The organism is Gottschalkia purinilytica, from assembly GCF_001190785.1.
GTDB classification, from domain to species: domain Bacteria; phylum Bacillota; class Clostridia; order Tissierellales; family Gottschalkiaceae; genus Gottschalkia_A; species Gottschalkia_A purinilytica.
In genome coordinates, this window is the sequence record NZ_LGSS01000009.1 from 1 (window position 1) to 57,671 (window position 57,671).

The 57,671-nt window shown below is 27.9% G+C and carries 53 protein-coding genes and 2 other annotated features (1 of these 55 running past the window's edge); of the genes, 6 read left to right on the plus strand and 47 right to left on the minus strand.

Annotated features, from left to right (window positions below):
- Positions 1-106 precede the first annotated feature (106 nt).
- From argH to CLPU_RS09775, 3 genes are read right to left on the minus strand one after another with little or no spacing between them, the layout of a single operon-like run.
- Positions 107-1,423 (minus strand): argininosuccinate lyase, encoded by a 1,317-nt coding sequence (gene argH, locus CLPU_RS09765; RefSeq protein WP_050355476.1) that lies wholly within the window; start codon positions 1,421-1,423, stop codon positions 107-109.
- 16 nt (positions 1,424-1,439) lie between these two features.
- Complete coding sequence (locus CLPU_RS09770) at positions 1,440-2,642, minus strand: argininosuccinate synthase (protein ID WP_050355477.1); 1,203 nt, start codon at positions 2,640-2,642, stop codon at positions 1,440-1,442.
- A 28-nt stretch (positions 2,643-2,670) separates the two neighbouring features.
- Positions 2,671-3,480, minus strand: a complete 810-nt coding sequence (locus CLPU_RS09775; RefSeq protein WP_050355478.1) for a transporter substrate-binding domain-containing protein — start codon at positions 3,478-3,480, stop codon at positions 2,671-2,673.
- Between the two features lie 105 nt (positions 3,481-3,585).
- Positions 3,586-3,836 (minus strand) — a binding site (T-box leader).
- Positions 3,837-4,168: 332 nt separating this feature from the next.
- On the opposite strand from CLPU_RS09775, the gene CLPU_RS09780 reads away from it, so the two are divergent.
- Genes CLPU_RS09780 through CLPU_RS09795 form a run of 4 tightly spaced genes read left to right on the plus strand, consistent with a single transcriptional unit; the run spans position 4,169 to position 7,170 of the window.
- Positions 4,169-4,834 carry an amino acid ABC transporter permease gene (locus CLPU_RS09780; RefSeq protein WP_050355479.1) on the plus strand — a complete coding sequence of 222 codons (666 nt, stop codon included), beginning with the start codon at positions 4,169-4,171 and terminating at the stop codon, positions 4,832-4,834.
- Positions 4,815-5,471, plus strand: coding sequence for an amino acid ABC transporter permease (locus tag CLPU_RS09785; protein ID WP_050355480.1), 657 nt, complete (start codon positions 4,815-4,817; stop codon positions 5,469-5,471). Before CLPU_RS09780 ends, CLPU_RS09785 begins: the two co-directional genes overlap by 20 nt.
- 38 nt (positions 5,472-5,509) lie before the next feature.
- Positions 5,510-6,274 carry an amino acid ABC transporter ATP-binding protein gene (locus CLPU_RS09790; protein ID WP_050355481.1) on the plus strand — a complete coding sequence of 255 codons (765 nt, stop codon included), beginning with the start codon at positions 5,510-5,512 and terminating at the stop codon, positions 6,272-6,274.
- Complete coding sequence (locus CLPU_RS09795; RefSeq protein WP_050355482.1) at positions 6,274-7,170, plus strand: transporter substrate-binding domain-containing protein; 897 nt, start codon at positions 6,274-6,276, stop codon at positions 7,168-7,170. The genes CLPU_RS09790 and CLPU_RS09795 overlap by 1 nt, the downstream gene beginning before the upstream one ends.
- 73 nt (positions 7,171-7,243) lie before the next feature.
- Here the strand turns inward: CLPU_RS09795 and CLPU_RS09800 are convergent, their stop codons facing one another.
- The 10 genes from CLPU_RS09800 to CLPU_RS09845 all read right to left on the minus strand — a co-directional run bounded on the left by CLPU_RS09800 (position 7,244) and on the right by CLPU_RS09845 (position 17,484).
- On the minus strand, positions 7,244-8,140 hold the full coding sequence (locus CLPU_RS09800) for a hypothetical protein (protein ID WP_050355483.1): 897 nt from the start codon (positions 8,138-8,140) through the stop codon (positions 7,244-7,246).
- Between the two features lie 12 nt (positions 8,141-8,152).
- On the minus strand, positions 8,153-8,911 hold the full coding sequence (locus CLPU_RS09805; protein WP_050355484.1) for an ABC transporter permease: 759 nt from the start codon (positions 8,909-8,911) through the stop codon (positions 8,153-8,155).
- Between the two features lie 35 nt (positions 8,912-8,946).
- Positions 8,947-10,029 carry an ABC transporter substrate-binding protein gene (locus tag CLPU_RS09810; protein ID WP_050355485.1) on the minus strand — a complete coding sequence of 361 codons (1,083 nt, stop codon included), beginning with the start codon at positions 10,027-10,029 and terminating at the stop codon, positions 8,947-8,949.
- Positions 10,030-10,054: 25 nt separating this feature from the next.
- On the minus strand, positions 10,055-10,831 hold the full coding sequence (locus CLPU_RS09815) for an ABC transporter ATP-binding protein (protein ID WP_050355486.1): 777 nt from the start codon (positions 10,829-10,831) through the stop codon (positions 10,055-10,057).
- Positions 10,832-11,115: 284 nt separating this feature from the next.
- On the minus strand, positions 11,116-12,369 hold the full coding sequence (locus CLPU_RS09820; RefSeq protein WP_050355487.1) for a metallopeptidase TldD-related protein: 1,254 nt from the start codon (positions 12,367-12,369) through the stop codon (positions 11,116-11,118).
- Between the two features lie 14 nt (positions 12,370-12,383).
- Entirely contained in the window at positions 12,384-13,721 is a 1,338-nt protein-coding gene (locus CLPU_RS09825) for a TldD/PmbA family protein (RefSeq protein WP_050355488.1), read from the minus strand.
- A 65-nt stretch (positions 13,722-13,786) separates the two neighbouring features.
- Positions 13,787-14,917: a HAMP domain-containing sensor histidine kinase gene (locus CLPU_RS09830; protein WP_050355489.1), complete on the minus strand. Its 1,131-nt coding sequence runs from the start codon at positions 14,915-14,917 to the stop codon at positions 13,787-13,789.
- On the minus strand, positions 14,907-15,620 hold the full coding sequence (locus tag CLPU_RS09835; RefSeq protein WP_050355490.1) for a response regulator transcription factor: 714 nt from the start codon (positions 15,618-15,620) through the stop codon (positions 14,907-14,909). Before CLPU_RS09835 ends, CLPU_RS09830 begins: the two co-directional genes overlap by 11 nt.
- A 420-nt stretch (positions 15,621-16,040) precedes the next feature.
- Positions 16,041-17,057 (minus strand): spore photoproduct lyase, encoded by a 1,017-nt coding sequence (splB, locus tag CLPU_RS09840; protein ID WP_235436153.1) that lies wholly within the window; start codon positions 17,055-17,057, stop codon positions 16,041-16,043.
- A gap of 235 nt (positions 17,058-17,292) precedes the next feature.
- A complete protein-coding gene (locus tag CLPU_RS09845; RefSeq protein WP_050355491.1) occupies positions 17,293-17,484 on the minus strand; it encodes a hypothetical protein in 192 nt (63 codons plus the stop codon).
- 204 nt (positions 17,485-17,688) lie between these two features.
- Here CLPU_RS09845 and CLPU_RS09850 point away from each other — a divergent pair, with 204 nt between their 5' ends.
- Positions 17,689-17,886: a DUF378 domain-containing protein gene (locus CLPU_RS09850; RefSeq protein WP_050355594.1), complete on the plus strand. Its 198-nt coding sequence runs from the start codon at positions 17,689-17,691 to the stop codon at positions 17,884-17,886.
- A gap of 59 nt (positions 17,887-17,945) precedes the next feature.
- Here CLPU_RS09850 and CLPU_RS09855 read toward each other — a convergent pair whose 3' ends face one another.
- The 22 genes from CLPU_RS09855 to CLPU_RS09960 all read right to left on the minus strand — a co-directional run bounded on the left by CLPU_RS09855 (position 17,946) and on the right by CLPU_RS09960 (position 41,248).
- A complete protein-coding gene (locus tag CLPU_RS09855) occupies positions 17,946-18,605 on the minus strand; it encodes a hypothetical protein (RefSeq protein ID WP_050355492.1) in 660 nt (219 codons plus the stop codon).
- A gap of 233 nt (positions 18,606-18,838) precedes the next feature.
- Complete coding sequence (locus CLPU_RS09860; protein WP_050355493.1) at positions 18,839-19,258, minus strand: hypothetical protein; 420 nt, start codon at positions 19,256-19,258, stop codon at positions 18,839-18,841.
- A gap of 242 nt (positions 19,259-19,500) precedes the next feature.
- Positions 19,501-20,850: a TldD/PmbA family protein gene (locus tag CLPU_RS09865; RefSeq protein WP_050355494.1), complete on the minus strand. Its 1,350-nt coding sequence runs from the start codon at positions 20,848-20,850 to the stop codon at positions 19,501-19,503.
- Positions 20,850-22,241 (minus strand): TldD/PmbA family protein, encoded by a 1,392-nt coding sequence (locus CLPU_RS09870; RefSeq protein WP_050355495.1) that lies wholly within the window; start codon positions 22,239-22,241, stop codon positions 20,850-20,852. The genes CLPU_RS09865 and CLPU_RS09870 overlap by 1 nt, the downstream gene beginning before the upstream one ends.
- 75 nt (positions 22,242-22,316) lie before the next feature.
- Positions 22,317-23,435 (minus strand): aminopeptidase, encoded by a 1,119-nt coding sequence (locus CLPU_RS09875; protein WP_050355496.1) that lies wholly within the window; start codon positions 23,433-23,435, stop codon positions 22,317-22,319.
- A 227-nt stretch (positions 23,436-23,662) separates the two neighbouring features.
- Positions 23,663-24,259 (minus strand): hypothetical protein, encoded by a 597-nt coding sequence (locus CLPU_RS09880; RefSeq protein WP_050355497.1) that lies wholly within the window; start codon positions 24,257-24,259, stop codon positions 23,663-23,665.
- A gap of 126 nt (positions 24,260-24,385) precedes the next feature.
- A complete protein-coding gene (locus tag CLPU_RS09885) occupies positions 24,386-24,940 on the minus strand; it encodes a class IV adenylate cyclase (RefSeq protein ID WP_050355498.1) in 555 nt (184 codons plus the stop codon).
- 9 nt (positions 24,941-24,949) lie between these two features.
- Positions 24,950-25,150: a (2Fe-2S)-binding protein gene (locus CLPU_RS09890; protein ID WP_050355499.1), complete on the minus strand. Its 201-nt coding sequence runs from the start codon at positions 25,148-25,150 to the stop codon at positions 24,950-24,952.
- A 309-nt stretch (positions 25,151-25,459) separates the two neighbouring features.
- Positions 25,460-25,849, minus strand: coding sequence for a hypothetical protein (locus CLPU_RS09895; protein WP_050355500.1), 390 nt, complete (start codon positions 25,847-25,849; stop codon positions 25,460-25,462).
- Positions 25,850-25,955: 106 nt separating this feature from the next.
- Positions 25,956-26,750 carry a tryptophan synthase subunit alpha gene (gene trpA, locus CLPU_RS09900; protein WP_050355501.1) on the minus strand — a complete coding sequence of 265 codons (795 nt, stop codon included), beginning with the start codon at positions 26,748-26,750 and terminating at the stop codon, positions 25,956-25,958.
- 182 nt (positions 26,751-26,932) lie between these two features.
- Complete coding sequence (locus tag CLPU_RS09905) at positions 26,933-28,099, minus strand: alpha-D-ribose 1-methylphosphonate 5-triphosphate diphosphatase (protein WP_050355502.1); 1,167 nt, start codon at positions 28,097-28,099, stop codon at positions 26,933-26,935.
- Between the two features lie 606 nt (positions 28,100-28,705).
- The gene (trpB, locus tag CLPU_RS09910; RefSeq protein ID WP_050355503.1) at positions 28,706-29,887 is read right to left on the minus strand and encodes a tryptophan synthase subunit beta; all 1,182 of its coding nucleotides are present in this window, start codon (positions 29,885-29,887) and stop codon (positions 28,706-28,708) included.
- A complete protein-coding gene (locus tag CLPU_RS09915; protein WP_050355504.1) occupies positions 29,887-30,495 on the minus strand; it encodes a phosphoribosylanthranilate isomerase in 609 nt (202 codons plus the stop codon). The genes trpB and CLPU_RS09915 overlap by 1 nt, the downstream gene beginning before the upstream one ends.
- A gap of 54 nt (positions 30,496-30,549) precedes the next feature.
- Complete coding sequence (gene trpC, locus CLPU_RS09920; RefSeq protein WP_082154182.1) at positions 30,550-31,320, minus strand: indole-3-glycerol phosphate synthase TrpC; 771 nt, start codon at positions 31,318-31,320, stop codon at positions 30,550-30,552.
- A 2-nt stretch (positions 31,321-31,322) separates the two neighbouring features.
- Positions 31,323-32,336 (minus strand): anthranilate phosphoribosyltransferase, encoded by a 1,014-nt coding sequence (gene trpD / locus CLPU_RS09925; RefSeq protein ID WP_050355505.1) that lies wholly within the window; start codon positions 32,334-32,336, stop codon positions 31,323-31,325.
- Between the two features lie 27 nt (positions 32,337-32,363).
- Positions 32,364-33,797, minus strand: coding sequence for an anthranilate synthase component I (gene trpE / locus CLPU_RS09930; RefSeq protein ID WP_050355506.1), 1,434 nt, complete (start codon positions 33,795-33,797; stop codon positions 32,364-32,366).
- Between the two features lie 89 nt (positions 33,798-33,886).
- Positions 33,887-34,236: a binding site (T-box leader), on the minus strand.
- Positions 34,237-34,393: 157 nt separating this feature from the next.
- On the minus strand, positions 34,394-35,392 hold the full coding sequence (locus CLPU_RS09935; RefSeq protein ID WP_050355507.1) for an SPFH domain-containing protein: 999 nt from the start codon (positions 35,390-35,392) through the stop codon (positions 34,394-34,396).
- Positions 35,393-35,413: 21 nt separating this feature from the next.
- Positions 35,414-35,872 carry an NfeD family protein gene (locus CLPU_RS09940; protein ID WP_050355508.1) on the minus strand — a complete coding sequence of 153 codons (459 nt, stop codon included), beginning with the start codon at positions 35,870-35,872 and terminating at the stop codon, positions 35,414-35,416.
- A 25-nt stretch (positions 35,873-35,897) separates the two neighbouring features.
- The gene (locus CLPU_RS09945) at positions 35,898-36,587 is read right to left on the minus strand and encodes a metallophosphoesterase (RefSeq protein WP_050355509.1); all 690 of its coding nucleotides are present in this window, start codon (positions 36,585-36,587) and stop codon (positions 35,898-35,900) included.
- A 315-nt stretch (positions 36,588-36,902) separates the two neighbouring features.
- Positions 36,903-39,617 (minus strand): ATP-binding protein, encoded by a 2,715-nt coding sequence (locus tag CLPU_RS09950; protein WP_050355510.1) that lies wholly within the window; start codon positions 39,615-39,617, stop codon positions 36,903-36,905.
- Positions 39,614-40,717, minus strand: a complete 1,104-nt coding sequence (locus CLPU_RS09955) for a metallophosphoesterase family protein (RefSeq protein WP_235436154.1) — start codon at positions 40,715-40,717, stop codon at positions 39,614-39,616. The genes CLPU_RS09950 and CLPU_RS09955 overlap by 4 nt, the downstream gene beginning before the upstream one ends.
- A 36-nt stretch (positions 40,718-40,753) precedes the next feature.
- A complete protein-coding gene (locus CLPU_RS09960; protein WP_050355512.1) occupies positions 40,754-41,248 on the minus strand; it encodes a GNAT family N-acetyltransferase in 495 nt (164 codons plus the stop codon).
- A gap of 234 nt (positions 41,249-41,482) precedes the next feature.
- Between CLPU_RS09960 and CLPU_RS09965 the strand changes: the two genes are divergently transcribed.
- Complete coding sequence (locus tag CLPU_RS09965; RefSeq protein WP_050355513.1) at positions 41,483-43,015, plus strand: S-layer homology domain-containing protein; 1,533 nt, start codon at positions 41,483-41,485, stop codon at positions 43,013-43,015.
- A 150-nt stretch (positions 43,016-43,165) separates the two neighbouring features.
- Here CLPU_RS09965 and CLPU_RS09970 read toward each other — a convergent pair whose 3' ends face one another.
- The 12 genes from CLPU_RS09970 to nagB form a co-directional block, all read right to left on the minus strand.
- Positions 43,166-43,354, minus strand: coding sequence for a hypothetical protein (locus CLPU_RS09970; RefSeq protein WP_050355514.1), 189 nt, complete (start codon positions 43,352-43,354; stop codon positions 43,166-43,168).
- Between the two features lie 332 nt (positions 43,355-43,686).
- The gene (locus CLPU_RS09975) at positions 43,687-46,488 is read right to left on the minus strand and encodes a VWA domain-containing protein (RefSeq protein ID WP_050355515.1); all 2,802 of its coding nucleotides are present in this window, start codon (positions 46,486-46,488) and stop codon (positions 43,687-43,689) included.
- Positions 46,478-48,286 carry a vWA domain-containing protein gene (locus CLPU_RS09980; RefSeq protein WP_050355516.1) on the minus strand — a complete coding sequence of 603 codons (1,809 nt, stop codon included), beginning with the start codon at positions 48,284-48,286 and terminating at the stop codon, positions 46,478-46,480. The genes CLPU_RS09975 and CLPU_RS09980 overlap by 11 nt, the downstream gene beginning before the upstream one ends.
- A gap of 4 nt (positions 48,287-48,290) precedes the next feature.
- Positions 48,291-49,160, minus strand: a complete 870-nt coding sequence (locus CLPU_RS09985; RefSeq protein WP_050355517.1) for a DUF58 domain-containing protein — start codon at positions 49,158-49,160, stop codon at positions 48,291-48,293.
- Positions 49,161-49,179: 19 nt separating this feature from the next.
- Positions 49,180-50,160, minus strand: a complete 981-nt coding sequence (locus tag CLPU_RS09990; RefSeq protein WP_050355518.1) for an AAA family ATPase — start codon at positions 50,158-50,160, stop codon at positions 49,180-49,182.
- Between the two features lie 15 nt (positions 50,161-50,175).
- Positions 50,176-51,750, minus strand: a complete 1,575-nt coding sequence (locus CLPU_RS09995; RefSeq protein WP_050355519.1) for a hypothetical protein — start codon at positions 51,748-51,750, stop codon at positions 50,176-50,178.
- Positions 51,750-52,622, minus strand: a complete 873-nt coding sequence (locus tag CLPU_RS10000) for an ABC transporter permease (protein ID WP_050355520.1) — start codon at positions 52,620-52,622, stop codon at positions 51,750-51,752. The genes CLPU_RS09995 and CLPU_RS10000 overlap by 1 nt, the downstream gene beginning before the upstream one ends.
- Entirely contained in the window at positions 52,622-53,551 is a 930-nt protein-coding gene (locus CLPU_RS10005; protein ID WP_050355521.1) for an ABC transporter ATP-binding protein, read from the minus strand. Before CLPU_RS10005 ends, CLPU_RS10000 begins: the two co-directional genes overlap by 1 nt.
- Positions 53,551-55,950: a DUF7408 domain-containing protein gene (locus tag CLPU_RS10010; RefSeq protein WP_050355522.1), complete on the minus strand. Its 2,400-nt coding sequence runs from the start codon at positions 55,948-55,950 to the stop codon at positions 53,551-53,553. Before CLPU_RS10010 ends, CLPU_RS10005 begins: the two co-directional genes overlap by 1 nt.
- A gap of 229 nt (positions 55,951-56,179) precedes the next feature.
- Positions 56,180-56,446, minus strand: coding sequence for a YciI family protein (locus tag CLPU_RS10015; RefSeq protein WP_050355523.1), 267 nt, complete (start codon positions 56,444-56,446; stop codon positions 56,180-56,182).
- Between the two features lie 91 nt (positions 56,447-56,537).
- On the minus strand, positions 56,538-57,131 hold the full coding sequence (locus tag CLPU_RS10020; RefSeq protein WP_050355524.1) for a DedA family protein: 594 nt from the start codon (positions 57,129-57,131) through the stop codon (positions 56,538-56,540).
- 45 nt (positions 57,132-57,176) lie between these two features.
- Positions 57,177-57,671: the 3' portion of a glucosamine-6-phosphate deaminase gene (nagB, locus tag CLPU_RS10025; protein ID WP_050355525.1), read on the minus strand. The gene runs 231 nt beyond the window's last position; only the last 495 of its 726 coding nucleotides appear in the window; its start codon lies off the right edge, out of view; it ends in the stop codon at positions 57,177-57,179.

A 57,671-nucleotide genomic window follows, 5' to 3' on the forward strand; every position in this document is an offset into this window, starting at 1 on the left:
CATAGCTACAAGCTTTTTGGAACCACCTGCATAGCAGGTGGTTTTCTACATACAATAATATGGATATGCCGCTATTAAACTAATTAATTTGGCATATCCATACTCTTTATAATAATTCTTTCTTTATTCCCTTGTTTAGTACATTTTCATAATCTATAAAGTCATATATATCATTTTCAAATCTATCATCTACTGTTTTTAAATCAGAAAGTGTTAAATCCTCTATTGCTAGTTTCTTCGACTCACATAATAATACTATTTCTCCAACTATCTTATGAGCATCTCTAAAAGCTACTCCTTTATTTACCAAGTAGTCTGCAACTTCTGTTGCATTTAAAAATCCTGCTTTTACTGCTTCTTTCATAACTTCTTTATTTACTTTTATAGTTTTTAACATTTCATTCATAATAGCTAAACAAGCTGTAACAGTATCGAGTGCATCAAAATATTGTTGTTTATCTTCTTGCATATCTTTATTATAAGCAAGAGGGATTCCCTTCATAGTAGTTAACATACCCATAAGAGCACCGTACACTCTTCCAGTTTTACCTCTTATAAGCTCAGCAGCATCTGGATTTTTTTTCTGTGGCATTATACTACTTCCTGTAGCATAAGCATCATCTATTTGAACAAATCTAAATTCTTGTGTACTCCAAATTATAAGCTCTTCACTTAATCTACTTAAATGCATCATAATAATTGAAAAAGCAGAAAGCATTTCTATAAGATAGTCTCTATCACTAACTCCATCCATGAAGTTATCCACTGGCTTTTTAAACCCAAGTTTCTCTGCTGTAAAAGCCCTATCTATATCATAAGTCGTTCCTGCCAATGCACAACAACCAAGTGGAGATTCATCTAATATATCTAAACAGTTTAAAAGTCTCTTTTTATCCCTTTCAAACATACTGCAGTAAGCCATCATATGTTGTTTAAATGTAACAACTTGTGCTCTTTGTAAGTGTGTATATCCTGGCATTATAGCCTTATTTTCATCAGCTATTGTACTTATAGTTTGATTAAGTTCTTTTAGCATACTTACTATAATATTGCCATTTTCTTTAGCAAATAATTTCATATCTACAGCCACTTGATCATTTCTACTTCTAGAAGTATGAAGCTTCTTACCCAATTCACCTATTCTTTGTATAAGGTTTGATTCTACAAATGAATGTATATCTTCATAGTTTCCTTCTATTTTTAAATTTCCTTCTTCTATATCTTTAAGTATAGACTCTAGACCTTCTATGATTTTATCTCTTTCTTCATGCGTTAGTATCTGTGACTTAGCAAGCATTGTAACATGAGTTATACTTCCTGTTATATCTTGCTTATACAATCTTTTATCGAAAGGTAATGAACTATTGAAATCTTCCATTAGTTTATTTTCTTCTTTTTGGAATCTTCCTCCCCAGAGCTTCATATAAGCACCGCCTTTATTATTTGTTGTTTTTAGCCATAGCTCTTATTTTTAATGGTAAAGTAAATAAGTTTATAAATCCTTCAGCATCTTTATGATCATAAAGGTCACTAGCTCCAAATGATGATATACCTTCATCATATAATGCATTTGGAGAGTCCATACCTGCTACTACAATATTTCCTTTATATAGTTTTAATTTTACCCATCCATTAACACTTTGTTGTGTAGATTCTACGAAAGCATCTAATGCTTCTTTTAATTGCGTATCCCATAATCCGTCATAAACAAGTTCTCCATATTTTAAAGAAATCATTTGCTTATATTGATAAGTCATTCTATCTAAAGTTAAATGTTCTAAGTCTTTATGCGCTTCCATTAAAATAGTTCCACCAGGAGTTTCATATACTCCTCTTGATTTCATTCCTACCAATCTATTTTCTAATATATCGGCTATTCCTATCCCATTTTCTCCACCGATTTTATTAAGTTCTTCTAATAATTCAACTGGTTTAAGTTCTTTTCCATTCAGTTTAGTAGGAATTCCTTTTTCAAAGTATATCTCTATATAAGTTGGTTCATCTTTAGCTTCTTCTAAAGTCTTAGTCATAAGATATAGTTCTTCTGCTCTATGTTCATTCTTAGGGTCTTCTAAGTGTCCCCCCTCATGACTTATATGCATTAAGTTTTTATCTCTTGAGTAAATTTTTTCTTTAGTCACAGGAACTTCAATTCCTTTTTGATTTGCATAGTCTATAGCATCTTCTCTTGAATTTATATCCCATATTCTCCAAGGAGCTATAACTTGTATAGTAGGATCTATTGCTGCAATAGCAGCTTCAAATCTAACTTGATCATTTCCTTTACCTGTACATCCGTGACAGATATATTTTGCTCCTTCTTTATGAGCTATTTCAACTAATTTTTTACCTATAAGTGGTCTAGCTATTGATGTTCCCATTAAATATTTATCTTCATAAACTGCATTTGCCTTTATAGCTTTAAAAACATAATCTTTTACAAATTCCTCTTTAACATCTTCTATATATATTTTAGAAGCACCTGACTTTATAGCTTTTTCTCTTACTTCGTCCATATCATCATCTTGACCAACATTAATACAAGCAGCTATAATATCTAAATCATAATTTTCTTTTAACCACGGAATTATAATTGAAGTATCTAATCCTCCTGAATATGCTAATACAACTTTTTCTTTCATTTTTCTATCCCCTTTCAATTTTCATTTTTTATTTATTAATCATGTCTATTGATTTGTTCATATATTCGTCTAACAATCCTTTTTCAATTAATCTATCTAATGTTTTATTAATAGTATCAACAAATTCTTTACTACCTTTTCGTACAGCTATAGCTCCACCACTATTTCCTGTGTCTAGTTTTATATCTGAAATTACTAAATCATCATTTTTTCTAACATAAGCTTCTGCTACAGGCTCTTCTGCAATAACTGCATCTACTTTATTTTGCTTTAACTGTAGCATTACATCCGATAGCTTTCCTAGTCCTTTTAACTGCTTGCTTTTAAGTATCTCTTTAGCAATTTTTTCTTGTGTAGTCCCTTTTTGTACTCCTACAATTTTTTTATTTAAATCATTTGTTTTCTTATATGAGTTAAGTTCATTTTTTCTTACTACTACTGACTGATTAGCTACATAATATATCTTTGAAAAGTCAACATTCTTTTCTCGTTCTGGCGTAGGTGTTACAAAAGAAGCTACCATATCTATTTTCCCTGCTGTAAGTGCTGTCAGAAGGGAATCAAATTGCATATCTTTTATTTCTAAATCTACATTTAAATCTTTTGCTATTTCCTTAGCTATTTCTATATCAAAGCCCACAATAGAATCTTTTCCGTTTATCTCTTTATGAAACTCATAAGGGGGATATGCTGCACTGGTACCTATAACTAGCTTCCCTTTCTCTTTTATTTTATTTAATTGATTTTTACTTTCACCATTTGTTTTAGCTACTTTTCCACAAGCACCAAGGATTAAAACAAGGCACAATCCAATTATGCAAATTATATTTTTTTTCATACTCTACCTCCTTAATCTATTTCTAACACATACTGATCTTATAGTTTATAACTTTGATTACCTAATAATATCTTTTATAAAAATAAAAAATTCGTCTCTTAAAATTTAAGAGACGAATTATAATCCGCGTTACCACTCTATTTAAAATGAAATACATATGCACCTTATGCATAAATATTCATTTTCACTCTAAGCTTTTAACGGTTGCGACCGAACTTTCCTACTAATTGATAAAGTTATCATTTTCAGAAAGTCTCTTTATAGGCTCTCTTCAATATAGTTATGTACTAGACTCTCACCACTTTCTAGTTCGCTTGAACACTTTCTATATTTACTCTCCTAATCATTAGATTTAATTTTAATATTTATAAATTCTTATGTATGAGTATAAATTATTGTAAGAACATTGTCAATACTTTTTTTGCTTTTTATTCCTATTATTTTATATATTTAATTTATATATTTATAAAAACCAACTATTTTGATATGATTACCTTGTATTTTTTTCACCAAATTCATTGACTTGCATATAAATAGTTGTTATACTACCAATTAGCAAGTTTGTATTGTAATTGTAATTTATGTTTATTATCAAAAGTAAAAGAAATACCCTTTAAATAACTTTTTTAGTTTTTAAAATCTATTTTATAATAATTAAAAATAATTTTCCTACGTAAGGAGGGATGAAATGAGTTTAGATATTGAATTTATAAAATCCCAACTTCCACTATTTAAAGATGCTGCCATTTTAACAATAGAAATAGCATCTATAGGTATAATTTTATCTATTATTATAGGTATTATAAATAACGCTATATATTTATTAAATATAAGGCCTCTATCTAAGTTAATACATGGATATGTGGAAGTTTCTCGTAATACTCCGTTTCTTATACAGTTATTCTTTTTATACTTTGCACTTCCTTCCATTGGAATAAAGTTAAGTAGTTTTGTAACAGCTATATTGGGGTTATCTTTTCTTGGTGGAAGTTACATGACAGAGACATTTAGATCTGGTATAGAAGCTGTACCTAAAAGTCAAATTGAATCAGCTTTATCTGTAGGTTTGAGTAAATGGCAAATTTTAAGATTCATAATATTGCCTCAAGCTATAAATATTTGTATTCCATCATTAATTAATAACTTTATATTTTTACTTAAGGAAACATCTGTAGTATCTGCCATAGCTGTTCCAGAGTTACTACACACAACTACAAGTCTTATCTCTTTATACTATAAGACTTATGAAATGCTAGTTACATTAACTGTATTTTACTTGATTTTATTCTTACCAGTATCATTCTTCCTATCATTCATAGAAAGGAGGATGAAATATGGGCAGTACGGGGCTTAATTTAATTTTAAAATCTTTACCACTGTTATTTGAAGGTCTAATTGATACAGTGTTAATTGCTGGATTATCTGTTATTATAGGAACATTAGGTGGTATATTATTTGGAATAGTGAGGGTTTCTAAAAACAAGTTAATAAGATGTATAACAAGAATCTATATCGAGCTATTTAGAGCTGTTCCTTTACTTGTATGGTTATTCGTATTTTTCTTTGGATTACCTGTAGCTTTTGGATTAGATATCTCAGGTTCAGTTACATCTATAATAGTTTTATCTCTTTGGGGTATCACAGAAATAGGTGAAGTAGTTAGAGGTTCTATTGAATCAGTCCCTAAGGAGCAAGTTGAAGCTGGTAAATCTATAGGATTAAACCAAGTAAACCTATATGTTTTTGTTATAATACCTCAAACTATAAGAAGGATGATTCCACCAACAATTAATATATATACAAGGATAATTAAAACCACTTCTCTTACAGTTCTTATAGGGGTAACAGAGGTGATTAAAGTAGGCCAACAGATTATAGAAAGAACAGGAGAAGCATTAATAATCTATAGTACCTTATTTGTTATTTATTTCTTATTATGTTATCCCCTTTCAATATGGTCAAAAAAATTGGAGGAAAAGTGGAGTAACTAACTAGCAATTATTATATATACGCTAAAAGGAGAGGTTATATGAAAGAGACATTACTAGAAATACAAAATTTAAGTAAATCATATAACGATAAACCCGTTTTAAAAAATATTAATTTGAAAGTCCATAAGGGAGATGTTTTAGTTATTTTAGGTCCAAGTGGATGTGGTAAAAGTACTTTATTAAGATGTTTAAATGGTTTGGAAACTATTCAAAGTGGAAGTATAAAATTTGATAATCTAGAATTAACAGATAAAAATATTGACTGGAAAATAATAAGGCAACGTATAGGTATGGTTTTTCAAAGCTATGACCTATTTCCTCATATGACAGTGTTAGAAAATATTCTTTTAGGTCCTATAAGGGCACAAAAAAGAAGTAAAGAAGAAGCTACTAAACAAGCTGAGAAACTATTAGAAAAAGTAGGTCTTTTAGACAAAAAAGATTATTATCCAAGACAATTATCAGGAGGACAAAAACAGAGAATTGCAATAGTTAGAGCTCTTTGTATGAATCCAGAAGTAATTTTATTTGATGAAGTTACAGCGGCACTTGATCCTGAAATGGTAAAAGAAGTTTTAGAGGTTATGATTGATCTGTCTAAACAAGGTATGACAATGATTATAGTAACTCATGAAATGGGTTTTGCAAAAGCAGTAGCTGACAAAATTGTATTCTTAGATAAAGGGGAAGTTTGTGAAATAAGTGAACCTGACGAATTTTTTACGTCTCCAAAAACTGAAAGAGCTAGTCATTTTCTAGATCAGTTTTTCTATATTGAAACTATGAAAGGAAGGGATATTTAATGAAAAAATTTGCTGTATTATTAGTAGTATTAAGTTTAATAGCTGGAGTTTTAGCTGGATGTGGTCAATCAAAGTCATCATCTAATGAAAAACAACAATCGCAAGAAGTATCTAAAGATAGCTCTAAAGAAAAGTCTAATGAAATACAAAAAATAAAAGACAGAGGTAAAATACTTATAGGTATATTCACTGATAAGCCACCATTTGGATATGTAGATGAAAATGGTAAAAATGATGGGTTTGAAGTAGCTCTTTCTAAGCGTTTTGCTAAAGATCTTTTAGGCGATGAAAGTAAGTTAGAGTTTGTTCCATTAGAACCTGAAAATAGAATTCCTTTTTTACAATCTGACAAAGTAGATTTAATAATGGCAAATATGACTGTAACAGACGAAAGAAAACAAGTTGTTGACTTTACAAATCCTCATCTTAAAGTTGCTATACAAATTCTAGCAAAAGATAACTCTAAGATAACTTCTGTTGATGATTTAAAAGGTAAAAAAGTAATCGTAACAAAAGGAACAACAGCAGACATATATTTCACAAAAAATCATCCTGATATTGAGTTAATTAAATTCACTAAAGTTACAGAATCATTCCAAGCATTAAAAGATGATCGTGGTGATGTTTATGTTAATGATAATCTACTATTATTTGATTTTGTAAAAGATAATAAAGGATTTAAAGTTTTAGATATAAGACTTGAAGAGCCTTCTCCTATTGCTCCTGCTGTTAAAAAAGGTAATAAAGAATTAAAAGAATGGGTTAATCAAGAATTATCTAAATTAGGAGAAGAAAAATATCTTCATAAACTATATGATGAATATCTTAAAGAATCTTTTGGTGATAATGTAAAAAATCCTACTGATGTAATAGTTGAAGGTGGAAAGTGGGAATAGATCATATAGAATACTTCTTTAATTATATTTAATTTATATTAAACTAAAAATCTCATCGTAATTATTTAAATAATTACGATGAGATTTCTTTTTTGTTATTATTTTTTTCTCTGATATTTCTTTTTCCTGCTTTACAAAGAGCCATGCATCTACTACAAAATGTTGCCCCGTAACTAGCCTCGTCTCTTTCATTAGTTACAATTCTAGAATCTCTTTTTTTCCATACGATATCTAACTTTTCCAACGGAGTCATTTCTTTAGGTCTTTCTACATCTACTCTAGGATTAAAATTTGCATTAGGCCAAGCTTTTGTAGTTAATCCTTTCCCTACCCACCAACAACTTTCTGCATCTAATACTCCATAGGTGTATTCTTTATTTCCTAATTTTACAGTATGCTCTTTAGTTTTGATAGCTCCTATTGGACAATTCTTTACACATTCAAAACACTTTTTACATGGATTCTCTTCTAAAGGCTTATTATGAATTAAAGGTGCATCAGTTAGGATAGCTATAAATCTTTGACGTGGTCCATATTCATGAGTTAAAACATTCCCACTCCATCCAAATTGGCCTAAACCTGCTGCCACAGCAGCATGTCTAAAGGATATAGGCCCATGAAATTTTTTGTCCCAATATTGACATCCTCTTCCTGGTATAGGTAATGCAAGATATCCTTCCTTTTCTATGTATTTTGAAAGTCTATATGCAACAGAATCCATCTCTCTATTTAAAAAAGTATATCCAAACATTTGGTAAGAATAGTTTGTAGTCCCATCAATCATAGCATCAATAGCTGCATCAGGTATATGAAAGCCTAAAACTACAACTGTTTTTACACTAGGCATCAAGTCACAGGGCCTATGAGGTGTTGGAATATCTATTTGCAAGTCACTAGCTAAAGCAACTCCAAATAAATCTGCGCCTTGATTCAAAGCATACTCTTTTATTCTTATAGTTAGTTTTTCCATAATTAATAACTCCTATCTTTTGGAAGTCCAATACAACATTTTCTTTTTTAATAACTCATAGCAACTCATTATTAAAATAATTACAAATGACATAGCAATCAATCCTGCTAGAACTTTATCATATTCAGAAAAATCCGCATAATATTGAATGAAATGTCCCAATCCAGATTTAGCCCCAAACATCTCTGCTACTGTAAGCAATACAAAAGAAAATACTAATGCAGTCCCTGCCCCACTAAAAATCATAGGGAGAGCTGCAGGAAGTACTATTTTTCTTAACAGTTTTATACCTTTTAATCCTAAAGCTCTGGCATTATCTAAGTACTTATCTTCTATCAGTCTAACTCCATGAATTGTACCATTTAATATAGGCCAAAAGCTTCCGATGAATATTATAAAAGCTGAAGAAAGCCAAAAAGTAGGAAGTATTGTTATAGCATATGGTATATAAAGTGTTGGAGGTATAGGACTCAAACCATGAAATATAGGTGAAAAGTTTTTTCTCAGAGGTTCATACCAACCTATCGTTACCCCTAGAGATATTCCTAAAATCAAAGCTAATGCATAACTAGGAATTAATAAGCCTAAGGAGCTAATAAGACCATTTCTAAGCTCAGGCAACGATTTTATTAAGGCAGGTATTATTTTACTAAGTCCCGGAAACAGTACAGGCTCTAATACTTGTCCTATATCTGTAATCAATTCATACACAACTATTATAGTTAATAAAATTATAATAGTTCCCCAATAATTTTTGATCCATTTAAACAATATTTCTTCCCCCTTAATAAAGCTATATCTAGAAATTAAAAATTATATTCATCAAATCTTTTTTCTAACTTCTCATAAAAAGGTTCATTCGGATTTTCTAACTTTAATTGGTCTAAAGCCTTTTTATAAAGATCTATATTTATATGCTTGTTAACATCCATATCTGATTCAATGAAATTAAGATTTTTCATAGTTTCCCACATTTCAATTATTCCATTTTTTCTTGGGTCTGATTCTATTATTTGATTGGTATCTAAAGTAAATTCTCTAGCCATATTCTCATCTAATTTTAAATATTTTTGATTTACTGAAACAGCAAATTCTTTATCTTCATTGAAAACCTTTTCCGCTTTTATTAAAGCTCTTAAAAAAGCTACTATAGTATCACTATTATTATTTATAAATTCTGTTTTTGCAACTGGACGACAACAAACATGATTATCCCACAAATCATTACTCCAACTTACTATGTCCAAACCTGATTGTTTAGCTTTTGCATATGTAGAGCCTGTCCCTATTCCAACATCTGCCTTTCCTGCCTTAACTGCTTCTAAAACATCTGTAGGCTTTTTCATTTCTATTACTTCTAAATCCTTATTTATATCTATACCAGCTTTATTCATAGCTGTTCTCCAAACTATATCAGGAGTATATAATCTAGCTGTTGCAACTTTTTTATTTTTATAGCTTTCAATTCCTTTAAATGTTTTTGCTATTTCTGGTTTTGCATATATAGGATGTCCTCCAGAAAGATATCCCCCAAAGAAAGTTAAGTCTGGTCCTTTTGCCATAAATGTTAAAGGTGCTGCTGTACCAAAAGTAATACCCATATCTATTTTACCTGCATTAAGGGCATTTAAACCATCAGTTGTACTAGTAAAAGAAACTAATTCAACTTTTAATCCCTCTTCTTTAAAAAATCCTTTATCCTCTGCTATAAAACATAATAAATTACCTGTAGCAGGATTAAATCCAACCTTTAAATTTGAAATTTTGTCCTGTCTTTTTTCTACTTCATCAGCAGTTGTATTTTTAGCTTTATTGTTACAGCCAGCTAACAATGATATCAGTAGAATAAAAATCATAACTATTCCTATAATTTTTTGTCTTTTTGTCATTCTTCCTCCTCCTTTAAAGTCATAGTTATAATTTACTTAACATATCTTCATTAAGTAAATTTATAAATTTATTTCTTAAGGCTATAAAGTCACTGTCATTATATAAGTACTCTCTTAAACGAGGTCTTTTAAAATCTACCGTAAATATATCTCTAATAACAGCAGGTTTTGATCCTAATACCACTATTTTATTAGATAAAAGCAAGGCCTCATCTACATCATGAGTTACAAAAACTACAGTTTTTTTGTTTTCCCCATCTACATCCCAAAGCTTAATCGTTAAATCCTGTAACTTAGCTCTAGTTACAGCATCTAATGCTCCAAAAGGTTCATCCATAAGAAGTATTGGAGGATTTATCCCAAAAGCTCTTGCTATTGCTGCTCTTTGCATCATACCTCCCGATAAATGTCCTGGAAGTTTATCATAAACATCTGTAAGTCCTACCATATCTAAAAATTTCTTTGCTTCTTTTTTTACCTCATTATTACTTTTATGAGGAAAAGCCTGAGATATTGCTAGGGCAATATTCTTTCCTGTACTCAGCCAAGGAAATAAACTATAGTCTTGAAAAACTATCCCTCTATCAAGTCCTGGTTCTTTTACTATATCTCCGTTGATTAATATTTCACCATTATTTGGCTTTTCAAGACCTGATATCAATCTTAGTAAAGTACTTTTCCCACAACCAGAAGGTCCTAATAAACAGACGAAATCTCCTAAATTAATCTTAAAACTAATATTTGATAAAATCATTTCTTTGTCATATCCAAAACTAATATTTTTTGCTTCAATACTGTACAAGTCATCATCTCCTATTTATTGACCTTATCAATATAGTTACAATTTTTCCATATCATATTATATATTCCATATTTTAATTAGGCAAATTAATAATACCTATACTAGTTCTTTAAGTATAGGTATTATTAATCTCATAAGAAATAGAAAAATACTAATATAACTTATATAAAATATAATAAACACTATTAATATTATTTGATTTCATTAATATTAATAGTGTTTATTTCTAATTCTAAAAATAGAATATTAAATACATCTTTTTATATATCCTCTTTAAAATAAACTTAAAGTTTTTCTACCTTCATATCTATTACTGTATAGCTTAAATTTACATCTTCATTTAAAGTATCTTTTGAAACTCCCCTAAAGTCTTTTCCAAACATACTATATAAGTCAGAAGATATTTGAATCTCTGGTAATCTCCCAATAAACTTCTCACCATCAAATAGATAAGCTTGCTGAACTGGTGTTGCAAATACTCCATCAGGTGTAAAATCTCCACCTGATGCTGAAAATATGAATACTCCCATTTCCCCATTAAGTAGTTCTTTCAATGTTTTTTCACCTTGTTTTAATTTCAGTTTATTAAATATAGTTTCACTTATCTCCAGTGATGGAACTTCATCATATTCACCAGTGGAACTAGCTGTTAGCGGGAAATTATACTTCAACGAAGTCCTCTTATCTGTATAAGGAGCTTTTATAACTCCATTTTCAATTAAAGCATATCTATAATCTTCCTTAAAACTACCTTCTGCATCAAAGAATAATTCATAATTATCCTCAGAGCGTGATGTAAGCCACAATGTTAAATCTTCACTAAATAATTTTTCTCCTAGTTTTCCAGAAAAAATAGATACTTCATTTGCTACTGATAATCCATTTAAGTCATTAATAAATTTCATATATGTCATTCCGTAAAAGTCTGGATTATACATAATCACTGGTAGCATCTCTTTTTTAGGTAATTCTACTAAATTATGATAAGGCAAAAGTATACTATCTAAAAAAGACATAAAGTTTTCTCTATTATAATTTCTAGTAGAATAAGGTATGAATGTATCAATAATATTTTTTGAACCCTTATCTTTTACTATAAGAGTAAACTCTATCCTTTTATCTTTTTGATATAAATCCAATCCTCTATCATTTGTTAAAGAAGCCTCTATTTCAATTAGCTTTACTTTATCTGAAAATATAAATTTTTTATGTTTATTACCAATTATTGAAATAACTTCTTCAATTTCTCTTATAAAATCGTCACTATTTTCTATATTACATTCATTAACTATAGAATGTTTATTATTTTCATATGGACTAGGTTCATAAGGAATTTTCAGCTCTAAAGCCTTTTTTGCTTCATCTTCAAGTTTTTTCTCATCATATTCTCCAATCGCTCCAGCTACTCCTATGAATCCATTTTCATATATCCTCAATCCAGTTCTTGTTATATCTTTTATCCTAATATCTTCTATTTTAGATTGCATAATTCCAATTGAAGTTTCTTTTCTATTTATCACAAATTTTTCTTTTATCATCAACTTACACCTCCTTATTGTATCTGTATATTCTTAACTCTAACATATGGGCCACCAAAAGAAACTGCTAGTGGTGCTTGCTCCATTTTTCCACATCCTCCCCATATATTATCTTCAAGTTCTAATTCTTTTGAAACTCCATCTATGTTGTATAAGGTTTCCATAACATTTCCTGTCATAACTGCTACATTAACAGGTTCAGCCAATTTTCCATTTCTAATCATATATGCTCTACTAGGTGCTATAGTGAATGTGCTCATACCCGTTCCATATTTACAATCACAAATATATATTCCTTCCTCAACTTCTTGAATAAGTTCTTCTTTTGTTTTATCTCCTGGAGCAATATAGGTACTAGTCATTCTGACTATAGGTTCAAACTCAAAACTTACTGCTCTAGCATTTCCTGTTAGCTCTTCTCCAATTATAGCAGCACTTCTTGCCGAATGAAGTCTTCCAGTTAATATGCCGTCTTTTATCAAATAAGTCTTTTCCGCTTTTGTGCCTTCATCGTCAAAAGGTACATAGCCTGATCCTAAATATCCACCATAATCTACTATAGATAATATATCAGCACCAACTTTAGTACCTATCTTCCATTCCTTCATCATATTTTCATCTCCTATCATAAAATCCGCTTCACTCTTATGTCCAAAGCTTTCATGAGCAAATACTCCAACTATTAAAGGAGACATAACAACGGTATATTTTCCCGGTGTAATTGGTTTTGAATTTTTCGCATAATTTAATGATTCATTATAGTCGTCTTGAAATTTATTTTTTATATCCTTAAGTTTATTAAAATCATACGTTGCAATCCTAGAGTTATCTTCAAAACTTTTTCCATTAACGTTAAAAGAATAACTAATTTTTATTCCACAAAGTTGATAATCAAACTTTAAGTTACTACCTTTGCTAGAGTAAAATTCTTTAACAACTCTTGAATCATCATAATTAACTTTAAAGTTTTTTCCTTCTTTCTTATCTCTTGTAAGCTCTAGGGCCTCCTTAGCTAAAGTAAATTTATCTTCTCTAGGTATTTTATCTAGTTCTAATCCTTTATATGAAAGGTATTCCCCTTTATTAACTTGAAGTTTCTTTATAACTTCATGTTCATAAATTTTTTCATTCTCTTTTGCCATTTTTGAAAGATCTTCTATTTCTTTTTGGATATTAGATAAATTACTAATAGATTTATAGTACCATCTTTGTCCATCAAACACTCTTATAATAGCCCCTGAATACGCTCTTACTTTATTATTTTCTAAAACATTATTAGTAAAATTTATTGAAGTTTCATGTATATGTTCAATTCTCACATCGGTATATAGATTTTTAGGAAATTCAAACATATTGAGTACCCCCTTAATATTTTGTATTTTAAGATAAATCCTTTTTCTTTTTCATAAACTTCTCTCTAATCATTAGTAGTTTTTTTATTTAAAACTATTGAAAAAACACTCTTTTTTTCATAAACTCCATTTTCTAATACTAGTTCTCCTTTGTGACGCTCAACTATTTTCTTTGCTATTGCAAGTCCAAGACCTGTTCCCCCATCACTTTTTCTTGATTCTTCTCCCCTGACAAAAGCATCAAAAACTCTATTTTTAATATGTTCAGGTATTCCTATCCCATTATCTCCTATTTTAAGAATAACTTTATCAATTTCGTTAATAATCTCTATCCATAACTTAGTTCCTTTTGGATTGTATTTTAATGCATTATTAATTATATTTGATATTGCTCTTGTCATAAGTTTGTTATCAAAGTCAAATATAATTTCTTTTTCAGGAAGTGTTAACTCTAGTTCAAATCCTTTTTCTTCAATCTCTTCATAATGATCGGCTATAATCTTACGTACGAATTCTACATAATCGTTATTTGTTGTAGATATATGATAGTCTATGCTCTCTAACTTAACAAATTCAAATAAATCATCTGCTAATTCGCTTACTTTTCCCGCCTTATTAAATATAGTTTTATAATATCTCTGTTTTTTATCTTCATCCTCAACCAGACCTTCACTTAAAGCCTTACAGTATCCTTGAATAGTAGTTATTGGTGTCTTGATATCATGTGATAAGTCTACAATCATTCTAGTCTTTTTTTCTTCAAGCTCCTTTTTTTCTTCTTCTACAGTTCTCAATTTTTCTGTCATAAAATTAAAAGTATCTCTTATTACTGCAAATTCTTTTTCTGCCTCAAATTCAAGTTTTGTATCATAGTTTCCTTCAATCATACTACTCATTCCCTTAGTTATTTTTCCTAAAGGTTTGCTTATTTTTTTTGATGTCCATAAGCTAAAAAGTATAATACTCGTCACAAATAGTAACAATAAAAGTATTCCTGATTTTATAAAAACTCTATAAAATATCTTAATTTCTTCATGTGAAGGTTCATTTAAATCATTGCTCCCAAGTATCCCCATCTTATCTAAATACCATGAGGCAGCCCCTACTATTAATACAAATAAAGTTATTAATATAAGAGCAAATATAATATAGTTTATAACTAGAGAAGTAAATATTTTTTTATTTTCATTCTTCATTACTTGTTACCTTCTTCTCAAATTTGTAGCCAAGACCCCTTATGGTTTTTAAGTATATTGGTTTCCTTGAATTCTTCTCAATTTTTTCTCGCAAGTTACTTATATGAACCATTATAATGTTGTTATCTCCTATAAAATTATCCTCCCATACAATTTCAAATATTTCCTTCTTCGTAAGTACCCTTCCTGAATTCTCCATTAGAAGTTTTAATATTTTATATTCAACTGATGTTAAAACTATTTCTTTATTATTTTTTTTAACTATATTACTGAATATGTCAAGTTCTATCTCTCCGATTTTTATTATCTGCTCTACATTTTTATTATGATAATTTAGATTATAGTATCTTCTTAACTGTGCATCTACTCTTGCTACAACTTCTAATGGATTAAATGGCTTTGTTACATAGTCATCTGCGCCCAATCCTAATCCTAAAATTTTATCTTCATCTTGAGTTTTAGCTGAAAGAAAAATAACAGGAATATTATAGTTTTCTCTGATTTTCTTAATTAATTTAAAACCATTTATTGAAGGCATCATTATGTCTATAATTGCCATATCTATATTTATTTCATTTATAATATCCCAAGCCTTTTTTCCGTCTACTGCTTTAATTACTTCAAATCCATCCTTTTCTAGATATAATTCAAGTATTTCTAGTATTTCTTCTTCATCATCAGCTATTAAGATTTTATATGACATTTTCATCCCCCTAATACTTTATTTCATAAATTCCTTCATCAAAGTATTTATAATGTGTTAATTTCATAGAGTTTCTATTTCTTATTATTGAAAACCTTCAAATATTCTATATATTTTTCTCATTACCCAAAAGGAATTAATTATAAATCATTAGGGAAACTATCATATTTTCTTCTATATGAAATCTTATTATTGGATCAGTTATATTTCTAATAATACACTATAAATCTTTATATAATCTAAAGCTAAACTTAAGATAACCTTAACTTTATTAGGATAATAGTTTACATTAAACAAAACAAACACCGTAAATATCAATATATTGATATTTACGGTGTTTGTTTATAACTATAGAAATTAAATATTAAATTTATTATTAAATATGTATCTTGAAACATTATCATATTAAAATTAGTAATGCTATATTATATAATCAATTCTACTATTTTTAAATAATTCTTTAATATTCCCTCTAAAGAAATTTTCAATTTCTTTTAGTAAATCTTTATTATATATATACTTTCCGTATCCAAACTGTCCATATTTAAAAGTTCTGTTTTCTTCTACCATAGGTAGACTAGTTTTAGGAAATACCTCTAGAATCTTATTCTTAGCAGCTATAGTATATCTATGTGATATTACTTCAAACTTTATAAGATTATTTTCTTCTCCTAGAGTGTCTTTCAAAACTCTTAACATATTTAAGTAATCTTCTTTCCATTCATCATATATAAATATTGGTCCGATAATAAATCCCAGATCATATCCTGCACTTATAACTTTTTTTGCTGCTTCTATTCTTTCCCCCAGTGATGATGTTCCATGTTCATAATTCTTTATGACTTTATTTGAATTTATACTAAATCTTATGGTTGTTTTACCATTATGTTTCAATTTTAATAAATCATCTACATAGTGAAATTTAGTAACAAATCTAAATCTAGATTTCTTTTCTTTTCCTATAAATTCTATAGTTTTTGCCAAGCTTCCTGTATATTCTTCTAATGGTATTGGATCTGAAGTTGCTGCACCTTCAAATACTGTTACTTCTGGTTCCCTTTCTCTTATATACTCTCTAGCCTGATCAAGTATTTGATCTACATTCGCATAAACTGTTATGTAAGGCTTGTTTCCAAATCTAGTATTTAAATAACAATATTCACACTTACCGGTACATCCAGATAATAACGGTAATTGATAATGTGCAGATGGTTTACAGGTTTGAAATTCTCCTTTTTTTCTTACTCTAACTACTAATGTATTTTTCCCTTCTACGTATAACTTTGAAGGTGTATCTCCTGGTATTCCGGTTACTCTATTGGCCTTTAAAATCGTTATAGGTACTCCTTTTTGCTTAAAAGTCATGTATAATTTATCACCAAGTTCATAGTCTAAAGATTTTTCTTCAAATAATACTCTCTTTGGTATATATATCATTTGATCTTCTCCTTTATGAAACAAATTATTTTAAGAAATTTTCTGTAATAATTTGTTTATTAACTAACATCATTAGATGGACAAATAATTAAAAACAATTTATTTTTATTAGTTTTTCTATAAGTTAAACATATTATTAAATTATCTCAATTTTAAGTTACAAATTTAAAATAAAAATCAAAAATAAAATACTTATCTTTAAAGATAAGTATTTTATTTTTGATTTAATAAGTAATTACCAGGAACATTTGTTAAATATAACTACCAGTAGTAAGAAGAAAAATAATAAACTTTCATTACCTTCCCACACAAATCCACAGTTGCTGAATAAAACTACTAATAGCAAAAAGAAGAATAATAGACTTTGATCTTCGCTTTCACAGCAAGTACTCTCAACTTCTACTGGAGCATTAGTCTCTAATGCCATAATATCTCTCCTTCCAATTTTTTTTAGGAAATTATCACAGCAAAAAGTATATGTATTACTTTATTTACTTTTAATACATACTATTCTAGTTTTAAAAAAGTGTTACACAATTTTGAAATATTTTTTTTAAAATGTATATAAAAATAACTTTAAAGAAATAATACGGTTATATACAGGATTTTATTTTAAGGAGTGATTATGAATATGGATAGATTATCTTTAGTCCTGGTTATTATAGGAGCAATAAACTGGGGATTAATTTCATTATTTAGATTTGACTTAGTTGCTGCTATATTCGGAGGTCAAGATGCTATTTTAAGTAGAATAGTTTATGGTCTAGTAGGTTTAGCAGGACTATACTGTATAACTTTACTATTTAGAGATAGAGAAAGAGTCGAATAATATATTTACTAATTGGTTAAAAAATAAAAAAGGATATGTGTTTACATATCCTTTTTTATTTAATTTCTTCCTACCGGAATATCTATTAAATTTTCATATCTATTATTTTTTTCCATATCAACATATTCTTTTACCTTTTCTACTAAATGCTTTTTAAACTTATTTTCATCAACTATTTCTTTTTCTTTAAACCCATGTTCTAAGTCAGCTATAAAAGGTAAGTACGCTACTTCTTTATCTTCTTTCTTAGCTACTACATATATACTTTTATTATTTCTTAAAACCTTACTATCTGAAAGTCCATACTTATTAGATACCTCATATATTGTTTTATTTAAAGATCCACCTATATCTATAACTTTCCATTTGTTATTTTCTAATGAAACAGTTATATCTGTCATAATTTTTCCATTATACATTACAGGGAACACATAAAATGATGTTTCTTCTATTTGATCATATAATGATTTATTTTCGTCTATATCCTGAATAATAAAGTGTTGGAATGGCTCACCTAAGTAAGATTTTTTAACTTGATCTTTTGTTTGATATTCATATTTTTTATAATTGCTTTCTAAAGAACTTAATATTTCTGGAAATGATTCTTTTACAACTGTCTTAGCTTGTTGCAAAGGAGATACTGCATAGCTAATTACTGTTAATAACATTATAGTTATTAGAGATAAAGTAGTTATAAACATCTTTTTTCTTAGTTGCACTTGTATCAGCCCCTATATCGTTCATTAAAAGTATTAAGATTATAATTATTAACTTAAATTTAATTACGTTCTAGTAACGTTTTCCTAATTGTTAATAATCTTAATACTCATTCACTCTAATATCTATTATATAACAAAAATATTATTTTTAGTTTTTAGAATTCCTCTTCTCCTTACACTACATAGTTATTTTCTTCATATTTCTTTATTACTCTTCCTTTTACATAATTTCTCTATTCAATATTCTTTGAAATATTTTTAACCATATATATTGCAAAAATTGCTATTAAGAATATATAAATAGAACTTATAATTCCATTATTTAATTTATGTTTAATAAAGTCTATTAAAATAATAGTAGGTGCTACTAATATTAATTTATCAATATATATATCTGTTAAATGTTGCTCAGCTTTTCTAGTAACAGAAAAACATAGGTAAATTGATATAAAACATAATACTATTGCCAAGTCCATAATTTCATATGGTGATTTATGTAGAAAATTGATTCTATACAGATAACTTATAAATAATAAGTTAAAAAGCAAGTCGAAGGCCTTTCTATATGCTTTGTTTAATATTGATTCTTTTCGCATATCTCTTTCTTCTCTGTCATAAATTAATACTCTTAATATTTTGTTAACAGTACTCATATAGATTCTCCTTTATTAATTTTATTTTTTTAGTTTGATCTATAATATTATCGACTGTTTTTATATTTATTTTTACTTTATGTAGTAATATATAAGCATTATATTTCTCTTTTCATATTAAGTTTATATTACAACAAAAAACGACACCAAAATAAATATATAGTTATAATGGCATCGTTTAATAGTGAATTTAGTAGTATTAATTTTATGTTGTATAATTGATTTTAAATTATATTTAATTTTTACTTTCCTGCTACCGACAATCTCTTAATTTTTAAAGAAGGCGATCCTATATAACCTCCACTTGGAAGTATAAAGTCTAAATCATTTGAAACTTCATCGACATCGTTAAGAACTTCAAAATAGTTACCTGCTATAGTAATCTGGTTGATTGGTCTCGTTATCTCTCCATTCTCTATAAGATAACCCTGTGCAGAAAGTGAAAAATCTCCTGATACAGTATTCAGACCTGAGTGTAATCCTTGAACATCTATTATAAGTATTCCTTCTTTTACTCCTTTTAACATATCTTCAAAACTAGATTTACCTTTTTCTATATACATATTTGTAGGAGAAATAACCACAGATGATTTATATCCTTTAAATCCATTTCCTGTAGACTCTACTCCATCTTTCTTAGCAGTTTTCAAGCTATGTAGAAATGTTTTTAAGACACCCTTATCTATTAATTTCTTATATTTTGTAGCCACTCCTTCTCCATCAAATCCTGTTGAAGATATACCTTCTTCCATAAATGGATCATCTATTATAGTTATTAAACTACTTGATACTTTTTCATTTAGTTTATCTTTCAACAATGATAATCCTTTTTGTACTGATTCAGCAGAAAAAATAGAGGTAAAAGCTTCAAGAATACTAGCCGATACATCATTCCTAAGTATTGTTTGATATTCTCCTGATTTTATAGATTCAGCACTTAATAGAGAGATCGCTTCATTTACAGCTTCTTTTGCTAACTTTTTAGCATCAAATTTACTAAAATCATTAGATATTATATGTTTTCCTGCTGTTTTTATATCATCTCCGTCTTTAACCTTTACAGAAACATATGCTAGTGCCATATTAGATTTATTTTCTAGTTCTAATCCTTTAGTATTCATTATTAAACTATACTCTGAAGTTTCTCCAAAGCTACAGTGATTAACTGTTTCCACTCTATCATCTAAATTTAATGCTTCTTCTTCTAGTTTTAGAGCAAACTGTATTTTCTCTTCTTTAGATATATTCTCCAGATCCTTATTATAGGTACAAACTTCTTTATACTCTTCTGATCCTTCATATATAATTTCTTCATCATCACTGTCTATTACTTTAGCATTATTAATAGCTTCTTCTACTAAGATATCTATAGATGTTTCATCTACTTTTTCAGTATATGAATATCCCATTTTTCCATTATAAATCCCTCTAAAAGAAAGACCTTCCTGGTTAGAAATACTATATTTATCTATTTCTTTTTTAAATATCTTTAAATCGAAGTTAGTTGTACTTTTAATGAAAACTTCCATATCTTCAAAGCCCAGCCTTTTTCCTTTCTCAAAGAGAATTTCAGCTAACTTTTTCTTTTCCATTATTCATCCCCCTTTCTACCACCAACAGTCATAGATTCAACTCTTATAATAGGTTGACCTACATTGGTAGGGATTGATCCACTGGATGCTCCACACATACCTTGACCATGATCTACATTATTTCCAACCATATCTATCTTCTTTAAAACGTCTAATCCATTTCCTATAAGTGTCGCACCTCTAACTGGCTTTTCTATTTTACCATTTCTAACTATATATCCTTCCATAACAGCAAAGTTGAAATCACCAGTAGTTGTATTTACTGAACCTCCACCCATATATTTTGCATATAGTCCATACTCAGTATTTGATATTATCTCCTCTTTTGTTGATTTTCCATTTGCTATATAAGTATTAGTCATTCTTGAAGTTGGAGCAAATTTGTATGATTGTCTTCTTGACGATCCTGTAGGTTCAGCATTCATTTTCATTCCATTTAACTTATCAACCATATATCCTTTGAGAATTCCATTTTCTATAAGAACATTTTTTCTTGTTTTTGTTCCTTCATCATCAATATTTTGTGAACCCCATGCGTTTGGTATTGTTCCGTCATCAATAGCTGTAACTAAATCAGATGCTACCTTTTCTCCTATTTTACCTGAAAACACTGAAAGTCCCTTAGCCACAGATGAAGCTTCTAGTCCATGGCCACATGCCTCATGAAATATAACTCCACCAAATCCATTATCTATTATTACAGGGATTTTGCCACTTGGACATTGTTCTGCATATACCATTGTTTTAGCTATTCTTGATGATTCCCTTGCATATTTTTCTATATCAATAATATCATAAAATTCAAATCCCATATGGGCTCCTGGCCCAAAAAATCCTGTTTGCATTTCCCCATCTTTAGAGGCAACCGAAGATATTCCTGCTCTTGTTCTAACTCTCTTATCCTCAACATATAGTCCTTCTGAATTTGCTATAAGTACATTTTGCTCATAGTCCCCATATGATACTGTTACTTGTGAAATAATATCATCATAGTTTTTAGCTGCATGATAAGCTTTTTTCATTAGATCAACTTTTCTGGATTTGTCTACTGTACTAGGCATAATTTTTATCAAGTGATTATTACTAACTCTATAGTCAGTAAAATCCAATACTAAATCTTTTTTATTACCCTTTATTGCCATAGCACCTTCTTTAGCTATTTTTAGAAGGTTATCTCTATTTGAATTATTAGTATAAACATAAATACTATTAAATCCTTTAAATATTCTTATTCCAACTCCATAGTCTCTACCTGTCATTGCATTTTCGATTTTTCCACCTATTAATAATAAAGAAGTATTGTATCTATCTTCCACAAAAATCTCTGCAAAATCTCCACCTGTAGATAAGGCTGTATTTATAATATCTTCTATTAAGCTTTTATTTAACACAATATCCCTCCTTTTTATAATTAATTAAGTATAATTATTCAATAAGTTCTAATATATTTTCTTTTATATAATATTTTATCTATTAATTACATCAGATATGAATTTCCCATTTTCGTAGAAAAGCTCTCCGTCAGCATATATCTTTCCACCATCTTTCATATCACATAGCATATCCCAGTGAATAACTGACTTGTTAGTAGCATTAGTTTCCTGATATGCCATACCTATAGCTGCATGTATAGTTCCACCCATCTTCTCATCAAATAACATATTTCTTGTGAACTTATCTATACCATAATTAGTCCCTATTGCTATCTCTCCTAATCTCTTAGCTCCCTCATCAGTTTCAAGTAAAGCATGTAGAAGATCTTCTCCTTTTTTAGCTTCTGCCTTAATCACTTTACCTTTTTCAAATGTGAGTTTTATATCTTCTATTTCTTTACCTTGATATATTCCTGGAAATGTAAATCTTATGTGTCCTTCTACAGAATCTTCTACAGGACCTGTAAATACTTCTCCATCTGGAAAATTAATTTTACCATCACAATTAATCCATATTCTTCCTTCTATACTCATTTTCAAATCTGTATCTTTAGAAATAATATGTAATTCTTTCTTAGTATTTAAATAATCTACAACTTTTTGTTGTTCTTGTGATATTTTTTTCCATTCCAATATAGGATCTTCCTTATCTATGTGTCCAGCTTTATATATAAAATCTTCATATTCCTCTAGTGACATATTGGCTTCTTGTGCATCTGAGTGAGTAGGAAATTGAGTTAAGCACCATCTAAATTCTCCATTAGCTTCACGTTCATTTCTTATATCTATCATTTCTTTCATAGCAACACTTCTACTTGCAATCTTCTTAGGATCCACTCCTGATAATGCTTTTGTATTAGCTTCTCCTAGTAAAAACATAGTAGCATCATAAGTTTCTACTTTCGCTTTAGCTACAGGAGATTGAAATTTAATTTGTTCTTCACTTCCCTCTTTGTATAATATTTCCTCTATACCATCTAAGCTAACATTAAGCTCTGGATTAGCTCCTACTTTAATAACTTCTCTATATAATTCTTTTAATAAAGGTTCTGTTATTACATTTCCTTGTAGATTTATATGTTCACCCTTTTTAACATTTAAAGAATAGTTTACTAATAAGTTAGCTAATTTTTTAATTCTTATATCTCTCATCTTTTGTCCTCCTTAAGTTCGTCTATAATTTAAGTTATTCTATAAAATAAATTTTATCCCTTTTATTAAGATCTAATTTAACAAAGTTCATAAACTATATTAAATTTTTACCCTTTATTAAAGTTCCCAAAAAGAAAATCTATCCATGATAGGATAGATCTTCTTGGAATAAGTACTATTAAAATACAGAAAACTAAATACTAATACTAAGTATAATACACTAATTTTTAATTTTTTTCATCTGATGAATTCATTATTTCAGATATTTTTTCTATTTTTCTTATTTTCTTCTTATCTTCATCTCTCATTATAGGTTCTATACAGTTTATAAGTCCTACTATAGATTCTAATCCATTTCGTTTATTTTGTGTTATACTCTGACCATAGCTTTCTAAGTTAGTCTTACTTTGAAAAATATTGTCTTTAGTTTCTAATACATTCTCCACTAGTTTTCTTTTTTCTTTTCCCATGTGCCTAGATACTTCTTTTATTATCATTTCTCTTTTTTCTGATTCCGACATCTCAGAAGAGTTGACCATTATCTCTGTAGTATAGTCATCTTTTGTTATACTTCTTATCTTATCAAGTATTTCAAATACATCTTGTATCTTACTTAACATCTTTTGATCTTTTTCAGGAAAATAGTGTTTTATATCCTTTATCATATCTACCCTATTACTGAAATCTTCATCTAAAGATAAATTCAATTTGGGTAGATTAAATGTAGGTCTATTGTCTCCACTTTTATCTTTTAGCATTAACATAGCAGGTATAACCATAGGTAAAAATTTAGGAATGTTTTCTAAAAACTTATTTTTCTCCATAACATACCACCCTTATATATAAATACTTAATGTTCATTATATGTAAGGATTCAGTTATTGGTGTTTAATTTAACAGTCAAAATAAAAAGTCCTTTAAGCTTATGTAATTGCCTAAAGTATTATTAGTTACTTATACTCTTTCATTCCTATATCTTCTCTCAGTTCTTTAATAGATTTTGAAGTTACATCTTCTTTTGATATTTCTAATAAATCTATTGCTCTCTCTATATCCTCTTTTTTACTAACTTCAATTTCTAAATATGGATAAGGATATGTATCTTTATCCCATGTATCTATATCAAATCTAATATTTTCATATATATAGCTGATTCTTTCTTTACTTCCCTCATGCTTTTTATATAAATTTAACTCTTCTAATATAATTTGTAGAGATTTCTTATCTTCAATTTTAGTTTCTATTTCTTTATTTTCCCTTATTCCACTATTATTTAAATTTTTCTTTAATGTAAATATATATTCAGTTTCATCATTTAATAGATTTTTACTCTCTCTTATTCTTAAATATCCATTTCCTAATTTTTCAGATAGTCCTTCCTTTGTATCAAAGATGGTATTTATCTGATGTTCTTTCTTTATAAGGGTAGCTCCTATGTCTATTAATTTTTTCTCTAGTTCTTTTTTATTAATATTTAGTACTTTTACTTCCAGTTCTTTTCCCATTTCTTCCTCCTATTGTTCCTTTAGCAGTTCTTCAATCTTATGAGTACATCTATTTCCTTTACATGATCCTGATCCTGCCCCTGTAGCTTTTTGAACTTCTTGTAAAGTCTTTGCTCCGTTTTTAATAGCTTTTTTTATGGTAGCTCTTGATATTCCCGTACATATACATACTTTTGTTAACTTGTCCATTATGTCAATATTTTTATCCATGATTGATGCAATCCTCCATATATTTAAAATCAATGTTATTACTATAATATCTAGAAAAACAATATTTAATTTATATCCCATTCTCTTAAATATTAATCTTATAAGTCTCTTTATTATATAATATAACAAATCTATAAGTATATCTTAGATAAATATTATGCGTATTTTTAATAACTAAATTATTACAAGCTACATCAGAATATCTTTATATAAAATTACATAATTTAAATAAAGTTTAACAAAAAAGAGTTTTCAAAACATCGATAAAATGTATTGAAAACTCTTTTATATTATCTAAATCTTAGATCATTATATATTATTTATAAGTTTTTTTATACAGATTACAATAACTATAATAGTAGATACTAGTGTAATAAAAAAACCTATACATACAGACTGAATACTATAATTAATATCTATTTCACCTGTTATATTCAGTATATGCCATGTAAGAAATTGAACTACTGAAAATATGCAAATACCAATCATTATAATTAGACTACTCCACATGTAAAATGATTTTGATGTAAAGAAAATAATAAATAGAATAGTATAGAAAATTATTAGGCTTGTAGAATAATATCCGTAGTAATAACTTGATTCCGAACCAGGATTAGCCCAAGGTAAAAACAATCCAATAAAACCAATGCTCAATAGAACTAATATTGTAAGGTCTATACCTTTAAATCTTTGAATCATTTGATTTCTCCTTGAAGCTTTATTTTCGTCAAATATTCTTTATATGCAAATATCTTCATTTTACACAATCCTATCATTTCATTTACTTAAATATCTTATAAACCTCTTAACTTAATATAGACTCTTTAAGCTCTTTTACAAAGCTACCTACATTTCTCATTATCTCTTCTTTACTATTTCCTGCTAAAATTTTCTTTACTATTGCACTTCCAACTATAACTCCATCTGCATAGTCTTTATACTTTTTAGCCATATCTGGACTTGATATACCAAAACCTAGTGCTTTTGGTGTATCTGTATGTTCCGAAACTAGGCCTATGTATTCCTCTAAGTCTGTATCTATACTACTTCTTGTACCTGTAGTTCCATTAACTGATACACAGTATACAAATCCTTTTCCCTTTTCAGTTATTTCTTTTATACGTTCTTTAGATGTTGGTGCTACTAGTGAAATTAGATAGACATTATATTTTTCACTTTCTTCTAATATCTCTTCCCTTTCTTCTATTGGCAAATCTGGTATTATGACTCCATCTATACCAACTTCATTACACACTTTAAAGAATCTCTCAACTCCATATGTAAATACAGAATTAAAATAAGCTAAATATACAAGAGGTATTTGTGATTTCTCTCTTATTTTTTTTACTGTATCCATTATATTAGATATCTTGATTCCTTTTGATAAAGCTCTTTTAGATGACTCTTGTATAGTTTTTCCGTCTGCTATTGGATCAGAATATGGTATTCCTAGCTCTATAATATCTGCTCCTGATTTCTCCATCTCCAATACTAAATCTAGTGTAGTATCTAAGTCTGGGTCACCACTTGTAATAAAAGTTATAAGTGCTTTTTCATTTTTTTCTTTAAGATATTGAAACTTCGTATCTATTCTATTCATAGCTATCCCCTTCTTAATATAGATATAGTGAATAACGATTCAAACTATATTATCTAAATATTATGAAAATTTTACTAAAAAAACGAGAAGGTGTCAACTTGCATAGCATTAGTTTCACCTTCTCGTTTTTAAAGAAACCAAATAAAACTATCATCTAAAATATTTTTTATCATATATGTAAATTAATAATTTTCAATATAATTTCCTTCATAAACTATATTTCCATTTACTATTGTTTTTCTGACTATAGGATAACCATTATATTTTTCTACTATTAAGATATCCGCTTTTTTACCTTCTTTAATTGATCCATAATCTTTATCTATAGAAACTGCTTTAGCAGGGTTTAGTGTAACCATATTAACAGATTCATTCAGACTTATTCCTTCCTCTTCCATCTTGAATATTGAAAATAATAAAGATGGTGGATAATAATCAGAACACACTATATGTGCTGATTTTGATTTTATTGCATCTATAGCTCTCATATTATTTGAATGAGATTTTCCTCTTATTATATTAGGTCCTCCTACACATACAAGCATTCCTTTTTCAGTTGCATATTGAGCAGCCTCTAAGGTTATAGGAAATTCTGAAACACTTATCCCCCATTCTAAATTTTCATCTATTTTTGCTACCGTATCATCATCATGAGAAGCGCAGTTCAAGCCTTTTTCTTTTGCATATTTAACTAGTTTCTTTATCTTTTCCTTATCCATATTTTTATTTAAGTTTTCTACATATTCTAAAAGATCTTGAATATCTTTATCATTAAATCCCCATAGTTTTTTCGCATAATCAATATATCCTTTATCTTTAGTAAATTGTCCTTGACCTGGTATATGATTCATAAATGAAATATAGTTTACTATATTTTGATCTAACAATTCCTTAACTTTTTCTAACCCATCAAGATATAGAATTTCGTATCTTAAATGAATTTTATGATTCAACATAGTTCTTTTTTTTCTATTCTCATCTATTTCATATAACATATTTAATACATTATTACAGTCTCTTACCCCTACTCCTTGTCCATATGAAAGTGAATGATATATAGTTGTAATACCACATGAAACTAACTTCTTTTCCATTTCATAAAATGCCATATCAAATGGAAATAACGTATTTGGACGTGGTTCTATTTCTCTTTCTATAGCATCAGAGTGAATATCTATAATCCCAGGCATAACATAATTTCCCATTGCATCTATAACAATTTCCCTATCTTTTATTTTGGGTTGTCCTTCTCCAATTTCTTTAATTAACCCAGATTCAATCCTTATAAATCCTCTAAAAACTTCTTTCTCTCCAATTATTAGTCCATTGGATATAATTTTATTTTCCATTTTAAGTAACCCCATTTCTGTCTAAAGAATCTTTATTTATACAATACTCTTTGTATATAATATCTTTTATAAATCATATTTTAAAAAATATATTATAAACTTATTACTTGGTATATTTTAACATTAGTTTTTGATCATATATCTAAGTTAAAAAACATATGTGAATTATGTGAATATATTAAATTTTTATATATCACTTTTACTTATTATACTTATAAACTTTTCTTTTTCAATATCATATTTATATTTTTTAAACATAACATTAGAATTTTTAATAATCTAATACAAAACTTATTCTTACTTTAATAAGTATAATTAAGTGTAGAATTTTATTCATAAAAAAACAGTCTATTAATATAGACTGTTATGAGTGTAATAAGGTGTTTTTTTAATAAACTATGTTTATATCATCTATGTATCATATAAATATTAAAATCTTACATGTAAATCACTATTATGAAAATTTTAAATTATTACTTTTACATATAATAACTCTAGTGAAACCCAAAATAGGTACTCCTTTCTACTTTATACATTTATTATTTATAGAAAGAAGTACCTATATTGTCCTATACTTTAAGCCAATACCAATCTTATTATTTTCTATTAATCTTCATTTATTTCTATACCTTTTAGTTGCGCTATTCTAGCAATATCTTTATCTCCTCTACCTGACAAGTTAACAATAACTATATCATCTTTTTTAAGTCTTTCAGATAGTTTTCCAAGATAAGCTAGTGCATGTGAGCTCTCTATAGCCGGAATTATACCTTCTAGCTGAGTAAGTTCCATAAAAGCATCTACTGCTTCATCATCTGTTACAGCAACATATTCTGCTCTATTTGAATCTTTTAAATAAGAATGTTCTGGTCCTACTCCTGGATAGTCAAGTCCAGCCGATATTGAATACACAGGTAGAATCTGTCCATCTTCATCTTGAAGTACATATGTTTTCATTCCGTGAATTATTCCTAAAGTTCCCTTAGATAGAGCTGATGCATGTTTATCAGTATCAAGTCCTAGTCCAGCAGGCTCTACTCCAATTAATTTAACTTCTTCATTTGGAACAAACTCATGGAAAATTCCCATCGCATTACTTCCACCACCTACACAGGCAATTACATAATTAGGTAGTTTATTTTCCTTTTCAATTATCTGTTTTTTTGCTTCTTTTCCAATAATACTTTGAAAATCTCTAACTATAGTTGGATAAGGATGTGGTCCTACTACTGATCCTAATACATAGAAAGTATTATCTATGTTTTCTACCCAGCTTTTTAACGCTTCATTAACAGCATCCTTTAATGTTTTTGTACCTGAGGTTACGGGAATAACTCTTGCTCCTAAAGCTTCCATTTTAAATACATTAAGAGCCTGTCTTTTAGTGTCTTCTTCACCCATATAAATTTCACAATCTAGTCCAAACATAGCCGCCGCTGTAGCTGTAGCAACACCGTGTTGTCCTGCTCCAGTTTCAGCTATAATTCTTGTTTTCCCCATTCTTTTTGCAAGTAGTACTTGACCTAAAGCATTATTTATTTTGTGAGCACCTGTATGATTTAAATCTTCTCTTTTTAAGTAAATCTTAGCTCCATACTTTTTACTTAAATTGTCTGCATAATATAGTGGACTTTCTCTTCCTACGTAGTCTTTCATGTAATAGTTAAACTCTTCTAAAAAACTTTCATCCTTCATAGCATTTTCAAATTCTATTTCTAGTTCCTTTAATACATTCATTACTGCCTCTGAAACATATTGTCCTCCAAATTTACCAAACTTACCTTTCACTATAATGACCTCACTTTCTCAATAAACTTTTTTATTTTTTCAAAATCTTTTACTCCTTCTGTTTCTACTCCACTTGAAACGTCTACTATATTGGGATTTACTATACTAATCCCTTCTTGAACATTTTCTATACTTAGTCCTCCGGCAAGTATAATATTTCTTTTATGACTAAGTTCTTTAACTATATTCCAATCAAATATTTTTCCACTGCCACCATACATCTTCTTTGAAAAAGTATCTAAAAGTATTCCTTGCACATTATACTTTTCTATATCATTAATACTCTTATGATCTTTAACTCTTATAGCCTTCCATACATTCAATTCCTTAAGTTTATCTATATATTTATCATCTTCATCTCCATGAAGCTGTATTATATCAAGTCCTACAAAATCTGAAATATATTTCAAATTGTGTATATCTTCATTAACAAATACTCCGACTACTTTTATATTTTTATCTATTTTTTCTCTTAATTCTTTACATTCATTTACGCTTACTTTTCTTTTACTTTCAGCAAACACAAATCCTACATAATCAGGTTTTAGAATATTTACATAATTTATATCTTCCTGTCTCTTAAGGCCACAAACCTTAATTTTAGTCATTTTACTTCCCCCAAATTTTATTTAAAAACATCTAAAATATAATAATTTTAAAAGCTATATTTCTTTTAACTCTAAAAATTTTTTATCATTAGTCAAGTTTCTCATTAAGGTTTCTCCAATAAGAACAGATTTAACTCCTAAATCTTTAAGATATTTCATATCATCTTTTGTTTTTATTCCACTTTCTGAAATGACTATTTTGTCTTTAGGTATACTACTTATAAGTTTTTCTGTATATTTTAGGCTTACTTCAAAAGTTTTAAGATTTCTATTATTAATCCCAATAATGGAACATCCACTATTTAATACTTCATCTATTTCCTCTTCCTCATGTATTTCTACTAGACAATGTAATCCTAAGCTTTTAGCTAAGTCATAAAACTTTTTTAAATTTCCTTTAAGTACAGATGCTATGAGTAATATAGCATCTGCACCTATAGCCTTAGATTGATATACTTGATATTCATCTATGATAAAGTCTTTTCTTAAAATAGGTTTTGAAGTTACTTTTTTTACTTCTTTAATATATCTATCATTTCCCAGAAAAAATTCCTTTTCAGTAAGAACTGATATTGCATTAAAAGGAGAGTCTTCATATATTTTAGCTATAGAAATAGGATCAAAATCTTCCTTTATAATTCCTCTTGAAGGTGATGCTTTTTTTATTTCAGATATAATAGATATTCCTTCAATATCAAGAGCTTTTTTGAAATCTCTTATTTCTTTTTCCTCTGACATCTTTATTATATCTTCTATAGGTATTTCTAGCTTTTCTTTTTCTATTTGAACTCGTTTAACTTCGACTATTTTATCTAATATGTTCACTATCAATTACACCTCCTATTGTAATCTACTAGTTCGTTTAACTTTCTATAAGCCTTTCCAGAATCTATTATTTTTTCTGCAAGTATTACACCTTCTTCTAAACTACTTGCTACTTTTCCTACATAAAGTGCTGCACCACTATTAAGTACAACTATGTCTCTTTTTGCACCCTTTTCCCCTTTAAAAATATCTAAAATTATCTCCGCATTTTCTTTTGCATCTCCACCAGATAGTTCCTCTATTGTAGATAACCTCATATTAAATTGTTCTGGACTTAAAGTATAATCTATAACTTCACCATTTATTACTTCACTTATTTTAGTAGTTGTGGTTGTAGTTATCTCATCTAATCCATCATTTCCATGTACTACTAAAGCTCTTTCTCTTCCTAATTTTAAAAGAACATTTGCTATTATGTTGGTAAGATTGCCGTCATAAATACCAACTACTTGACCTTTTATATCTGCCGGATTACTTAAAGGCCCCAAAAGATTAAAAATAGTTCTTATTCCAAGTTCTCCTCTTATAGGAGCTACATTTTTCATAGCTAAATGATACTTAGGTGCAAATAAGAAAGTCATCCCATTTTTCTCTAGGCAATTCTTAGCTATATTAGGTTCCATATCAATATTAAATCCTAACTGTAAAAGTACATCTGCACTTCCACTTTTACTAGATACAGCCTTATTTCCATGCTTTACTACTGAAACTCCTCCTGCTGCAGTTACTATAGATACTGCTGTAGATATATTGAACGTCTTTCCTCCGTCTCCTCCAGTTCCACATGTATCTATAGCATATGATCCAATATCAAATTTTTGGGCATTTTCTTTCATAGATGTAGCAAATCCAGCTATTTCTTCTACTGTTTCCCCTTTCATTCTAAGACCTATCAAAAGGGCAGCTATTTGAGAGTTAGATAGCTTTCCTTCCATTATTGTGTCCATGACTAACTTAGCATCTGTTTCTGTAAGATTCTCTTTTTGTAAAATTTTATTTAATGACTGACTAAACATACTACTTTCCCCCTATGACAGTCTTTTTTATATAACTTCCGTCAGAACTTTTGCTTTATTTAATGTTTCTTTATATTCATTTTCTGGCTTTGAATCTCTTACTATGCCCGCTCCTGCTTGAAAGTAAGCTTTTTTATCCTTGAAAATTATACTTCTAATTGCGATACATACATCCATATTTCCATTTAATGAAAAATATCCTACAGCTCCTGAATACACTTCCCTCTGAACATTTTCAAGTTCTTCTATTATCTCCATAGCTTTTACCCTAGGTGCTCCCGAAACTGTTCCTGCAGGAAAGCAAGCTCTTAATGCATCAAAAGAGTCAAATTCATTTCTTAACTTTCCAGATACAGTTGCTACTAAATGCATAACATGTGAGTAATTTTCTAGTGCCATATATCTTTCAACTTCTATACTTCCTTCTTCACATATTTTAGATAAATCTTCTTTTTCTAGTTCTACTAACATATCATGTTCTAGCCTTTCCTTTGGATCATTCAATAGCTCTTCTCTTAATGCTAAATCTTCCTCTAAGGTTCTGCCCCTTCTTCTTGTTCCTGCTATAGGATTAGCGGTTACCTTGCTTTCCTTTACACTTACTAAACTTTCTGGTGATGCTCCTACTATTTGAAAATCTTCATAGTCAATATAGAAAAGATATGGTGATGGATTTATGGTTCTAAGTCTTCTATAAACATCAAATGGGTCAGAATCTGTTTCAGTAGCAAATCTTTGAGAAACTACTACTTGTAATACCTCTCCTTTGTTTATATATTCTTTTGCTTTATCTACTATTAGACAGAAATCTTCTTTATTAAAATTAGACTTTATATCTTTTTCTTTTTTAGACTCCCCTGCATCCCTTATTTCTGGTATTTTGGATATCTTTGTATATATGTCGTTAATTTTTTGTATTATTTCTTCATAACTATTTGTATCTTCAGGATAGACATTATAAATTATTGATATTGTTCTTTTAAAATGGTCATAGCATATTACTGTTTTATAAAGTAATAAATATGCTTCTGGTACATTTATTTCTTTCTTATTTTTACTAGATATTGTTTCGAATTGTCTCACTATATCGTATCCGATATAGCCTAAAGCACCACCTACAAATGGTATATCTACCTCTAGATTTTCATAGTCAACTTTTATATATTCTGATATAAAGTCTAGTATTTTTCCTTCTAATGTTTTTTCTTTTTCTCCGTCTTTACTTATATTGATTATGTTTTGGTTACTTTTAATAGTAGTCACTGGGTTTTCTCCAATAAAAGAGTACCTACCACCTTTATCTTGTATATATGCACTTTCTAATAAGAACTTATATTTTCCATCTAAATTATAAAAAATGTTTATAGGTGTAGTCTGATCTCCGCTAAATTCAGTGATAACTGGAAATATAATTTTTTTGCCTTTTAAAACTTCGAATCGCTCTTTTGATACGTTAGTCATAGAAATTCCCCCTAAAATCAATTTTTGAATTAAATGATTTTGGAAATCGACAAAGTTTCTGACAAACAAAAAGAGTCACTTCATCCTTATCATGGGACGAAGTGACTCGTGGTGCCACCCATATTGATTTTATATTTATAAGAGTGATAGCAAAATCTATAAGTAAGTATAATTCTATGCAAAAAATAAAAAACATTTCATCCGTTAGGACGAAATGTTATATTTCGCTTATGCCACCCAAACATAAAATCATCTCTGTCAGGTACAGATACATTATCGATACCCTGTCTATGTAACGGTAGACCCCCGTACAATGCTACTATAGTTCGCACGTCATCTCACAGACCCATTCAATATAGACTAGAGTATCTGGCTTTCACCAACCCAGACTCGCTAAAACTTGACATCCATATCTACTATTTCTGATCACAGATTTTATTAAGTATCATTCTTTTCATCATTATATATTCTTATTTTTTCCATGTCAATATCTTTTTGAAAAATTCTGAATATTTATCTCTATAACCGCTCTAAATAAAAAGAAGCTATTAAATAGCTTCTTTTTGAATTAATATATTTTTAATAATTTGTTTTTATTATATTTTCTTTTTTGGCATTTTATCATTAGTTAATTTATCAATATTATCTTTAATTCTATCTATATCTATATTTTCATCTTTTTTAGCCACTTCAACTAAAGATGTAGCAAGTCCTGCTAAGCTTTGGATTTCTGATGGAATTATAATTTTAGTTGCTTTTCCATCTGCAGCTTTTGCGAATGCTTCTAATCCTTTTATAGATATAACTGCTTGTGAAGGTGATGCATCATTTAACATTTTTAAACCTTCAGCAGTTGCTTGTTGAACTTTTACAATAGCTTCTGCTTCACCCTCTGCTTCTCTTATAGCTGCTTCTTTTTTAGCTTCTGCTCTAAGAATTGCAGCTTCTTTTTCTGCTTCAGCCTCTAGTATAGCAGATTCTTTCCTACCTTCTGAAACTAGTATTGCTGATTTTTTCTCTCCTTCAGCTCTTAATATAGACTCTCTTCTTTCCCTTTCTGCTTTCATTTGTCTTTCCATTGCATCTTGAATTTCTGCTGGTGGAATTATATTTTTAAGTTCTACTCTATTTACTTTTATTCCCCATGGATCAGTTGCTTCATCTAAAATACTTCTCATTTTAGTATTAATAGTATCACGTGAAGTTAGAGTCTCATCAAGCTCTAAGTCCCCGATTATATTTCTTAAAGTAGTTGCAGTAAGATTTTCTATTGCTGATATAGGATTTTCTACTCCATATGTGTAAGATTTAGGATCTGTTATTTGATAATATATCACTGTATCTATTTTCATAGTTACGTTATCCTTAGTAATAACAGGTTGAGGTGGAAAATCCACTACTCTTTCTTTTAAAGATACCTTATTAGCTACCTTATCTACAAAAGGTATCTTCATATGAAGTCCTACACTCCAAACTTCTTGAAATGCACCTAGTCTTTCAATAACATATGCACTTGCTTGAGGTACTACTCTTATGTTTCTAACAATAATTATAATTGCCAATAAAGCTAGTATTAAAAGTGTTATAAGTTTCATAATAATTCCTCCTTATTTTTATTATTTTATTTTTTTTACAATCAACTTAACGCCTTCAATTCCTACTACTTCTATTTTTTCATCTTTGGCTATATCTTCTTCTCCCGATGTTTTAGCTGACCAAACTTGACCTTTAACTTTTACTTGTCCAACGCTATTTATAGTCTCTATATCTTTTATTACAATTCCTATTTCTCCTATTAGAAGATCTGTATTAGTCTTTGCATGACCTATTTTTAATAATCTTTGTGCAATGGGTCTTGTAAAATAAAGCATTACACCTGAAGAAATAAAAAAAGCTAGAATCTGAATTTCAAATGGTAAATTAAGTTCAGCCAATAGCCAAGCTATTAAAGCTCCAACTACAAACCATATACTTGTTATTCCCAACGTTGCTATCTCTACAACCCCACATATAACAGCTACTATAATCCAAAAGAGTTCTGCAGTGAGAGTAAATCCTAAAGTAGCAAATTCCATAGCTTTATACCCCCTTTTAAATTCATTAAATCACCTCTATAGGTGAAAAATCAATATAGTCACTTGAAACACAATAAAATGATATATTTTCTATTTTTCCTTCAACAGCATATTTATGTCCTTCTCCATGTAAATGTCCATATATGCATATATCAATATTATATTTTTTCATTACATCAACAAATTCATTAGGTCTTTGATCTTTAAAGTTAAATGGTGGATAGTGTAACATAACTATTTTTTTACTTACATTTTTATTTATAGAATTTATAGAAAGTTCTAGTCTTCCAACCTCTCTATTAAAAACTTTCTCATCATGTTCATTAAATTCATCACTATCCTTTGGTGGCCATCCCCTAGCACCACATATACCTATATCATTATATATATAACTATCGTTATGAAGAAAATGAATAGTTTTAAAATTAAGTGAATTTAATTTATTTTTAGTTTGCCACCAATAATCATGATTTCCTTTACTTATTATTTTAGTACCTGGCAATTTTTCAATTTTTCCTAAGTCTTTACACACATCTTCTAATTTTAATCCCCATGATATATCTCCTGGTATTAAAACTAAATCATCTTCTTTAACAATGTCTTTCCAATTATTAATTATTTTTTCCTCATGATTAATCCAATTCTCTCCGAATATATCCATTGGCTTTTCCCCTAAAGGGTCTAAATGTAAATCTGCTATTGAATATATGCTCATATTTCCTCCTATTTTTTATACTTAAAGTTTATTCTAAACTTTAAGTATAAAATAGCTAATATTTCAGTTTTTTCATAGTTAAAGTATATGTTTAACTTAATTTAGTTAAAGTCTTACATTAAGTTTTTGTTCTATATTTTATATCTATAAAAATTATATATTATAAAATTCTAAAATACATCAAAAATCCTACATACATTTCAACATTTTATTTTTTATTTTAATATCTCTTAAAGTTAATCTTTAACTTTGAAATATCTTGAATATAGAATTTAACTCAATAACTTTTATTATTTTGATGTAATCACTTTAACTCTAAATGTCTATATTTGTATAATTATATTTCATTTTATTCAATATTTCTCTTTCTCTCGTATGACAAGTAAATACTATAATCTGTCTATTTTTACTTTCTCTATTCAATACTTCCAATATATTTTCTAATCTTTTGTTATCATATTGAATAAAGCAATCATCTAATATAATTGGCAAATGTCTTTCTCTATTTATTATATCATTTATACCTAACCTAGTTGCAAAGTATATTTGGTCTATCGTTCCATTACTTAGTGAATTAATGTTTATAAATTTCTCTCTAGAATCTATGATCTTTATATCCAAATTTTCTGTAATTTTAACTTCACTATATTTCCCATTAGTTATATTGCTAATTACTTCTCCAACTAAGCTATTTAATTTTGGAGAAAAATCTCTCTGAATATTTTTAGATATTTTCTCTATAGTTTCCTTGGCTAAATTAAGAGCTTTTAGTTCTTTATCATACTTTTCTTTTATTTTTATTTTGCTACTAATATCTTCTTCTACGTTATCAATATTTCTTATATTATCATATAACATCTTAATATTTTCTTCTAACCTGGCTAATTTTTCTCTTTTATTTGATATTTCACTATTTATATTTTCAAAGCTTATTTTTAGCTCTTCTTTATCATTTTTTTCTACATTTTTAAAACTCATATTCTCCATTTCTATCAATTTTTTGTCAACTTCATTTATGCTCATATTTCCTAATTCATTATTGAGTAAAGTTTCATTATTTTCTATCTCATAAACTATTTTGTTATATTCATCTCTTTTTTTAAGCCCTAATCTAAATTCTTCTAAGTTATTAAATCCATTTTGATCTAATTTCTTCTTGATTTGTATTTGAGTATTTCTATATCTTTCTTCCATTTTTTCTATTTCATCTGACAATTCTTCTAATTGTTCTTTTAACATATTTTCATGTCTTTTTAAATCTAAATATTTATTATAATCATTTTTCAAATCTACCATATATTCTTGTGTAATATTTGTATTCATCTTAAATCCAAATAATAATTCATGAATTTGACTTTCATATTTATCTATATCTATTAATATACTCTGTTTCTCATTCTTAAGCTCAGCTGTATCTAATCCTAAATGTTCTTTAGCTATTAATTTATCTTGTAATTTTTTTAAATCTACCTTACTGTTACAGTTATATTTTTCCAGTATACTATTTAAGTCATCATTAATTTTATCTATAGAGCTGTTTTTTAAACTTATTTCTTTTTTAGAGTTATCTATTTGATCTTTAAGTTCAGATACGTCTTTTTTTAGTTTTTTGTTATTATATAAATTATATATAGAAATTAGTGCTGTTATAATAGATATTATAATAATTTTATAATTAGTATTTAAAGCTGTTATAAATAAAATTATTGTTGAGAATATGAATATCCAACTAAATAATGTAGATTGTTTCAAACTTTTTGTCTTTTTATCAAGGTCTGTATCATAAAATAATATTTTACTATCATCTATACTATATATTAGTTTATTTTTTTCCTCTTCTTTTTCTTCATAAGTGTATATATCATCTTTTATGCAAAAATATTTATCATCTATGTCCATATCTGAAATATTCTTTAGTTTGCTATAGATATATTCTAATCTTTCTTTTTTCTTCTCCATTGAGTTCCATAATTCAAATACTTTATTTATATCATTTTCAGATAGCTCTTCAAACTTCCTTAAATCTTCTATTTCTTTATCTAGCTTTTCAATCTTACTTTTCATTACTTCATATTTACTCTTTAATTCGTTAATATTTTCTTTTACATTTTTAGATGTACTTTCTAGCTTTATAGTATCTGCGTAATCATCTTCGTTTATATTACTATATACCCCTAATTGTTCTTTAGCAATATTCAATTTTGTTATTTTTTGACCTAGTTTTTTAATATTGGTATATTTTTTGTAAACTTCATAATAAGATATATCCTTTATATTATTTTCTATGCTTTTTCTTTCATTATCTAGTTTCCATATATCCTTTTTTATATTGTTTATTTGAATTTCAATTTCTCTTATATCATTTAGTGTACTTAACACCATACTTTTTTCTTTTTCTAATTTACATATTTCCTCGGCAATTTTTCCATATTGAGATTTTTTTCTACCTATTTTCCCTATATCGTCTATCTTATTTTGTAATTTTTCTATTACACTCTTAATAGAGATTTCTTCGTCTAGTGTACCGCCTAAGTTTATTAGATTGTCTTTCACTTCTTTAGCCAAACTATCTTCTGTTTTAGAACATAGTTGTTTTGTACTTATAGTATTATTAAATACAACACTATTTAATCCTAAATGCCGTGAAGCTGGTTGATGAAGTCTAGTTACATTATCATATTCAAACAAATAAGTTATATCTTCACCAGTTTCTTCATCAAAAATCTTTACATCACTATTATCTTTTAAAAAGTTTCTTTCAATTCTATATAACTTATTTTCATATTCATATTTAAGAATTCCACAGTATTCTGTTGAATTCATAGGTAGATATTTGTCATAATCTTCTAAATAAGTTCTTCTTTTAGTATAAGGCTTAAAAAACCCAAAAAACATTCCTTCTATAAATTTATGAATAGTAGTTTTTCCAGCTTCGTTTTCTCCATATATTATATTTATTCCATTATTTAACTCTATTTTCTTGTTTTTAAACTTTCCAAAAGAATTTATCATTAATTCTTTTATTATCATAGTTTCACCTTCTCACTTAGTAAAACATCTAGTCCATAATATAAGGCTTCTTTATTTATCTCATCGTCTAATCCTTCTTTTTCAATCTCTTTTATAAAAAATCCGATTATATTGTCAGCATTTTTTTTATATATCTCTTCAATATCATAGTTAGGATTAGTTTCGTCTATTATTTCTATATAATCGAAATATTTTTTTATGTTATCTTTAATATAATCATCAATTTTAACATCTTTATCTCTTATACCCTTTACTGTTATCTTACATATGCTATTTTTCTTATTTTCATCAGAAACACATTCTATAATAGACTGAATTATGTCATCATAGTTCATACATTCATCTATGACAATATCTTTCACAATTAATTTTCTCTTACTAATTGATCTGAAGTTCATATTTGTATGATCAAGTGATATTTCTCCTTCTATGATACCATGTTCTCCTATTTCACCAAAATCTAATGGTTCAGGACTTCCACAGTAAGCTATCTTATCAGTTATAAACTGATGCTTATGTATATGTCCTAAAGCAACATAATTAAATCCAGATCTTATTAATTTTTCTTTGTCTATAGGTAGGTATTCTGAGTTTTTATTAAATATATCTCCATGAGCTAGCAATATGTTTATTTTATTACTATCTTCTATACTAACTTCGTCTAAGAGCTGATTTTTTTCCTCTTTCTTGCTCCAACTTAGCCCCCATATTACAGTATTTATATCATCAAATTCTATTTTACATACCTTATCTTCTCTAATTATATATACATTCTCAGACCAGTTTCCCAAATTATATATTGATTTAGAGTTCAGTGGGTCATGATTTCCTGCTATTATTACTACTTTTGTATTTGCAATCTCTTTAAATTTACTTTCAATTTTTCTTATATCATTAACTGTACAATATTTGTCTTCAAATAAATCTCCAGATATCAATAATAAATCACTACTTGTTTCTTTACATCTTTCTATTATATTACTAAACGTTTCCCATATTTCTAATCTCCTCTTGTGTGCAAATTCTGAGTCAAAATTAATATTTTTAAACTTTAGCCCTAAATGTAAATCTCCTGTATGTATGCATTTTATCTTATGCATTTTCATCAACTCCAAACTTCGTTAAAATATTTATATCTATAATTTCTTTTTCATAACTGTAGCTGTCAACAGGTTATTTGACCAATTTAAATTTACTTCTTTAACTCTTCTAAAACCATTTTTTATCCAAAATCTAAATACTTCTACATTATATTCATTAACTACGTCTATTCTTATAGATTTGTGCCCTAGTAATTTAACATATTCTTCGAAACGTAAATATACCTCTTGTCCCAATCCTTTATTTGAAAACCTATTGTGTAACATTAATAATGATAAATACGTTTCATCATCGATTTTAAAGTCCATTATACCTAATATATCATTTGAATGTTTATCTGTTATTTTACATGATAAAAATCCACATTTTTTCATATCTTCAAGTTCTTTTTCTATCCATTCTGATGAAATCTTATTTACACCTAAATGTTTTATTAGAAACTCTTCATTTGAATTATAAATTTCTGTAACCTTATCTACATCACTATATTTTAATAAATCTATATAGCATATTTCAGTTTCTAAAAACACAATCTCATCCCCTATTTCTCATCAATACCAATATGTGATATTAAATCTATCTTGAAGATATTATACCAAAGATTCCCTTAGATAAAAGGACAAATACTATTTTAATTAATATCAATAATGTTATTTTTCTGGAATTCAAAGTAATTAGTTCTAATGTTTAGTTGAAACTACTAATATATTAATATATAATGTGTCTAATCAACTAAATTTTACCAAGATAAGGGAGGTTTTTACATGAAAACTAAAAGTATTATTATATCCTTAGCTTTATCTATAATATTATCAATATCAATGCTCGGTACTGCTATAGCACAAAATAGTACGACTACAGTATCAAGACTAGACTTTGTTAAAAAAGTAATTGATAGTAATAAAATTGAATTAGTTAAAGAAAGTAAATCTTCTTTTGAAGATGTTAAAGGCGAAAAAGATATTCAATATGTACAAACAGCTTATAAAAAAGGTTTAATATCAGGATATGGTAATAAATTTAATCCTAATGATCCTATAACTAAAGAACAAGTAGTTATTGTTGTTGTCAAATCTTTAGTATCAGATTCTACAGTACAAAAGTTTACTGGTAAGGATTTTAATGACACAGTACAATTTACTGATAAGAATAATGTTTCTGGCTGGGCAAAACCATACATAACTTACGCTGTTAAAAATAATCTTATAGACTATAAAGGTAACTTTAATCCAAAATCTAATATAACATTAGAAGAAATAAATAAAATATTAGATAATGCCAAATCACTTTATAATACTGTTCTTACTCGTGAAGGATTAACAGCTTCTCAATTATTTGAAAAAAGTAGTGAAGAGATGAATAAGCTTTCTTCATATAAGTTTAAAAGTGAAGGAACTTCATCTTCTAAAGTTTCCTCTATAGAAAATGGTAAAGAGGAAGTACAACAATCTACTTCTATAGATGTTGTTAATGGTATATTTGAAAAACCTGGAAAATTCTATGCTAGTTCAGTTTCTAAGGCTAACAGTAACGGGGAAAATGTTGAAATAAAACAAGAAGTACTTATTTCAGAAGAGGACAAAATACTATATATGAAGTCAGATATTGATCCTGAAAATGATAAATGGATAAAAATTGACTTAAATCCTATATTGGATAAGATAGGAAAATTGTCTTCTAAAACAAATTTAGGAGATTTAACAAGTATAAATAATAACTTAGATCTAGCAAAACAACAAGAATTATTTGGATCATACGTTAAATATGGTGAAGATGTGGTTGTAGATGGTCAGAAGTACTACACTATTGATCTAGATTTAGACAACGAAACATTTAAGAAAATAACCTCAGAAATATCGAACACAGTAATAGATAGCTTATTTGATGAAATAGCTAAGGCAGATCCTGATAATCAAGAATTAAGTAAGGATGAATTTAAGTCTATATTTAATGAATTATTAAATAGTATGGATATTTCAACTAAATATAAATATTATATAAACAAAGATACTAAGTTAGTTGATATTTCTGATGTAAAACAAAATGTATCTATGAAAAATAATTTTAGTACAGAAGGTAATGATGTTTCAGTAAATATTACAACAAATAGTGATATTAAGCTAAAATTCTTTGATTTTAATAAACCTGTAAAATTCCCTAAAATAGATAAAAAAGATGTTGTTAATATTGAAGATGCATTTAAAATATCTGACGATGCAGAAACTGAAGGATTACAACAAAATATCATTAATAATATAACAGGTGTTAATATTCCTAGTAATATATTTAAAAAATAATGTAAAAAAAGAGTCTCTGAAGATTAAAAATATCTTATAATTAAATAAAAAAAGCTTCTCTCTGTTATTAATTTTAAATATAAAACAGAAAGGAGCTTTTTTTAATTTTACATTATTTTTCTAACAATTAAATCTTTCAAGTTATGTCTATTAAATCCAAGGAAGTGCTGATAATACTGCTGATACAATTATTGTTGTTACAGCCATTGACGTAACATTTCCTATAGTAGGATGAAAATCTTCTGGCAACTTATCACAGAAATATTCACCTAATGGTGGTCCTATTATAGCACCTAATATACCTGCTATTAAAGCTACTTGTATAGTACTTCCAAACATCAAGACACATCCAGGGCCTACACTTACTACTGGAATAAATGTAGCATACCATCCCTTTTCTACGTATTTATTGAAATATAAAAACTACTAATAAAAACAAGTGTTTTTAGCAATTTTTTATACAACACTATTATAATTTTGTTGACTTTAGTTAATATAGTGGGATTGATCTAGTTAAAAAATTATTATAATTGACAAAATTATATAAATTAAATGATTTTTATTAGATACAACTTTTATGGCTAATTTTATTAACAAATCTAAATTTCTTAACTTCTTGATTTTTACTAAAAAAACTTTTATACGATGTTAAAATAAAAGAAGAGATAAATCTATCCCTTCTTTTTATTTTTTGTTTTTAATAGTCTAGATGTATCTAGACTATTATCTTCGTTCTTTTTATTATTTGTATTTTCTTTCTTTTTAACATTATCATCTTTTTTATTATTAGATGATATTACGTCATCTAAGTTAATATCTGATTTGGCAGTATTTGATTGTGAATCAAAAGAATTCTGTGCTTTACGTTTGCTAGACTTACTCTTACTTTTAATCTCTGATTTATACTCATGTAACTTTTCGCCTATGACTTCTAGCTTTTTGAACTTTATATTTAGTCTTCTTAAGGCTATGTCTAATAACATGAGTAAAAGAGCTAAAATAAGTAGTATATAAGATAAATCTTTCAATCCATATATTCTTTCTAAATCATTTTTGAATACGTCTTTAGGTTTAGTTATGAACTTTCCGTTACTTCTTTTTACTAAAGTATCTATCTTATTATCTAAAGATGTATAATCATATTCTTTAGGATAGTTTATAGCTATAGATTCTTTAGCACTATTAACTATCTTATCATCTTTGTATTGATTTACATTTATAGTATATACTCCATTTGACTTTATAGGTATAGTTCCCTTAAACTCTCCTGGTTTCGATGCTTGTAAATCTATGTTTATAGTCTTAAGCTCTGGTGTTACTATTGTAGCCTTAGTCTTATAGCTATTATCATTTTTTCCTGTATTCTTTACTATTATTTCTTCTTTATTTCCTATAGTCTTAGATTCTATAGATAAGTTTTTATTATTTACGTTAGGGAAAGTCCACTGAACCATGTTTCTAAAAAGCTCTGTTCCTTCATTTGTTCCTAAATAGCTAGAGCTCCATCTACCATTTACATCTGATGTCCAAGCAACTGTCTTTCCTAGTCCATATTGCCAAGATGCTAGTAGAGGATCTTGTTTATCGGTTTTTAATATAACATCTGCAAGTTTCTTTTCAGAAGTTCCTATATAACCATCAATTTGTGGTATCCCATTTTTAAGGGATGTGGCAATATCATGTGGCTGAGATAACTCTGGAATAAACGATCTATTATTTATATAACTCTTTGATGCCAAAGAAGTTTCCTTTGTAAATATCTTTGGTATAGAAGAATATTCATCAGCAAAATAGTATCTTCCTCTACCCTCTTCAGCTATCATTTCTAGTAACTGTGTATCTGCATCTCCCCCTACAGCTACTGTGGATACTGTTATATTATCTTTTTTCATATTCTCTAATAGTTCTTCATATCCTGTTCTTGAAGATTGTCCGTCAGTCAACAGTATAATATGTTTTAACTTAGTATTAGTCGTCTTCAATTCTTCATATGCCTCTTCAAGAGCTGGTAATATACTAGTTCCTCCATCAGCACGTATTGTACCTATATTGTTTTTAATCTTATCTTTATTTTTTACAGATGACATTTTAGTAACCCAATGTACAGTATCATTAAAAGCTATAACCCCTACTTTATCACTACTTTTTAATGTATCGACAGCCTTTATAGATGCATCTTTAGCCACTTCTAGCTTATCTTCTCCACCTACTCCTGACATACTGCCAGACTTATCTATAACTAACATAAGTCCAAGACTTGGTATTTCTCCTTTTACCTTCATTTCCATATTTACTGGTAGCATTTTCTCTATTAATGTTTCTTGATATCCCCCTAAAGCATAACTATTTTCTCCACCAGTAACTACAAGTCCTCCACCATAGTCTTTTACATATTTCTCTAAAGCACTTATAAATTTTTCACTTACATTTTCTAGTGAAACATCACTCATAATTATAGAGTTGTACCTTGATAGTTTATCTAAACTTGAAGGTACCATATAGTCTCTTACATGTTCAACATCTATATTAGCTGATTGAAGTATCTTTCCAAGTTCTCTTCCTTCATCATTTGCTCCACTTATTATAAGTACATTAGCCTTTCCTTCTATTTGAGTATATGCAGAATATTCGTTGTTTTGTGATATTGTATCATTCTTAGCACTTATAGATGCTTTATATGTTCTTATACCAGTTCCATGAGCATTATCTTGAAATACAAATCTATTAATTCCTTTTTCCAAAGATACTTCTTTCTCTCCGACTATATTTTGATCTGAATATAGTGTAATTTTACCATCAGTTTTAGTATTACTATATACCTCTACAGTAATATCAAAGCTTTGATTTTCATGTAATCTTTTAGGTATATTCACCTTATTAATTTGCACTTCTTCTGTGTAGTTTTTCTTTGTTTTTAGAACTTTTAAATCTACATTGTTACTTTTTATTATTTCTCCTTCCTTTAAGCTATCATCAACATTTTCATATCCATCAGTGAGAAGGACTATTCTTTTCATAGTATCTTCTGACATTAAGCCTTGTGATACCTTAAGGGCTTTTTCTATATTAGTAAATCGTTCATCTGGTTTAGTATCAAATTCATAGAACTTTAATTGATCATTTACTGCATTTTCGACTTCTGTACTTCCTCCAAAAGTTACAATACCTACTTTATCTTTTTTTGAAGTATACTTTAAAGACTCTTTTATAAAGTCCTGAAAATGACTATGATCATTTTTAGTACTTTCAGATAAGTCTACTGCAAATATTGTAGTTGTAGTATCTATATATGATTTTAAACTAAGACCAGCTATAGAAAATACAAGAAATATAATTATTAGACTTCTTATGCCTAATATAAGTCTTCTTTTTTGCTTACCTAGCCTTGATAATCTTTTACCAAAATAAAAAGTAAAAAATAAAAGGAACGGTATTAATACTAACCACCATGGGTTTTCAAAACTAATTATCACGATTATACACCACCCATTCTATAGCTAGAATGATTAAAGCTATTAATAATAGTATATTTTTCAAATCTTTTCCACTGTTGCTTTTTTCACTTTTCCCTTTAGATTTAATTGAAATTTCTTTATCCTCAGATATATTTTGTCTAGATTCCTTTTCTGTATTTACATTAGATACAAAGTAGTTTTTCAATGTACCTTTTTCGTTTTTTTGCTCTATAGTATATACTCCTACTTTTCCTGTATCTGCAAAAGGAGTTAAAGGAAATGGTGGTGCTATCTTAGTCTTTTCACCTTCTGGTTTTATAATATATACTTCTTTAGTTGTAGGAGTTACGTCTATCTTTACCTTTTCTCCTGATAAAATTGAAGTCTGATCTTGCTTATTTAAACTAAGTGTATAATCCATTACATTTTGTATGAATATAGGAAAATCCATTTTTAAAGGTAAATCTGTATCATGTATGTCAAAACCAGCTAATACATACTTTTGATTTTGTTTTTCTCCTTTTAATATAACAGGCTTGTCCTCAAACGTAACTATAGGAGTCATCCAACTAGGTGTATCTATAGTTTTTGCTTTTTTTATACTAAAATCTAAATTTACATATCTAAATAACTCATCATTATTAAGTTTTAAATTTCCTTGTGTATTAATATCTGATATTTTAAAAATATCATTTTTAGGTGGATTAAATATTAATATATTTCCATCTTTAGGTAAACTTTTAGGAAGAACTCCATCAAATATATATAAATCAAAACCTTTAAGATTATCGTCATTTAATTTTTCTTTTGACTTATACAATTCTATATTATTATTTATAGTAATAGCCTTTTCTAAAAATACATTATCATTTCCAATAAACAGAACCTTTTTCATAGTGCTACTATTTACAACATGATATCTAGTGTTATCTATTTTTAGCCTATCATCTATGTCTGCTTCAGCTTTAAGGATATTTATATTCTTATCTATATTTTCATAATATATTTCCTTACTTTCATTTGGCTTTACACTTACATTTTGTACATCTATAATCTTTTCATCTCCATATAAAGATAGTTCAAATCTAGATTCTTTATTTGAATGATTTGTAACTCTAACCAAAGCTGTATTATTTTTTTCAGATGTAGAGTGTGATAATGCATCTATACTTATATTGGCATCTGGCTTACTTAAATTATATACTTTTATATTTTCATTATTAGTTTTTATATCTTTATCTGTATAAAAAAATATATTATAACTTTTCATATCTTTTGATAAGGCTTTGACTAGGGATATGGCCTCTTCTGTATTTTCACTTTCACTTGTAACTTTTATTTGTGACAATTTATTCTTTAACATAGTTTTATTTTTAGAGTTTCCTATAATAGTTTTAGGATTATTACACATAGATATTAAAGTAACCTCTGTGTTTGGTCTTTTATTGTCTATTATCTTCTCAATCTCAATTTTTGCAAATTCGAAAGCATTTCTATCTTTATCATACTTACTTTGCATACTAGCAGAAGTGTCTAATACTAAAATTAAATTATCTACGTCTTCATTACCTATTAATATATGGGGTTTAGCTAGTACCAAAACTACTATAGAAAAAAATATTATTTGTAAAATCATAAGTATATTTTTTCTAAGTTTTTGCCACGGCTTATTAGCTTCTATGTCTTTTAACACTTTGTCCCATAGATAGTTACTAGAAATTATTACTTCTTCATGCTGTTTTCTAAGTAAGTACATTAATATTATAGGAATCAACCCTAAGAAAAACAAAAAATATAAAGGAGAGTAAAACCTCATTTCATCACCTCAAAATTCCAGCCTTAACTAAGTTATCAAAAACAACCTCTTCTATAGATATTTGATTTGATAAAAGGCTATAGTAACATCCATATTTCCTACAGATTTCTTTTATATTTCCAATAAATCTTTTTAGTGTTTCTTCATAAGAATCTATTGTATTAGAGGAAATATATACGTCTTTCTCTTCATTTGTTTCACTATCTATTAATCTAACATCTCCAATGTATTCTGGACTTAATTCTTCTCTGCTTAAGGTGTGTAGTATAATCACACTTTGGTTCATATAAGCTAAGTATTTTACTATTTCCTCTAAGCTATCTGTAAATAAATCTGAAATTATTATTGAGATTCCTTTTTTATAAGTATTAGATTTAACTACCTTAAGTAGATCATTAGTCTCTTCAAATTTTATATTTCCGAGATAGTCAATTATTTTATAAAGAGAGTTTTTACCACTAAGATTTTCCAAAGTATCTATCTTATTATTATTTGAACAATGAATATGTACTCTATCTAAATTCACAGTACTTATATATCCAAATACTAAAGCTAGTTGTTTTGATATAAGAGACTTCTTAGGATTACCAAAGTCCATTGACTTAGTAGTATCTAAAAATATATTTATAGTTGACTGCCTTTCTTCCATAAACAGTTTTATGAATAGTTTCTCAAACCTTCCATAAGCATTCCAGTCTATTTTTCTAAAATCATCCCCTGGAGCATATTCTCTAAAATCGGAAAACTCTACTGATGATCCTTTTGCATTTGATTTTCTTCCACCAGTATATCCTTTATTTAGAACTATGTTAGTATTTAACTGTAGTCTTTCTAGTTTTCTAATTAGGCTACTTTCTATAATTGTATCTTTCATATTTATCAATCCTTAAAGATTATTGTATATCACTTATAATTGCTTTTATTACATGGTCAGAATCTATATTATCTGATATAGCTTCAAAATTTAGTACAATTCTATGTCTTAATACAGGATAAGCAACATAGTTTATATCATCAAAGGAAACATTGTATCTTCCATCTATAAGAGCTTTTACCCTCGCTGCTTTTACAAGAGCCTGAGCCCCCCTCGGACTTGATCCAAATCTAATATACTTTTTAGATACTTCGGTACTTAGATCACTTTCTGGATGAGTCGAATGTATAATCTTCATTGCATATTCCATAACATGACTTGCAACTGGAACTTCTTTAGCTATATTGGATAATTTTATTATTTCTTCTCCATTAGTAACTTTTTTTAGCTCTACATTATTAGTGGTAGTAGTTAGACCCACTATTTTACTTAGTTCATCTAAGCTAGGAAATTTAACATCTAATTTAAACATAAATCTATCCATTTGTGCTTCTGGTAGTGGATATGTTCCTTCCATTTCTATAGGGTTTTGCGTTGCTAATACGAAAAAAGGCTTATTTAGACTATAAGTACTATTTCCAACTGTAACAGTTTTTTCTTGCATAGCCTCTAACATAGCACTTTGTGTTTTAGGAGTCGATCTATTTATTTCATCTGCTAAAACTATATTGCTAAATACAGGTCCTTTCTGGAATGTTAAAGTATTTCTTCCATTGTCATCATGAGTTATTATATTTGTTCCTACAACATCTGCAGGCATTAAATCCGGTGTAAATTGTATCCTTGAAAAATCCAAGTCTAGTACTTGTCCTATAGCTTTAACTAACTGAGTTTTTCCTAGTCCTGGGACACCTTCCAATAAAACATTTCCTTCACAAAGTATTGCTATTAAAACTTGCTCTACTATTTCTTCTTGTCCAATTATAGCCTTATGAATTTCTGACTTTATATTATTAAACTTTTCTTTAAACTCGGTGATGTCTTTTTCACTATATTGCATAATATCCCTCCTACTTTATTCAAGTTCAGTAAAGTATTTTTTTATAACATTTTTCATAGCTTGAGGTATTTCTTTTGTTTCCATCTTTTCAAACTCACTTTGTTTATAACTATTCAATACTTCATTGTAAGGTATAGAATCTCCAGCTTCGTCTCCAAGTTTTTTAGTCTGTATAGTTTTACTGTCTCCTGTATTATTCTTATTTACTTTTACTTGAGCATCATGTCCATTTTTATTTGAATTTTTAGGAGTAAATATTTTTTCATAATCTTTAACTATACCTGTACTTGTATTATTTCTTCCTCCACCTTGTCCGGAACCAGCGCCAGCCCCTTGACCAGAGCCACCATTTTTACTAGTGCCTCCGCCGCCCTGACCATTTCCTTGATTATTTCCATCATTGCCTTCATTTGAGCTATTGCTTTCACTATTCGTCTGATTGTTTTGTTTGGAGCTATTATTTGTTATAGAGTTATTCTGCAAGTCACTTATTACTCCATCAATTTCAGATACTAGTTCATCTACAGAACCTAGATCTATATCATTTGCTAAAGCATTAGCAAGTTTTTCTCCAATATCGTTTAACTTACTAGATAGCTTATTTAAATCTCCGCTTTCTATAGCTTCATCTATATCCTGTGATATCTTTTTTAAAAGCTCTGATAACTCTTTATTTTCTTTTAAGCTTTCAGCTAATTCTTTCATTTCTTTGGATGATTTCTTTAATTCTTCTTTATTAGAATTTTTAAGTTTGTTTTCTAATTTTTTTGTATCTTTCTTAATATCTTCTAAACCTTTTTTCTTCAACTGTTCTCCTAAATCTTTAGTAATTTCTTTTTTAGATAAATTTTCACCTATATTTTTTAATTTTTTATTAGCTAAGTCTTTACCTATCTTTTTCATATCTTTTTTTGACTTTAGTAGATTCTTCTGAGCTTCTTTTAAATCTTTGCTTCTATTAATAGTTGACTTTAACTTTTTAAGATTACTTTTTATCTCTTTCTTATCTTTTAAAGCTAGTTTCTTATCATTTTCTACTTTTTCAATAAGTTCATCTATTTTTTTCTCTTTCTTCTTAATTTCCATCTTACTTTGCTCTAATTGTTTTGACTCTTTATATGTAGAAGTTTCGATAAACCCTACTAAAGTAGCACAAATCAAAATGGTAAAAGTAATTAATAATATCTTTTGTGAGGGTTTTATAACTATTTTATTCTTTAGAGAACTCTCTTTTAGTTTCTCTAATGTATCATTCTTCTGCATAATAGATATATCTGATGTATCCCCTATAAGTTCTAGTGATGTAGCAACTCTCTCTTTTAATTCAAAAGAGTCTATAACTTTTGCGGTTTCTTTATAAGTTGGTTTCTTATAAAAAGACCAAATAGTTCCTCCTATTAAGGACAATAAAAATACTATTGCTATTTTTTGCCATATAAAGGTTATAGGTACTATCTTAGATAGCACCATAACCCCAAAAGTAATTATAGAAAAAGCAAGTATAGAATAACTTAAATATTCTATTAACTTTTTAAAATAAAGTTTTATTCTAAATGGCTTTAAAAGCTCTAATATTTTATTATCAAGCATTATATACCACCCTCAGTATTAGTACTTCTTTTTAACCCTATCTTTTTCATAGGATTTATTTTTACAGATGATACATATAGTAATATTCCTGACATTAAGAGACTGATTAATATATTTATTAATAGTACTGATACTAGATTAACATTTTGTATATTAACAAGATCTCTTATTAGCTTTGTACTATCTGCTATTTTAGCTAAGATAGTTGATAATCCTGTAATAGGACTGAAATATAAAGGTATAGGCATACTTTTTAATTGGTTTATACCTTTAGGACCATAATAAAATATCATCATAAAAACTACTATGACATATGGTAACAGAACTATCACTCCACTTATAATATAACTTATTATAGTTGATGTAGTAGTCTTCTTAAAAAATGTCGAAGTAAATATCCCTACACTTCCAAATAATATTGCTGTTACGACATAAAAAGAAAAAATAAGTAGAATATTTCCTGGGGAAACACTCCCAAAAAGAAATATTATGCTAAGTATTGGAATAGATGCTACTAATAAAAGTAATATTTCTGCAATAGATGACATTAACTTTCCTAATATAATAGACATGCTTGATAGTCTAGTACATATTAATAAGTCTAATGTTCCTCTCTCCCTTTCACCCGAAATGCTACTACATGTAGTTGCAGGAGTAATTCCAATTATCAACATTAATTGTGCAGCTGATATAGCAATAAATATTCTTCTTGCTAATGCAGGGTTTATACCATAATCTCTATCTGTAAAAACAATTTCTGGAGAAAGAAATACTATAAAACAGATTAATATTGCTAAATAAAGAGTCATTATCCCTACAAATTTCCAACTTCTCATTTTAGTTTTTATTTCTTTTTTTAATATCGGGTTCATTATTCATTTCCCCCTTTCGTAACTTTCATAAATATCTCTTCTAAATTGTCTTCAGTTAAACTAAAAGAAGTAACAGGTATTTCTTGGAGTATCATATGTTTTAGTAACAAATACATTTCTTCTTCTCCACCTTCATATTCTACTTCTAGAGTTTCACCATTAGAGTGGATATCTCTCACTAATGGCTGTTCTTTCAAGAATTTTATAGCTTTTTCTCGTTCTTTTAAAACTTTTATTTTTATAACACTATTTTCTTTTTGTATCTTTTCCATTATTTCATTTACAGATCCTGTTACAATCACTTGGCCATTTTCTACAATTCCTATTCTAGTACAAAGCTCCGCTAACTCTGGCAATATATGCGAACTTATTATTATAGTTTTTCCCATATCTTTTAGCTCTCTAAGAATTTCTTTCATTTGAACTCTAGCTCTAGGGTCCATACCAGATGCAGGCTCGTCTAGTATAAGTAGTTTAGGATTATGCATAAGACATCTAGCCAGACACAGCTTTTGCTTCATACCCCTTGATAGTGAATCTACATAAACATTTTTTTTATGTTTTAAATCTACTAATTCAAGTAGATCATCTGATACTTCTTTTATTTCTTCTTTAGATAGACCAGCTACATCTCCGTAGAATTCTAAGTATTCATTTACTTTAAGATTGTCATATACTCCGAAAAAGTCTGGCATATATCCTATACTTCTTCTGGCATCTTCTATATTTTTAGATATATCTATTCCGTCTATATATACTTTTCCTGAAGTTGGTCTTAAAAGAGTAGATATCATCTTAAAAGTAGTTGTTTTTCCTGCTCCATTTGGTCCTACAAATCCAAAGATTTCTCCATTTTTTACCTCTAAAGATAGTTCATTAACAGCAGTAAATTTCCCATAGTTTTTAGTTAGTTTTTCTATTCTTAACATTACTTAGCTACCCCCTTTAGAGAGAAACTTGGATATTCCACAGTGCCATCATGTCCAGCTATCAATTTAACTACTACTCCTTTATATTCATCATAGTATAACTCCTTATTACTACTATCTATTTCAATAGATTTTTTACTTGATGTATCCCAATTTTTAGTTTGATTATTATATATATAAGCGATACCACCAGGATAATTTCCTTGTCCAGTTGTCTTTATCTTCATACTTTCAATATCTATATTTTTAGGAGACTTAAATGAATATATCGCATGTCCTTGTCCTTGAAGTAACTTATCATATGGACTAGCAAATCTTAATCCTTCGATTTCTAACAGTTTAGGTGTAAATACATTCTCTGATATACTAATTTTTTCACCTTTATCATACTTTATATCTAAAGGGATAATTATCAAATTTTTATCTACCCTTTCAGGAGTTTCACCATTAATCATTATGTCATCAGATATATTATCTTTATTCCATCCAATAAGAATAGCTGTATTATCATCATTAAGCCCATAATCTTTTAAAAAGTTGTCTGAAAGTATTTCTCTCTTTAAATCTTTACTGAAAATGTGGTTCTTCTCCTTTGAGTTATAAGGATATATACTTTCAGTGAAAGAATATATATCAGCGTTTATTCCTGGAGTTTTCTTCATTTTCTTTAGACTTACATCTATATCTTTTTTAGAATTTTTATCTATATTTCCAACTTTATAAACTAAATTGTTATAAATAAGTAGTGTATCCTTTAAATCCATATGTGATTTATTTATTATATTTCCTTGTAAGTTATCTTTTGATATTTTTATATTAGGTATATCTATACCATTTATATTTTTATTACCTTCTAAACTTATCTTTTCAGATTTCCAGCTAGCCGCTTTTCTGTATATCAAATTATTTTTTTCATTAAAATTAATTTCAACTTTTCTTTTTTCTATCGATTCGTCATCATTGTAAATATCACTTTGTTCTGGTGATAAATACATATTCTCTTTAGCTTTTATACCTAAGTCTTTAGTTTTATGTGTAATGATCCCAGTTTTTGTATAAATGTTGGCATTATTTGAATTTTTATTGAACTGTATTACCGATACATTGTTGGCAAGTACATTATATGTCTTTATTTTAGTCCCCCATATATACATTGATATAGCAAATGTTAAGGCTATAATAGGTATAGTAACCCATCCTTTTTCTCTCTTATCAAGTTTCTTTAATATTAAATAGTTTATTGGTCCAACAATTAAAATGAATAATATTATAATTAACAGTATAATTCCAGGTGAAGGTGCTCTTTCTCCCGGTATGTTTCCAACAATACTATTTCCTCCATAATAGTGATTTTGAGTATCAATAAATTTATTAGTGCTTATATTTCCATAATTTAAAATAATATCTTTTAAAAAGTTCACATTTTCATTCCATTCTATAAACGGACTCATTCCTATATTAGTTGTAATTGTAAATATATTTCCTTTATTAAGCTTTTTATTATATACAAGTGTATTGTCACCTATATTAACTAGATTCTCAGCATCTTTGACCTGTCCAGTAGCTATTTGAATTGGATTTCCTGAATTAAATGAATATCCTGTATTTGTATTAAAATTATTAATATTTTCTACTTTCTCACCTTTAAAATAATTAATAGTATTAAGACCTTTTAGAGTTTTTTCATAGCTATCTCCAGTTCCTATTATTAAGTTTCCACCTGATCTTATCCATTTTTCTAATTCTTTAACTTGTTCTTTAGTAAGCTTCTCTGTAGCAAAATCATTTATAACTATAATGTCTAATGTCTTTAATTGTGCACTTTCATAAGGAAAATTTTCCTTTAATTTAATAGTTTTTACTTTACTTTCTTTCTTCTTTTCATTACTTTGTAAAAAAGGTATATTATTTAAGTATGCAAGACTATCATAGTTATCACTAAGAACTCCTATAAGTAATTTTTCAGCATCTTCGGCTTTCTTTACATTATTTTTTTGCTCCCATATAACATTATCTTTTTCGTCCAATATTCGTATGATTACGTTCCTATCTTTATGTATGGTCATGCCCATATCAATTTCCTTAGTATTACCCTTCTTTAGACTTAATGATTTGCTATATATATCTTCAGAAGAAGTATTCGCACCAGGCTCGTTATATCCCTTTGTTATAATCTGTATTTTACCTTCTATATCTCTAGATTCATTTTTAACTTCAATTTTTACAGGCATCATATGTTCATATCTATAACTTTGATCAAAGCCATATTCAAACTTGACTTTAAAGTTTTCATTCCCTTTTTCTTTATCTGCATAAGAAATCCGAGTACCGCATACAAAAAATATAATCATTAAGATGCTCAGTACTCTTAGCATTTTTTTTGTATTTTTAAAATACATATTCTCTATCCCCTTCCTTTTATATTTAGTAAAGTACATAAATGGTTTATATGTTAAATCCATATATTAAATAATAATATCTATGTATAATAAATACTACACTATAAATCTTAAAAATACATTACTTTTTATCTTACTTTTTAGTAAGATTTGTCATATTTTTTTAAATAAAAAGAGACTGTCCTAAATAATTTAGAGACAGTCTCTTTCTAACTTTTTTAATTTAATTTTATTCTACGTTACTTCTCCACTCTTTTAATAAAGCTATCTTACGTGATTTTTCTTTTACAGCTGGATCATTTTCTGCTAATTCTTTAGCCTCTTCATAAGAGTCTACCTTATAGATTACTAGTCCTCCACTATGATCTGTGAAAGGTCCTTTTGCAAATATTTTTCCCTCATCTATGTATTTTTGAAGGTATGCTTTGTGCACATCTAATATTTCTGCATCTTTTTCAGCATCTATTGTTTCTAAAACAGTAGCATATAAAATCATATTCTACACTCCCTTTTCTTAAGATTTTTTAACTTTTTTGCTATTATTATTATATATTGAATTTCAAATCAAATCAAACACATCATTATTTCTAATCTATATCACCTTTTTTTATTTTCTTATATCTAATAAAACATATAGCAATATACGTAATAACAAGAACACCAAATGCTATATATAAATGTAGAGAATATTTTTTCATAAATTCTAACACTATATCTATATTACCTTTATATAGCTTTCCTAAGTTAAGCATGATGAAACACCAAGGATATATTCCTATGAACGTAAATATACCGTATTTTAAAGGATCAATTTTAGCTATTCCACCTAAATATGATATATAGTTTCCCCATCCAAAGGGTCTGGATATAGCTACCGCTATCAGTCCATGCTTAGCCATTAATTCTTTAGCTTTGTCAGCTTTACTTTGAATTTTTTTCCCACACATATATAAAGCTTTCTCTCCTAGTTTTTTTCCTATCATGTAAGGTATATAACTAGATAATGTATAAGAAAGTGCCATAAATATAGATATGAAAAATATTCCTATTAGATTAGGTCTTATAATATTTCCAAATCCTAAGACAATTATAATGCCAGGAAAGGGAATAGAACTTCCTTCTAATCCCATAGAAACTATAAGTCCGAATATGCCTAATCCATGTAAAAATTCTTTTATCATAAGTATACCTCTTTAAACGTATATTCCTTCTAGTGTAACTCTTCTCTATAACAGCTTTCCAGCTTCTTCATCTACTATTATAGTTACATCCTTATGTAACTGTAATATAGAAGCAGGAACACTAGGTGTAATAGGTCCTTTAATTGTATCATAGATAGTTTTTGCTTTACTTTCTCCACTAGCTATTAATAATATTTTTTTTGCATTCATTATTGTTTGTATTCCCATACTTATAGCTTTAGTAGGTACTTCTTCAAGAGAAGCAAAAAATCTAGAATTTGCATTAATAGTGTCAATATCAAGTTCTACAAGTCTAGTATAAGTTTCAAAACTATCACTAGGCTCATTAAATCCTATATGACCATTTCTTCCTATACCTAGTAATTGTAAGTCTATTCCACCTAATTCTTTTATCTTATTTTCGTATTCTTCACAACTTTTTTCTATATCTTCAGCCATTCCATTTGGAATATTTATATTTTCTTCTTTTATATTTATATGATTTAACAAATGTTTTCTCATATAATAATTATAGCTTTG

Coding starts and splice junctions, on each gene's coding strand:
- argH (WP_050355476.1), bottom strand. CDS start 1,423: ATGAAGCTCTGGGGAGGAAGATTCCAAAAAGAAGAAAATAAACTAATG.
- CLPU_RS09770 (WP_050355477.1), bottom strand. CDS start 2,642: ATGAAAGAAAAAGTTGTATTAGCATATTCAGGAGGATTAGATACTTCA.
- CLPU_RS09775 (WP_050355478.1), bottom strand. CDS start 3,480: ATGAAAAAAAATATAATTTGCATAATTGGATTGTGCCTTGTTTTAATC.
- CLPU_RS09780 (WP_050355479.1), top strand. CDS start 4,169: ATGAGTTTAGATATTGAATTTATAAAATCCCAACTTCCACTATTTAAA.
- CLPU_RS09785 (WP_050355480.1), top strand. CDS start 4,815: ATGGGCAGTACGGGGCTTAATTTAATTTTAAAATCTTTACCACTGTTA.
- CLPU_RS09790 (WP_050355481.1), top strand. CDS start 5,510: ATGAAAGAGACATTACTAGAAATACAAAATTTAAGTAAATCATATAAC.
- CLPU_RS09795 (WP_050355482.1), top strand. CDS start 6,274: ATGAAAAAATTTGCTGTATTATTAGTAGTATTAAGTTTAATAGCTGGA.
- CLPU_RS09800 (WP_050355483.1), bottom strand. CDS start 8,140: ATGGAAAAACTAACTATAAGAATAAAAGAGTATGCTTTGAATCAAGGC.
- CLPU_RS09810 (WP_050355485.1), bottom strand. CDS start 10,029: ATGACAAAAAGACAAAAAATTATAGGAATAGTTATGATTTTTATTCTA.
- CLPU_RS09820 (WP_050355487.1), bottom strand. CDS start 12,369: ATGATAAAAGAAAAATTTGTGATAAATAGAAAAGAAACTTCAATTGGA.
- CLPU_RS09825 (WP_050355488.1), bottom strand. CDS start 13,721: ATGTTTGAATTTCCTAAAAATCTATATACCGATGTGAGAATTGAACAT.
- CLPU_RS09830 (WP_050355489.1), bottom strand. CDS start 14,917: ATGAAGAATGAAAATAAAAAAATATTTACTTCTCTAGTTATAAACTAT.
- CLPU_RS09835 (WP_050355490.1), bottom strand. CDS start 15,620: ATGTCATATAAAATCTTAATAGCTGATGATGAAGAAGAAATACTAGAA.
- splB (WP_235436153.1), bottom strand. CDS start 17,057: ATGATATATATACCAAAGAGAGTATTATTTGAAGAAAAATCTTTAGAC.
- CLPU_RS09845 (WP_050355491.1), bottom strand. CDS start 17,484: ATGGCATTAGAGACTAATGCTCCAGTAGAAGTTGAGAGTACTTGCTGT.
- CLPU_RS09850 (WP_050355594.1), top strand. CDS start 17,689: ATGGATAGATTATCTTTAGTCCTGGTTATTATAGGAGCAATAAACTGG.
- CLPU_RS09860 (WP_050355493.1), bottom strand. CDS start 19,258: ATGAGTACTGTTAACAAAATATTAAGAGTATTAATTTATGACAGAGAA.
- CLPU_RS09865 (WP_050355494.1), bottom strand. CDS start 20,850: ATGGAAAAGAAAAAGTTAGCTGAAATTCTCTTTGAGAAAGGAAAAAGG.
- CLPU_RS09875 (WP_050355496.1), bottom strand. CDS start 23,435: ATGAGAGATATAAGAATTAAAAAATTAGCTAACTTATTAGTAAACTAT.
- CLPU_RS09880 (WP_050355497.1), bottom strand. CDS start 24,259: ATGGAGAAAAATAAGTTTTTAGAAAACATTCCTAAATTTTTACCTATG.
- CLPU_RS09885 (WP_050355498.1), bottom strand. CDS start 24,940: ATGGGAAAAGAACTGGAAGTAAAAGTACTAAATATTAATAAAAAAGAA.
- CLPU_RS09890 (WP_050355499.1), bottom strand. CDS start 25,150: ATGGATAAAAATATTGACATAATGGACAAGTTAACAAAAGTATGTATA.
- CLPU_RS09895 (WP_050355500.1), bottom strand. CDS start 25,849: ATGATTCAAAGATTTAAAGGTATAGACCTTACAATATTAGTTCTATTG.
- trpA (WP_050355501.1), bottom strand. CDS start 26,750: ATGAATAGAATAGATACGAAGTTTCAATATCTTAAAGAAAAAAATGAA.
- CLPU_RS09905 (WP_050355502.1), bottom strand. CDS start 28,099: ATGGAAAATAAAATTATATCCAATGGACTAATAATTGGAGAGAAAGAA.
- CLPU_RS09915 (WP_050355504.1), bottom strand. CDS start 30,495: ATGACTAAAATTAAGGTTTGTGGCCTTAAGAGACAGGAAGATATAAAT.
- trpD (WP_050355505.1), bottom strand. CDS start 32,336: ATGTTTAGTCAGTCATTAAATAAAATTTTACAAAAAGAGAATCTTACA.
- trpE (WP_050355506.1), bottom strand. CDS start 33,797: ATGACTAACGTATCAAAAGAGCGATTCGAAGTTTTAAAAGGCAAAAAA.
- CLPU_RS09935 (WP_050355507.1), bottom strand. CDS start 35,392: ATGAAACTTATAACACTTTTAATACTAGCTTTATTGGCAATTATAATT.
- CLPU_RS09940 (WP_050355508.1), bottom strand. CDS start 35,872: ATGGAATTTGCTACTTTAGGATTTACTCTCACTGCAGAACTCTTTTGG.
- CLPU_RS09945 (WP_050355509.1), bottom strand. CDS start 36,587: ATGAGCATATATTCAATAGCAGATTTACATTTAGACCCTTTAGGGGAA.
- CLPU_RS09950 (WP_050355510.1), bottom strand. CDS start 39,617: ATGATAATAAAAGAATTAATGATAAATTCTTTTGGAAAGTTTAAAAAC.
- CLPU_RS09955 (WP_235436154.1), bottom strand. CDS start 40,717: ATGCATAAGATAAAATGCATACATACAGGAGATTTACATTTAGGGCTA.
- CLPU_RS09965 (WP_050355513.1), top strand. CDS start 41,483: ATGAAAACTAAAAGTATTATTATATCCTTAGCTTTATCTATAATATTA.
- CLPU_RS09970 (WP_050355514.1), bottom strand. CDS start 43,354: ATGTTTGGAAGTACTATACAAGTAGCTTTAATAGCAGGTATATTAGGT.
- CLPU_RS09980 (WP_050355516.1), bottom strand. CDS start 48,286: ATGAGGTTTTACTCTCCTTTATATTTTTTGTTTTTCTTAGGGTTGATT.
- CLPU_RS09985 (WP_050355517.1), bottom strand. CDS start 49,160: ATGAAAGATACAATTATAGAAAGTAGCCTAATTAGAAAACTAGAAAGA.
- CLPU_RS09990 (WP_050355518.1), bottom strand. CDS start 50,160: ATGCAATATAGTGAAAAAGACATCACCGAGTTTAAAGAAAAGTTTAAT.
- CLPU_RS09995 (WP_050355519.1), bottom strand. CDS start 51,750: ATGCTTGATAATAAAATATTAGAGCTTTTAAAGCCATTTAGAATAAAA.
- CLPU_RS10000 (WP_050355520.1), bottom strand. CDS start 52,622: ATGAACCCGATATTAAAAAAAGAAATAAAAACTAAAATGAGAAGTTGG.
- CLPU_RS10005 (WP_050355521.1), bottom strand. CDS start 53,551: ATGTTAAGAATAGAAAAACTAACTAAAAACTATGGGAAATTTACTGCT.
- CLPU_RS10010 (WP_050355522.1), bottom strand. CDS start 55,950: ATGTATTTTAAAAATACAAAAAAAATGCTAAGAGTACTGAGCATCTTA.
- CLPU_RS10015 (WP_050355523.1), bottom strand. CDS start 56,446: ATGATTTTATATGCTACTGTTTTAGAAACAATAGATGCTGAAAAAGAT.
- CLPU_RS10020 (WP_050355524.1), bottom strand. CDS start 57,131: ATGATAAAAGAATTTTTACATGGATTAGGCATATTCGGACTTATAGTT.